At 58.5% G+C, this 45,205-nt stretch carries 38 protein-coding genes and 1 tRNA gene; 16 read left to right on the forward strand and 23 right to left on the reverse strand.

Annotated features, from left to right (window positions below; genetic code table 11):
* A partial coding sequence (locus tag ABYM29_RS04210) for a protein adenylyltransferase SelO family protein (RefSeq protein WP_372862512.1) occupies positions 1-690 on the forward strand: 690 nt, incomplete at its 5' end.
* A 74-nt stretch (positions 691-764) separates the two neighbouring features.
* On the opposite strand, the gene ABYM29_RS04215 is transcribed toward ABYM29_RS04210, so the two are convergent.
* Positions 765-1,928 (reverse strand): alkane 1-monooxygenase, encoded by a 1,164-nt coding sequence (locus ABYM29_RS04215; protein ID WP_372862515.1) that lies wholly within the window; start codon positions 1,926-1,928, stop codon positions 765-767.
* Positions 1,929-2,052: 124 nt separating this feature from the next.
* Between ABYM29_RS04215 and ABYM29_RS04220 the strand changes: the two genes are divergently transcribed.
* The 3 genes from ABYM29_RS04220 (at position 2,053) to ABYM29_RS04230 (ending at position 4,515) form a co-directional block, all read left to right on the forward strand.
* A complete protein-coding gene (locus tag ABYM29_RS04220) occupies positions 2,053-2,643 on the forward strand; it encodes a TetR/AcrR family transcriptional regulator (RefSeq protein ID WP_372862518.1) in 591 nt (196 codons plus the stop codon).
* Positions 2,644-2,705: 62 nt separating this feature from the next.
* Positions 2,706-4,112, forward strand: coding sequence for a PLP-dependent aminotransferase family protein (locus ABYM29_RS04225; protein WP_372862520.1), 1,407 nt, complete (start codon positions 2,706-2,708; stop codon positions 4,110-4,112).
* Positions 4,113-4,266: 154 nt separating this feature from the next.
* Positions 4,267-4,515 carry a hypothetical protein gene (locus tag ABYM29_RS04230; protein ID WP_372862522.1) on the forward strand — a complete coding sequence of 83 codons (249 nt, stop codon included), beginning with the start codon at positions 4,267-4,269 and terminating at the stop codon, positions 4,513-4,515.
* Positions 4,516-4,823: 308 nt separating this feature from the next.
* Here ABYM29_RS04230 and ABYM29_RS04235 read toward each other — a convergent pair.
* Together ABYM29_RS04235 and ABYM29_RS04240 are read right to left on the reverse strand one after the other, a co-directional pair.
* Positions 4,824-4,900 (reverse strand) — tRNA-Arg (locus ABYM29_RS04235).
* A gap of 105 nt (positions 4,901-5,005) precedes the next feature.
* On the reverse strand, positions 5,006-6,073 hold the full coding sequence (locus ABYM29_RS04240; RefSeq protein WP_372862526.1) for a hypothetical protein: 1,068 nt from the start codon (positions 6,071-6,073) through the stop codon (positions 5,006-5,008).
* A 190-nt stretch (positions 6,074-6,263) separates the two neighbouring features.
* Here ABYM29_RS04240 and ABYM29_RS04245 point away from each other — a divergent pair, with 190 nt between their 5' ends.
* The 5 genes from ABYM29_RS04245 (at position 6,264) to ABYM29_RS04265 (ending at position 11,157) form a co-directional block, all read left to right on the forward strand.
* Complete coding sequence (locus ABYM29_RS04245) at positions 6,264-6,647, forward strand: hypothetical protein (protein WP_372862529.1); 384 nt, start codon at positions 6,264-6,266, stop codon at positions 6,645-6,647.
* 73 nt (positions 6,648-6,720) lie between these two features.
* Entirely contained in the window at positions 6,721-7,197 is a 477-nt protein-coding gene (locus ABYM29_RS04250; protein WP_372862532.1) for a DUF411 domain-containing protein, read from the forward strand.
* A gap of 9 nt (positions 7,198-7,206) precedes the next feature.
* Positions 7,207-9,036 carry a copper resistance system multicopper oxidase gene (locus tag ABYM29_RS04255; protein WP_372862534.1) on the forward strand — a complete coding sequence of 610 codons (1,830 nt, stop codon included), beginning with the start codon at positions 7,207-7,209 and terminating at the stop codon, positions 9,034-9,036.
* Complete coding sequence (locus ABYM29_RS04260; RefSeq protein ID WP_372862537.1) at positions 9,033-9,725, forward strand: copper resistance protein B; 693 nt, start codon at positions 9,033-9,035, stop codon at positions 9,723-9,725. Before ABYM29_RS04255 ends, ABYM29_RS04260 begins: the two co-directional genes overlap by 4 nt.
* A gap of 412 nt (positions 9,726-10,137) precedes the next feature.
* Positions 10,138-11,157: an AraC family transcriptional regulator gene (locus ABYM29_RS04265; RefSeq protein ID WP_372862540.1), complete on the forward strand. Its 1,020-nt coding sequence runs from the start codon at positions 10,138-10,140 to the stop codon at positions 11,155-11,157.
* On the opposite strand, the gene ABYM29_RS04270 is transcribed toward ABYM29_RS04265, so the two are convergent.
* From ABYM29_RS04270 to ABYM29_RS04280, 3 genes are all read right to left on the reverse strand, one after another.
* Entirely contained in the window at positions 11,154-12,023 is an 870-nt protein-coding gene (locus ABYM29_RS04270; RefSeq protein WP_372862543.1) for an alpha/beta fold hydrolase, read from the reverse strand. The genes ABYM29_RS04265 and ABYM29_RS04270 overlap by 4 nt on opposite strands.
* Positions 12,013-13,584 (reverse strand): flavin-containing monooxygenase, encoded by a 1,572-nt coding sequence (locus tag ABYM29_RS04275; RefSeq protein WP_372862546.1) that lies wholly within the window; start codon positions 13,582-13,584, stop codon positions 12,013-12,015. The genes ABYM29_RS04270 and ABYM29_RS04275 overlap by 11 nt, the downstream gene beginning before the upstream one ends.
* A 106-nt stretch (positions 13,585-13,690) precedes the next feature.
* Positions 13,691-14,329, reverse strand: a complete 639-nt coding sequence (locus tag ABYM29_RS04280) for a DUF2959 domain-containing protein (protein ID WP_372862548.1) — start codon at positions 14,327-14,329, stop codon at positions 13,691-13,693.
* Between the two features lie 150 nt (positions 14,330-14,479).
* On the opposite strand from ABYM29_RS04280, the gene ABYM29_RS04285 reads away from it, so the two are divergent.
* Positions 14,480-14,956, forward strand: coding sequence for an Lrp/AsnC family transcriptional regulator (locus ABYM29_RS04285; protein WP_372862550.1), 477 nt, complete (start codon positions 14,480-14,482; stop codon positions 14,954-14,956).
* A gap of 14 nt (positions 14,957-14,970) precedes the next feature.
* Here ABYM29_RS04285 and maiA read toward each other — a convergent pair whose 3' ends face one another.
* From maiA to hppD, 4 genes are read right to left on the reverse strand one after another with little or no spacing between them, the layout of a single operon-like run.
* Positions 14,971-15,606 (reverse strand): maleylacetoacetate isomerase, encoded by a 636-nt coding sequence (gene maiA, locus ABYM29_RS04290; protein ID WP_372862552.1) that lies wholly within the window; start codon positions 15,604-15,606, stop codon positions 14,971-14,973.
* 4 nt (positions 15,607-15,610) lie between these two features.
* The gene (locus ABYM29_RS04295) at positions 15,611-16,621 is read right to left on the reverse strand and encodes a fumarylacetoacetate hydrolase family protein (protein ID WP_372862555.1); all 1,011 of its coding nucleotides are present in this window, start codon (positions 16,619-16,621) and stop codon (positions 15,611-15,613) included.
* A 29-nt stretch (positions 16,622-16,650) separates the two neighbouring features.
* Complete coding sequence (locus ABYM29_RS04300; protein WP_372862557.1) at positions 16,651-17,790, reverse strand: homogentisate 1,2-dioxygenase; 1,140 nt, start codon at positions 17,788-17,790, stop codon at positions 16,651-16,653.
* Between the two features lie 12 nt (positions 17,791-17,802).
* Positions 17,803-18,897 carry a 4-hydroxyphenylpyruvate dioxygenase gene (gene hppD / locus ABYM29_RS04305; RefSeq protein WP_372862559.1) on the reverse strand — a complete coding sequence of 365 codons (1,095 nt, stop codon included), beginning with the start codon at positions 18,895-18,897 and terminating at the stop codon, positions 17,803-17,805.
* Between the two features lie 139 nt (positions 18,898-19,036).
* Between hppD and ABYM29_RS04310 the strand changes: the two genes are divergently transcribed.
* Positions 19,037-19,498, forward strand: coding sequence for an Lrp/AsnC family transcriptional regulator (locus ABYM29_RS04310; RefSeq protein WP_372862561.1), 462 nt, complete (start codon positions 19,037-19,039; stop codon positions 19,496-19,498).
* Here ABYM29_RS04310 and ABYM29_RS04315 read toward each other — a convergent pair.
* From ABYM29_RS04315 to ABYM29_RS04335, 5 genes are all read right to left on the reverse strand, one after another.
* The gene (locus ABYM29_RS04315) at positions 19,495-20,856 is read right to left on the reverse strand and encodes a class II 3-deoxy-7-phosphoheptulonate synthase (RefSeq protein ID WP_372862563.1); all 1,362 of its coding nucleotides are present in this window, start codon (positions 20,854-20,856) and stop codon (positions 19,495-19,497) included. The two genes, ABYM29_RS04310 and ABYM29_RS04315, sit on opposite strands and share 4 nt — an antisense overlap.
* Positions 20,857-20,936: 80 nt before the next feature.
* A complete protein-coding gene (locus ABYM29_RS04320) occupies positions 20,937-22,688 on the reverse strand; it encodes an aromatic amino acid hydroxylase (protein ID WP_372862566.1) in 1,752 nt (583 codons plus the stop codon).
* A gap of 14 nt (positions 22,689-22,702) precedes the next feature.
* Entirely contained in the window at positions 22,703-23,782 is a 1,080-nt protein-coding gene (locus tag ABYM29_RS04325) for a Glu/Leu/Phe/Val dehydrogenase (protein WP_372862569.1), read from the reverse strand.
* 21 nt (positions 23,783-23,803) lie between these two features.
* Complete coding sequence (locus ABYM29_RS04330; RefSeq protein WP_372862572.1) at positions 23,804-27,289, reverse strand: indolepyruvate ferredoxin oxidoreductase family protein; 3,486 nt, start codon at positions 27,287-27,289, stop codon at positions 23,804-23,806.
* A gap of 387 nt (positions 27,290-27,676) precedes the next feature.
* Positions 27,677-29,389, reverse strand: coding sequence for an FAD-binding protein (locus ABYM29_RS04335; RefSeq protein ID WP_372862573.1), 1,713 nt, complete (start codon positions 29,387-29,389; stop codon positions 27,677-27,679).
* Positions 29,390-29,545: 156 nt separating this feature from the next.
* On the opposite strand from ABYM29_RS04335, the gene ABYM29_RS04340 reads away from it, so the two are divergent.
* Positions 29,546-30,226, forward strand: coding sequence for a DNA-3-methyladenine glycosylase I (locus ABYM29_RS04340; RefSeq protein WP_372862576.1), 681 nt, complete (start codon positions 29,546-29,548; stop codon positions 30,224-30,226).
* 53 nt (positions 30,227-30,279) lie between these two features.
* Here ABYM29_RS04340 and ABYM29_RS04345 read toward each other — a convergent pair whose 3' ends face one another.
* From ABYM29_RS04345 to ABYM29_RS04370, 6 genes are all read right to left on the reverse strand, one after another.
* The gene (locus tag ABYM29_RS04345; RefSeq protein WP_372862579.1) at positions 30,280-32,133 is read right to left on the reverse strand and encodes a DmsC/YnfH family molybdoenzyme membrane anchor subunit; all 1,854 of its coding nucleotides are present in this window, start codon (positions 32,131-32,133) and stop codon (positions 30,280-30,282) included.
* Between the two features lie 50 nt (positions 32,134-32,183).
* Positions 32,184-34,367: a molybdopterin oxidoreductase family protein gene (locus ABYM29_RS04350; RefSeq protein ID WP_372862582.1), complete on the reverse strand. Its 2,184-nt coding sequence runs from the start codon at positions 34,365-34,367 to the stop codon at positions 32,184-32,186.
* 258 nt (positions 34,368-34,625) lie between these two features.
* Positions 34,626-35,735 carry an OmpA family protein gene (locus tag ABYM29_RS04355; RefSeq protein ID WP_372862585.1) on the reverse strand — a complete coding sequence of 370 codons (1,110 nt, stop codon included), beginning with the start codon at positions 35,733-35,735 and terminating at the stop codon, positions 34,626-34,628.
* Positions 35,736-35,956: 221 nt separating this feature from the next.
* On the reverse strand, positions 35,957-36,652 hold the full coding sequence (hda, locus tag ABYM29_RS04360) for a DnaA regulatory inactivator Hda (protein ID WP_372862588.1): 696 nt from the start codon (positions 36,650-36,652) through the stop codon (positions 35,957-35,959).
* Complete coding sequence (locus tag ABYM29_RS04365) at positions 36,652-37,740, reverse strand: AI-2E family transporter (protein ID WP_372862589.1); 1,089 nt, start codon at positions 37,738-37,740, stop codon at positions 36,652-36,654. The genes hda and ABYM29_RS04365 overlap by 1 nt, the downstream gene beginning before the upstream one ends.
* Positions 37,737-38,813: a DUF2066 domain-containing protein gene (locus ABYM29_RS04370; RefSeq protein WP_372862607.1), complete on the reverse strand. Its 1,077-nt coding sequence runs from the start codon at positions 38,811-38,813 to the stop codon at positions 37,737-37,739. The genes ABYM29_RS04365 and ABYM29_RS04370 overlap by 4 nt, the downstream gene beginning before the upstream one ends.
* Before the next feature lie 151 nt (positions 38,814-38,964).
* On the opposite strand from ABYM29_RS04370, the gene purM reads away from it, so the two are divergent.
* From purM to ABYM29_RS04385, 3 genes are read left to right on the forward strand one after another with little or no spacing between them, the layout of a single operon-like run.
* Complete coding sequence (purM, locus tag ABYM29_RS04375; protein ID WP_372862592.1) at positions 38,965-40,014, forward strand: phosphoribosylformylglycinamidine cyclo-ligase; 1,050 nt, start codon at positions 38,965-38,967, stop codon at positions 40,012-40,014.
* Between the two features lie 3 nt (positions 40,015-40,017).
* Complete coding sequence (gene purN, locus ABYM29_RS04380; RefSeq protein WP_372862594.1) at positions 40,018-40,668, forward strand: phosphoribosylglycinamide formyltransferase; 651 nt, start codon at positions 40,018-40,020, stop codon at positions 40,666-40,668.
* Complete coding sequence (locus ABYM29_RS04385; protein WP_372862596.1) at positions 40,622-41,374, forward strand: DUF3108 domain-containing protein; 753 nt, start codon at positions 40,622-40,624, stop codon at positions 41,372-41,374. The genes purN and ABYM29_RS04385 overlap by 47 nt, the downstream gene beginning before the upstream one ends.
* 12 nt (positions 41,375-41,386) lie before the next feature.
* On the opposite strand, the gene dcd is transcribed toward ABYM29_RS04385, so the two are convergent.
* Together dcd and apbC are read right to left on the reverse strand one after the other, a co-directional pair.
* Positions 41,387-41,953, reverse strand: a complete 567-nt coding sequence (dcd, locus tag ABYM29_RS04390; RefSeq protein ID WP_372862599.1) for a dCTP deaminase — start codon at positions 41,951-41,953, stop codon at positions 41,387-41,389.
* Between the two features lie 39 nt (positions 41,954-41,992).
* On the reverse strand, positions 41,993-43,063 hold the full coding sequence (gene apbC / locus ABYM29_RS04395; protein WP_372862601.1) for an iron-sulfur cluster carrier protein ApbC: 1,071 nt from the start codon (positions 43,061-43,063) through the stop codon (positions 41,993-41,995).
* 207 nt (positions 43,064-43,270) lie between these two features.
* Between apbC and metG the strand changes: the two genes are divergently transcribed.
* A partial coding sequence (metG, locus tag ABYM29_RS04400) for a methionine--tRNA ligase (RefSeq protein WP_372862604.1) occupies positions 43,271-45,205 on the forward strand: 1,935 nt, incomplete at its 3' end.

The following is a 45,205-nucleotide window of genomic DNA, read 5'->3' on the forward strand; positions in this document are numbered from 1 at the left end:
CACCCCGGCACGGTGTTCAGCTCCATCGACCAACAGGGTCGCTATGCCTACGGCAACCAACCGCCTATAGCCCAGTGGAACCTGCTGCAACTGGCCCAGGCCATGCTGCCACTGCTGCAAGGCGACGGCGAAGCCGACCTCAAACCCGCTGTCGAACGCGTGCAAACCGTGCTCAATCAGTTCCCCGAGCACTATATCAGCGCCTATCGCCGGCGCATGGCCGACAAGCTAGGGCTGGACGACTGCAGCGACGCCGATGAACAGCTCTACCGCGACTTCCTCGATCTGCTGCAAGAGCAGCACTGCGATTTCACCCTGAGCTTTCGCAAGCTCTACGACCTCGCTAATCAAGCGCTGCCCATCAACCAGCGCGGCGAGGCCATAGACAGCCTGTTTGAATTCCCCGATGCCTTCGCTCCCTGGCTACAGCGCTGGCAACAGCGCCTCAGTGAAGATAATCAAAATGCCGAGCAGCGCGCCGCGCAAATGCGCCAGGCCAACCCGGTGTTCATGCCCCGCAACCACCTGGTTGAAGCCGCCATCAGCGCCGCCTACCAAGGTGACATGAGTGTGTTTACAGATTTGAACACGGTGCTGGAAACCCCTTTTGATTACCGCCAGCAACTGGCGCACTACGCCAGCCCCGCCAGTGAAGAAGAACAGGTGCGCGCCACCTTTTGCGGCACCTAGTCACCACGAAAAGTTCGCCGGGGCCCACGCCTCGGCGAACACTGCTGATCCAGACAAAGCACTACGAGCGGCGGCTACAGGCCGAGCTTCACGCGCAGCTTCGGCTCAACGTTGGCTTTGGATAAGTCGCCCTGATAGTGAGCCAGCACCCGGCGGTCCATCACCCAGCGCCACAGCGGTGGAATATAAGCCAGCGGCACCATGCCCGCGTAGCCACTGGGCAGTTGCGGCACGTCCTCGTAATGGCGCAGGGCCTGATAACTGCGCGTAGGATTGGCGTGGTGGTCAGAGTGGCGCTGCAATTGGTAGAGAAAGAGGTTGGTCACCAAGTGATTGCTGTTCCAGGAGTGCTCGGGCTGACAGCGCTCGTAGCGCCCCGACGGCAGCCGCTGGCGGCACAGGCCGTAGTGCTCCAGATAATTAATCACCTCAAACAAGCTTATCGAATACAGCGACTGCGCCAGCATAAAAGGTAATACCGCCCAACCGAATGCCGCCGCAAGCAGCAGATATAACACGGCGCTCATCGACCAGGCCTGCAGGTTGTGATTCTGCCAGTGCCAAACCGACCTGCCCTGCCGCGACAAACGCGCGGCCTCCAGCGCCCAGGCACTCCTTAAGCCACCGATGACGGTGCGGGGTAAAAAGCGCCAGAAACTTTCACCATAGCGGGCGCTCGCCGGGTCCTCTGGGGTGGCCACCCGCACGTGATGGCCGCGGTTGTGCTCGACACAGAAATGTCCGTAAAGGGTCGGCGCCAACGACAGCATACCGAGGTACTTTTCCAGCTTATCGTTTTGATGGCCCAGTTCGTGGGCCGTATTAAAGGCCACGCCGCTGACAATCCCCACCGACACCAGCAAGCCCAGGGTACCAACCCAGCCCAGCGAGCCACTGGCGAGCACCGACATCGCCCAGAACAGACCAATGAACTGCAACGGCAGATAGGCGTAGACACAGTAGCGGTAATAGCGATCTTTAGATAATTCAGCCACCGCCGACTCCGGCGGGTTGTGGGGGTCGTTGCCAATCAGCCAGTCCAGCGCGGGGATCAGGGTGTACAGGAAAACCGGTGCAAACCACCACCCCCACTCCGAACCCAGCAAATTAGCCATTCCGCCGCTCATAAAGGGAAACAGCGGCACCACCATTCCCAGCAACCACAGGTAACGCTTGCCATCTACCCACGCTTCAGCCGCCGGCTGCGGTGCCCTTCCCACTTCCAATTCACTAGCCATAGTCGCCTCATAATCTACACAATTTAATTATTTAACCTTCTTTTTGGTAGATTAATGAGCTGGCAGGGCAGTTGTCAACACTGGTAGAATAAATTCTACTTATTTGTATATTATCGGACAGACCATGGCCCGCCCCCGCACCCAACCCAACGCCCCCAGCACCCGCAGCAAAATTCTCAGTGCGGCGCGGCTGGAATTTTCCAGCCAGGGCATTGCCGCGCCGCTGGATGCCATCGCCAAGCGCTGCGGCATTCGCCGGCCCTCGCTGCTGCACCACTTCCCCTCAAAGGCCGAATTAATTGCCGCCGTCACCGACGACATTCTCGACAAAGCCCGCGAGCGCTTGATTCAAGCCGTCGGCGCCCAAGGCGGCGACTACCCCGCCACCATGCAGGCCATTATTCGCGTGCTGCGGGATTTAGAGGCAGAGGAACAGGGAGTCGCCGGCGTGCTGTTACACGCGATGATGAGTAGCGAAGCGAGCAATCCGGTAACCGGCAAAATGGCCGAGTTTATCGACATCATCTTTGCCACGGTGCTGATGGCGGGCAATCCCTCCAGCAAGCCCAAAACAGAGCTGCGCGCCGCCATCGCCCACCTGGTGATGGCCGAAGTCACCCGCGTCGCCCTCGGTGACAGCGCCGAGGCGATTTGGGGAGAGGGAGACGGCATCGATCAGTTATTTCGCGGCTATTTTTTAGCGCCGAACACCTAGCGGCCACATGTCCCTGCGCCATGACTATCTAAAGCACCAAGCCCGCGCACCCGGAAAACGATATGAAGCGTTACCAGCAACTCGCCCATGACATTGCCGCACTGATCGACAACGGCGTACTCACCCCGGGCGAGCGCGTGCCCTCGGTTCGCCAGGCGAGCAAAACCTACCGCGTCAGCCCCGCCACGGTTTACCAGGCGTATTTCCTGCTAGAAAACCGCGGTTTGATACACGCCAAACCGCGGTCCGGCTACTACGTATGCGAACACGCCAGCGCGCCGGTGCCCCCCTCCGCGCCCGTCGACAGCCCCGTCTCGACCGCTGTCGATGTCAACGATCTGGTGTTTGCCGTCATGCGCGCAATTGCCGACCCGGCCGTCATCCCGCTGGGCTCAGCCTTCCCCTGCGCCAGCCTGTTCCCGATGGAGCGACTCTGTCGCTCGCTGAGTAAAGCGACAAAACAGCTGGATGCACAATCGCTGGTCAGCCAACTGCCCCAGGGCCATCACGACCTGCGCCGGCAAATTATCCAGCGCTACACCCTCGCCAATGTCCCGGCCACCCTCGACGAACTGATCATCACTAACGGCGCATTAGAAGGCTTAAACCTGTGCCTACAGGCCGTGACCCAGGCCGGCGACTTTGTGGCCGTGCAGGCTCCGGCGTTTTACGCCCCCCTGCAAGCGCTTGAAAGGCTGCAACTTAACGCCATCGAAATTCCTGTCGACAGCCAGGGCAATCTCGACCTGCCGTTTCTACGGCGGGCGCTGGAAAAATATCCGATAAAGGCCTGCTGGTTTATGACCAGCTTTCAAAACCCCTTGGGCACCACCCTTGGCGAGGCCGACAAGCAAGCCCTCGTCGAGCTGCTGACACAGCACCGCGTGCCATTAATTGAAGATGACGTTTACAGCGAACTGTATTTCAGTCCGCGTCCGGTAAAACCGGCAAAAGCCTTCGATCGCCAGGGATGGGTAATGCACTGCGGATCGTTTTCAAAAAGTCTGGCACCCGGCTACCGAGTCGGCTGGACCTGCGCCGGGCGCTTTGCCCAGCAGGTCGAGCGCCTGAAACTGATGACCACGCTGTCGGCCTCGCTGCCGGCACAAGCCGCCATTGCCGACTACCTGCAGCACGGTGGCTACGACCGCCACCTGCGCAAATTGCGCCAAAGCCTAAAAGCCCAGCAGCAGCAAATGATTGCGGCGATCACCCGCTACTTCCCCGATGGTTGCCGCTGCACGACAGCCGATGGCGGCTATTTTTTGTGGTTAGAGCTGCCGCCAAACGTCGACTCACTAAAGCTCTTCCACGTCGCCCGAAGCCACAACATCAGCATTGCGCCGGGCCCAATCTTTTCCGCTAGGCGCGCCTTTAGGCACTGTATTCGCCTCAACTACGGCAAGCCCTGGAGTGCAGACATCGACCGCGCCATGCAGACTCTCGGGCGTTTAGTCGCCGAGTTTTAGGCCGGCCTGCTCCTCCCACGCCCGAGCAGGCCGCCATCTGATACGGTGTTTTTCACGCCATCTGCACCTGTTGATTTTATTGCAGAGACGCTAGCATGCTCGCTGTGCATAGTCGGTAGCCATCCACAGCAGCAAAAATAGTCAGGACGTTATTATGAGCAAAATCGACGACAACAAGACACCCGCCGCGGGCACAGAAAAACCGCTAAGTTTCTTTGAGGTTTTCAAGCAGGCGCTGTCACTGATGTTCGCCCTGCAAAATCGCTCCGGGCAAAAACGGCTGCTCGACCTGGCGGAAACCAACCCCATGCCGCTGATAATGGCCGGCGTTACCGCCATGGTGATCTTCTTCCTATTTTGCTTTATCAGCTCACAACTGATGATCGGCTTGCTCAGTAAGTAATAATTGCCCTGCCAGCACTGAGCCAAGCCTGAGTCAGTGCCTATACCCCTGCTTACATCGCCACCGCGTTCAATCGCCGCAGGTTCAGTACATTTGATCTACATCGACAAATTTCAGACATAAAAAAACCCGGCGCTACCAAAGTAGTGCCGGGTTTTTAAATAGTGGCGCGCTCGGGAGGATGAATCGTAACAACCTAAGGGTTGTTACGACCCTGCGGGCTTCGGCAAGGAAAGCGGGGATTCTATTGGACAATCCCCGCTTTATTGGACAGTGTTAGTAGTTACTTCTACCACAGCCCTTTGATATGGCGCGCTCGGGAGGATTCGAACCTCCGACCGCCTGGTTCGTAGCCAGGTACTCTATCCAGCTGAGCTACGAGCGCGTCGAGGTGGCGTACTATAGGCAAGGCGCATTTTTCTGTCAACGGGATTTTTTAAAAAAAGCTGAAAAATCCTTATATTGGTTGCACGCTAACCAATTCGTCTACTTATTGTACCGGGTATGGCAGCTGCAAAATGCGATCGCCGATGAAAGAGCCAATATACAGCTCATCGCCCACCCGCTGCGCCACGGTGCCCGCCCCCATCGGAGGCCCGGATAGCGCCACAACACTGCGTTGTTGCAGTGTTTGCGGATCGACTTCAATAATCTCGAAAGCGGCAGGGCAAGCGCCTTGTTCGATGTCCGGGCACACCAAAAAATCGCCCAGACTGAAGCTGTGGCTCGCCACCAGCAGCTTGCCATGGCCATCCCACTGGCTGTTATCGGGGTGTGGAATTGCCACCTCCGCCAGCAGTTTGCCGCTGCGACGGTCGAGCTTTTGCAAAACAGAACCCGCCCAAAGATTCACAAACAGCGTGTCTCCGTCAGCCGAAATCTGGATGCCATTGGGGTAGTCGCCACTGAAACCGGGCAATTTGCTAAAACGCTGGCCATTCCAATGCCAGATATGCCCCGGGTTAAAGCCGGCCAAGGCGAGGATTTCCTGCCAACCTAACGCCCCCACCGGGGCGTCGCCGCGAGTGTACATATGGGTGGCCATAAAACCGCCCTCGGGCAGTGCCACCACATCGTTTAAAAAACTCCCGGGCGGCGGCAACACGCAGCCTCGCCACAGCAAAGCGAGGCCATCTGGCCCCGGGCGCAACTCAAAGAATTCGACTGATTCGCGGCCACCGTGGTTAATCACCAACAGCTGTTGGCCGCCATCCGCGCGCTGAGAAAGGTGAATACCATGGGGAGCAAAGCTCTTGGCCTCGGGCGCCGGGCACTCGGCATCTCCCCAACCCGGCAGCTGCTCGACACTCGCCAAGGGCCACCGCTGTTGGCTGCCACTGGCGGTGTCCAGCAGCGCCAGCGAGCCCGCCACACGACCGTGCCCGGCCGCCATCTGGCTCACCACAATATGGCGACCATCGGCTAGCAATTCCATGTCTTCAGGCTTTTGCCAGCCACAAAGCACACGCCGCTCGCCAATGCTTTGACAGTCACTGATGACCTCCGGTCGCTCTACACAGCCCCCGAGCAACAGCAATACAAGCAGGTATCGCTTCATAATCACCTTCCATTAATCGTGAATAACCGTGCAAGCCTGCCGCAAGCCACAAGCGAATGCCAGGACAGCTGCAGCCACCGGGCGCTTTTCCCGCCACAGCTTGACCCCGTAGCCAACTTTAGGCTTTAGGATACACTCAATCCGTAAACAGGCTGCTGCCATCCACCGCCGAGATTGCTAAACTGCCTCCATGAAAACTCACCGCCACATCGCCGCGCTCATCTTGCTGTTGCTCACGCAGCTAGCAATACCGGTGATGAGTATTGCCGATACGCGTCCCGAAATTTCCCATCACACCGCTGAGCAGACAACGGCGGCGCAGCGCTGCAGTGACTGCAAGCAAGATGCGCATTGCCACACCGCAAACACACCGGCCTACGCGAACCCGCAGGCGGCGCCACACGACTGCCCAAACGACGACTGCAACTGCTCGGGCAGCTGCAGCAGCCCCAGCCTACCCAGCAACGTGCAAGGGCCGCTGGGCCACCGGCTGGCCACCGACATTAACAACACCTCAAGGCCGCATGAGCAGCTGCTGTCTCGACGTCTGCTGCGACCGCCGATTTCAACGTAAGGCGCAAATTAATCGTCCCAACCGGCACCGCATCCAGCCGGCCCATAATTTGATTTTACGTGAGACCCTAGCGATGAAACTCCCTAGCTTTTTCCTCAGCAGCCTGCTGGCCATTGGCCTTGCTCTTAGTCACCCGGCAAGCGTTGCCCAACCCGGCGGCGCGGCGATGCAGATATTCAAATCCCCCCAATGCGGCTGTTGCGGCAAATGGGCGGATCACTTGGACCAACACGGCTTCGACAGCCAGCGCATCGATACCGGCGACATGGCGGCCATTAAACACCAGCTGGCGATACCTGCAGAACTGCAGTCTTGCCACACCGGCCGCATCGGCGACTACGTATTTGAGGGCCATGTGCCCGCCGATGTCATTCAGCGCTTTTTAGCCAATCCTCCCGCCAACGCCTACGGTCTGGCGGTACCCGGCATGCCCGTTGGCAGCCCAGGCATGGAAATGGGCGAACGCCACCAGGACTACGACGTCATGCTACTCAGTCGCGACGGCAAGCACCGTGTCTACACGCGCGTCAGCCGCGCCAGCGCGCACTAGGGGGCAGCCATGAAATCCATCAACGAGCCGACGCGCATCCCGCGGCGGCGCTTTGTCACGTCTGCCGTAAGCGGCGCGGCGCTGCTTGGACTCGGCGACACCGCGACCGCTCAGCAGCGCCCGGCGAATACCAGCTGGCAACAAGCCCGTGAACTGCGCGGCAATCGCTTCGATCTGCATATCGACTACCTGCCAGTAAACATTAGCGGCCAGCCTGCCATCGCAACTGCCGTTAACGGGTCTCTGCCGGCGCCAACGCTGCGCTGGAAAGAGGGCGAAGAAGTACATATTCGCGTGCATAATCACCTGGCCCACGACAGCTCCATCCACTGGCACGGTTTGATCCTGCCCAGCAATATGGACGGCGTCCCCGGTTTGAGTTTCGCCGGCATCAAACCCGGCAGCCATTACGACTACCGCTTCACAGTGCAACAAAGTGGCAGCTACTGGTACCACAGCCATTCCGGCTTTCAGGAACAAACCGGCCTCTATGGCGCGATTATTATCGACCCCGCCGACGCCGACCCTGTGGCCTATGACCGCGAGCATGTCGTGTTGCTATCGGACTGGAGCGACGAGGCGCCAGAGCAACTGTATGCGCGACTCAAAAAACAGAGCCACTACTACAATAACCGCCAGCGCACAGTCGCGGATTTATGGCGCGATTTGCGCAGCAAAGGCCTGGCCGAAACCTGGCAAGACCGCGCCATGTGGAATCGCATGCGGATGAGCGACAGCGACATTGCTGATATCAACGGCATTGCCTACCGCTTTCTGATCAACGGCCACAGCCCAACTGCCAATTGGCGCGGCGAGTTTCGCGGCGGAGAACGCCTGCGGCTGCGCATTATCAACGCTGCCGCGATGACCATTTTCGATTTTCGTATTCCCGGCTTAAGCATGACGGTAGTGGCCGCCGACGGCCAAAACATCGAACCGGTCAGCATCGACGAGTTCCGCATTGCCCCAGCCGAAACCTACGATGTGATTGTCGAGCCCAAGGCCGACTGCGCCTATACGCTGTTCGCACAGAGCATCGACCGCAGTGGCTACGCGCGGGGCACACTCAGCCCCAATCAACACTGGCAAGCGGAAATTCCCGCCATGGACCACCCGCCACGACTCGGCCATCGCGATATGGGTATGGGCCAGCACCACGGCCAGCACACCGGCATGCAGACCGCGATGGGCGCGCACGGCGGCGACAACCTGCAACACAAGCATCATCACGGCATGCACAGCCAGCTACTCGACAGCGACGGGCAGCCAATTGCCCCTGCCGGCGCCGGCAGCCAGCGCAGCATTAGTCACCCTCGCAGCGAATTCAGCTACGCCGTCGACATGCGCGCCACCATGCCAGGCGATGGGCTAAACGACCCCGGCATCGGCCTGCGCGAACACCAGCAGCGCTATGGTCGCCGGGTATTGCGCTACAGCGATTTATTCAGCCTTCATCCCACCCGAGACCGCCGTGACCCCCAGCGCGAGTTGGCCATTCACCTCACCGGCAATATGTCGCGCTATATGTGGTCCATGGACGGCGTAATGTTCGATGATGCGCAGCCGATTATTCTGCACCACGGCGAGCGACTGCGCCTGGTTTTGGTGAACGACACCATGATGACTCATCCGATTCATCTGCACGGTCTGTGGAGTGAACTGGAGACCGGCGACCGCGACCGCCTGCCTCGCAAGCACACCGTGATCGTGCAACCCGGCTCGCGCATCAGCTACTTGGTTAGTGCCGACGCCATTGGCCGCTGGGCCTACCACTGCCATCTCATGTATCACATGCCGGGCATGTTTCGGGAAGTCCGCGTAGTGGGGGCCACATCATGAACAAGCCTCTACTCACAAGCCTGCTGTTGATCGCCGCCACCCTGCCGGCGGCACAGGCCGGCGGCGCGGCAGACCCATTGCTAGGCAAATTGATGGTCGATGAATTCGAGCGGCGCAGCGACCAACAACACAGCGCCATTGCCGTGCAGGGCTGGCTGGGTTACGACCGGCATAAAGTCTGGATAAAGGCCGAGCGCGAGGCCAGCGGCGCCAGCACGCAACAGGCCGAGCTGCAGCTGCTCTACAGCCGCGCTGTGGCGCCTTTTTGGGACCTGCAAAGCGGCCTGCGCCGCGAATGGCACGACGCCGACCACAGCGACAGTTGGGTCCTCGGCCTGCAGGGCCTCGCGCCCTTCCAACTGGAAATCGAGGCATCGCTCTATATTGATTCGCACGCGCAGCTCAGCGCGGAAGTCGACATCAATTACGAACTGCAGCTGAGTCAACAGTGGCTGTTAGAACCCAACATTACGCTGCAACTCGCCGCGCAGCACGATGCCGGCTACGGCGGCGGCCTGCGTGATTGGCAGAGCGGCTTGCGCCTGTATTACTACCCGCGCCGCGAGTGGGCTCCCTATATAGGCTTGCTCTGGCAGCAGTATTTCGGCCGCACCGCAGACTATGTTCAGCAGCGCCGCGGCAGTCGCCAAAGCGAACAGCTGGTGTTGGGGCTGCGCGCCTGGTTTTAGCCAACGGCGCGCATGGCCCAGCCAGCAGCCTGCCATCGCTCTGGCTAAGTACAAGTCGAGCCCGGCCGACAAACCCGGGCGCTGTGAAGCGGCGCCCTAAAAGCGCAATACCACCAGCAGAGCCGCGAGCCGGTCTCGACATTTCCAACTCGGTCGCATGCACTGCTCACCGTGGCAACTGGCATTCGCTGTCCAGCAAATTCAGCTCACAGCAGGGAGCAATACGGCCATTGCGCTTGAACACAGAGCTCCGCTCACTACTCGCTCGGCGACGCTTTATTCTCGCCAACGATCATCCAGGTCGCCAACCAAGCCGGTGTGGCCCTCGCCCGCAAGCACGACTGACTTCCACGAACCCGCAAGTCACTTTATAATTTCGGACAAAACAATAATTGGCAAAGCAGACAACAACATGCAGAACTGGGATTTTTGTCGCAGCGTAATGAGCACACAGCTGCTGGTGACCTTGGGCACCGAATACGGCGCGACGCCCAGCGCCATGCTGCGCAACAGCGGCCTTAGCGAGGCCAGTCTCTCCAACCCCGAAACCCTGGTTGAAGCGCAAAGCGAACTCAGTGTGATACGCAACCTGCTAAGGGAACTGCCGCCAATTGACGGCCTCGGCCTGATCGCCGGCAAGCGCTACCAGCTGTCGGCCTACGGTATCTGGGGGTTTGCCATCGCCAGCAGCCCCACGGCCAGAAAAGCCATTGAACTGGCACAAACTTATCAGCAACTCACCTTCGCCTTCGCCAGTTTTAACATCGACATCAGTGGCGATCGCACCCGCATTCTCTTCGATGATCGCGACGTCCCCGAGGATGTCCGCCTGTTCTGCCTGGAACGCGAAATGGCCGCTGCGGCCGTCATTATCGGCGAGCTACTGGGCAGCCACTGCAGTGCCCCGCGTGTCTACTTCCGCCACCCCGCACCGCATTATGCTAAATGCTACCAGCAACATTTTGGCCACGCGGTGGCGTTTAATGCCGACTGCAATGCCCTGGAATTTTCCAGCGCCCTGTTAGACCTGCCGCGTTCTGTTGGCAATGAGAGCACCGCCAACCTACTGGCAAAACAGTGCGGTGAGTTGTTAGCCAGTCGCAGTGCGCGGCGCGGCTTATCCGGCAAGGTGCGCGACCTGCTGCTGCGCCAGCGCCCGATGCAGATGGATATGGAAGCGGTAGCCGCCAGCCTGCATATGACCTCGCGCACACTGCGGCGCAAATTGGAGGCAGAGGGCAGCTCCTTTCGCCAACTCAGCGATGAAATTCGGGTGACACTGGCAGAGGAGTTGCTGCGCGGCACACCACTGAGTATTGAGCAGATTGCCGAACGCCTGTCTTACGCCGACGCGTCGAGTTTTTCCCAGGCCTTTAAGCGGATGACCAAGCAAACCCCCGGCGCCTTCCGCCGAGCCGAGCAGCGCCGCTAAACCCGCTCGGCGAGAAATCGCCGATAGCGCCGCGCCGTTGCGGCCGGGCGCTCCAACATCGGCAGGTGCCCGGTATCCGCCATAATTTCAAACTCAGCGGCGCCCAGCAGTGGTCTCATCACCTCACAGCTACTGACATCCAGCACCCTATCCTGCTGCCCCCAGATCACCAGCACCGGCAATTGCAGATCGGCCAGCAAGCCCTCCAGGCCGCCGTAAATTTCCTGCTGGTATTGGCGGAAAATGCCCGCAATACACTCGCGCCGCGCCACCGCTGCGCGGGCCATATAAGCCCGCACCCACTTAGGCAAAAAGGGCCTTTTCTCCGTTACCAACGCCAACAGCCGGTCAAAATCCGCCTCCGAAGACACCAGCAAGGGGTTCACACCGCGCTGCAGTGCCCGCTCCATATCGCACAGCTGGGGCGCCTTAATCCCGCCATTGCTAAGCAGGCAGAGACTGAGTACCTGGTTGGGAAAGCGGTGGGCGTATAACGCAGCCAAGTGCCCCCCCATCGAACTGCCTAACACGTGACAGCGGGCAATCGACAGCTGTTCAAGCAGGGCGCACAAACGCTCAGCCTGGGCCGCCATACTGTAATCCAAGCCCGGCCTACAGGGGTTGTCGCCAAAGCCGGGCAGGTCGACAATTACAATGTGGTAGTCCCGGGACAGCTGCCCGGCAAAGCGCGTCCAGTTGTCCTTATCTGCACCGAAGCCATGCAACATCAGTAAGGTATCCGCGCCCCGCCGACCGCCCTGTAAAAAATGCCAGGGCTGACCATCGACCTCACAGTAATGCGCCTTCATGCCACAGCGCAGACGGTCGGCGGACAGTGCCAGTCGAGCCAGGCGATCACTCAGCATCGGCGGACACCCTCGCGGCAGCCGCTGCCGCGTCGACACTGCGGGCCAGGTGTTCGCGACTGGCTGGCAAGAAATGGTAGTCGTCAGCATTAAAACGCCGGTGCATGGCGCGAAAGCGAAAGGTGAAATCAGGCCATAACTGGGTAATTTTGCCGCTGCGATGTTTGTACCAGCTGTCGCAGCCCGTCGCCCAGATCGAGCCGCTCAAGCGCTGCTGAAGCCGGCGATTAAACGCCACTTGCACGGACTCGCGAACCTCCAATTCCGCACTCTGACGCTGCTCACACTCATCCAACAGTCGGCTGATCGCCTGAATTTGTGTTTCGATCATATAGACCATCGAGCTGTGGCCGAGGGTGACATTGGGACCGACGATCAGCATCAAATTGGGGAAACCGCTTACCGTGGTACCCAGATAGGCCTGCTCGCCATCGCGCCAAGCCTCAGCCAGCGAGCGACCACCACGGCCGCGAATAATGCCGGCGATGGGGTTTTCTGTGGCATAAAAGCCGGTGCCAAAAATAATGCAGTCAACCTCGCGCTCGACACCGTTGACGTCAACAATGCTGTGCTCGCGAATTTCAGCAATACCATCACTAAGCAAATGCACATTGGCCTTGTTCAACGCCGGATACCAGTCATTGGAGATCAGTATTCGCTTGCAACCCACCGGGTAGCGGGGTGTTACACGCTGACGCAGCGCCGGGTTTTTTATCTGCCGGCGGAGATGTCGCAGGGCAAGGCGTTGATATAACTTCATCAGCGAGGGGTGCAAGACCATGCCCAATACACGCAGTTCATTCTGGCAGTAGATCTTGCCGCGCAACGCTAAGCGCAGCCCCGGCAGCAGGTGAAAAGCCGCCTTTTCCAACGCGCTATAAGACCGGTCGTGACGGGGTATAATCCAGTTTGGGGTGCGCTGATAGACATCCAGCTTGGCCACCAAGCCGGCAATTTCCGGCACAAATTGAATCGCCGACGCGCCGCTGCCAATCACCGCCACACGCTTACCGCGCAGCTCGTAATTGTGATCCCAGCGCGCGGAGTGAAAGCATTTACCGGCAAATTTATCCACCCCGGCAATATCCGGCAGGCGCGGTTCGGCAAGGCCGCCACTACCGCTGATCAGTATGCCAACATTGAAATCGCCGGCACTGCTGCGCAGCTGCCAGCGCTGGCTACTCTCACAGTAGTCGGCCGACTGCAGTGTATGAGCGAAGCGAATATGCGGCAGCAAATCCCATTTTTCAGCCACCTCGCGCAAATAGCGCTGAAGCTCAGGCTGAGTGGGGTACACCCGCGACCAATCGCAGTTGGGGGCAAAAGAAAAGGAGTACAAATGCGAGGCCACATCACAGGCCGCACCGGGATAGCTGTTGTCTCGCCAGGTACCACCAAGGTCATCGGCGCGTTCGAGAATCACAAAATTGTCACGGCCCTTTCTCTTTAACTCAATGGCCATTCCCAAACCGGCAAAACCCGTACCGATAATCGCATAGTCAAAATGCTGTTCGTTACCGGCGCAATCGCCGGGGGTCTCAGCCGCTGCAGACGCTGACATACGCTCGCCCTGTTGTCATAGTAGTAATACCCAGTCTAGGCAGAGCCAAGCTGTGGGCAATGTCCAGGGCGGACAGTCAACATAGATATCCGGACAGCGCCGCGCCTTAACGCAAGCCGGCAATAAAGCCCTCTGACTCCTGGATTGCGGCCTCCATCGTCGCAATCAGCGCGGTGACGTCGCGGTCGATGGTTGCCAGTTCGCCTTTAATTGCGGAAATCGCCGAGGCATTGAGGTTGTGCTTGAGGTAGAGCACATTGTCTTGCAGGTTTTCCAGCACCGGTGCCAAACTCTTTTCCGAGCGCCGCAGGCTATCGCGCAGGCCGCGATAACGGCGTTGCGTGTCGCGCAATTTTGCCGCACTGTCAGCGCGCAAACGCGAGTTGCTGTACAGCTCCAGCTCCTCCTGCCATTCGTCAAACAGCGCCTCGGCGACACTCTCCACGGCCTCAATACGTTCGCTGATTTCCCGAGCTGCCGCACGGCTGTCCTCATAACTACTGTTAAGGCGGTTGTAGAGCTTTTCCAAATCGCCACCGTCAAAACTGACCACCGAGCGAAACTGGCTCAGGGCGTCGCGAAATTGCTCCTGGGCTTCACGCTGGGAGTCGCTGGCTTCTTCCACGCGATCGACCAGGATGTCGCGCTTGTGAATACCCACTTTTTCCATGGCGTTGTAATACGTGGATTCACAGGCCAGTAACACAAGGCCGGCCAGCAGGATAACAAGGCGTTTGGCAATCATCGGTTTATTCCACAGCAGAGACAGATGTGCAAAATCATAGCGCCCTGCTCGGCGCCACACAAACACCGTGTTCGCCAGCATTGGTGATGGCAACTATAGTTAGACTCATAAATGATATTTTCCGTCTGTTTTATTCTCGCAGGAACCGCTATGGCCAACGAGCTGAGCAAACAGGACATCACCATCTTGCGCATACTGCAACGCGACGCCAGCAAGACCTCCACACAAATTGCCGAAGCCGTGAACATGTCTCAATCGCCCTGCTGGCGCCGTATCAACCGCATTGAGCAGGCCGGCATTATTCGCAAAAAAGTCGCCATCCTCGACCGCGAAAAGCTGGGCATGGAGCTGGTGGTGTTCACCACGGTCAACCTCAGTGTGACCGGCCGCCAGCAACTCGAGGAGTTCGAACTTTCGGTCAGCGATTTTCCCGAGGTGGTGGAATGCTACACCATGACAGGGGTGTGGGATTACATGCTAAAAATCGTTACCCGCGATATTCGCCACTATGAAAGCTTTGTCCGCGAACGCCTGCTGAGCCTGCCGATGATCGGTGAAACCCACTCCCATATCGCCGTCACCGAGATCAAAAACACCACCGAGCTGCCGCTAGACACCCAGCTGTAGCGCCGGCGCCGAGTTTATTGGGGCTGATTGTCCGGCGCCGCATCGGCAAACGCCGGCAGCGCGCAGCAGTGCTGGTCTATATGCTGCAGGCGCGGATAGTCGTCCAGCGGCAGCGCATAGCGGCGGGCATTGTATAGCTGGGGAATCAGGCATACATCGGCCATTGTCGGCCAGTCGCCGACACAGAAATCGATATGCTCGCTATCCCAACGCGCCAGCAGGGTTTCGATACTGCCCAGCCCCAGGGCCAGCCAATGCCGATACCACGTTTCCCGCTCCGCCTCCTCTATCGCCAGCTGGTCATCTAAATAGTTGAGCACCCGCAAATTGCATAGCGGATGAATATCGCAGCAAATAATGTTGGCGATCTGCCGAACCCGACTGCGGCGCAGCATATCTTCAGGCAGCAGTGGCGGCTGCGGGTAGGCCTCTTCAAGGTACTCCAATATCGCCAGGGACTGCCCCATTGGCTGTCCCAGATCGATCAGCGTGGGCACCAGCCCCTGGGGGTTAACCGCCAGATAATCCTCATGCTGTTGCTCGCCGTCGCGCAGTGACACACTGTGCAGGCGATAATTGAGTTGTTTAAGCTTTAGTGCAATGCGCAAGCGATAGGCCGCCGACGAGCGCCAGTAGCTATACAGTTCCATAGAACTATACCTCCGGCGCCACTACCTGTTGGTCGATGGCGCCAAACAATGATTGACCATCCGCAGCGCGCATTTCGATACGCAGCCGATCTCCCCGTTGCAAGAACGGCGTGCGCATTTCTCCGTGAAGAATTTTCTCCACCATGCGCTGTTCGGCAATACAAGAATAGCCCAAACCACCCTCGCTTACCGGCTTTCCCGGACCACCTTCCAACTTATTAGACACCGTACCGGAGCCGACAATAGAGCCGGCGCTCAAGCGCCGGGTTTTGGCCGCGTGGGCAATCAGCTCGGCAAAATTAAAATGCATTCCGCAGCCGGCATTGGGACAACCGAACAATTCACCATTTAGATAGCTTAGCAGCGGCAGTGCCAAGCGGCCGCCCTGCCAACACTCACCCAGCTCATCGGGGGTGATCGCCAACGGTGAAAAGCTGCTGGACGGCTTCGACTGAAAAAAACCAAAGCCCTTGGCCAACTCACCGGGAATCAGATTGCGCAGCGAGATGTCGTTAACCAGCATCAGCAGGCGAATATGCGTCGCCGCCTGTTCACTGCTCACGGCCATCGGCACATCGTCGCAAACCACCGCCACCTCGGCTTCAAAATCCAGCCCCCAATCCGCATCGGCCAGCACAATATTGGCCTGCGGTGGCAGAAAACTGTCTGAGCCCCCTTGATACAGCAAGGGTTCCCGCCAAAAAGCCTCGGGCATTTCCGCGCCGCGGGCGCGGCGTACCAGCTCGACGTGATTTAAGTAAGCCGAGCCGTCAATCCACTGGTAGGCCCGCGGCAACGGCGAGGCACAATCGGCTTCCGCAAAGGGCTGTCCCGGCAAGTCGCCGTCGTTAAGCTGCTGATAACGCAGCTCAAGCCGCGGCGACACCCGCGCCCAGTTATCCAGGCAGTCTTGCAGGCTGGGCGCAATATCGGCCGCCGAGGTCATGCGCTTGAGGTCCCGTGAGACGACCAATAACTCGCCGTCACGGCCGCGATTTAGCGATGCCAGTTTCATAAGCTTTCCTCAATCGGGCTCTCCCCTGCTCAGCGCCGCTGCGCCGCGCCCCAGGAGTCGACATAGCCGCTCCATTCCACCGCCTCGGCGGCCTCGCTGACCTGCAGCGCATCACGGCAGTCAATCATAACGGCCATCTCCTCCAGGATTCGCGACTGACCGCGACACTCTGCGGCGGCTTTCATCGCCCCGGGATGAGGGCCGTGTGTAAAACCATAGGGGTGGTAGCTGAGCATGCCGGGGTGGATATTGTCGCGACTTAGAAAGTCGCCCTGATGATAGAAAATGACTTCTTCGTAATCGTCATTACTGTGATAAAACGGCAGGTTCAAGGCGTCTTCAGCCGACTCACTGGGCCGCGGGCAAAAACTGCAGACCACAAAACGCTCGGCGATAAAACTGCTGTGCGCCGACGGCGGCAGATGGTAGCGCGGGCTGACAATCGGCCGTATATCCCGCCAATTAATCCGCAGCGCCGACAGTTCCCCCTTCCAACCCATTGCATCGAGGGGGTTGTAGGCAAAGCGAATCCGCGACAGTTGATCTGCGCGCTTTACGATCACCGACCAGGCTTGTTCACCCTGCTGTTCAACAAATTGGGCATCGATCTCGGGGCTATCTAACATCGCCGGGTCAAACTGCGCATGACCACCCAACAAACCGCGTTCGGGCAGCTGATATTGACCGCCGCTTGCCTCTATCATTAACAGTTCACAGTGGCCGTCGGGCTCCAGCCGCCACATCGTGCCGCGGGGCAACAACAGGTAGTCCCCCTGGCTGTAGTGCAGGTGGCCGTAGTCGCAGAACAGCTCGCCGCTACCCACGTGGACAAACAGCAACTCGTCGCCATCGGCATTGCGCGCCAGCTCGCTCATTGCTTGATCCACCGCCCACAGCCGAATCTGGCAGTGGGCGTTGGCCAACAGCTGCGCCGCCTGCCAAGGGCAAGCCTGAGGCGCGGCCAATTTTCCCGCATCGAAGGCCCGGGGCCGCAGCTCACCCTCAAAGCTCAGCCAATCTGTCGGTGGGTGGCGGTGATAGAAGTGCGTGGCCGGGCCGTAAAAGCCATCGCGGCCAACCTCGCGCTCATAGCTGCCCTTGGGCAGATCGCAGTGTGCCTGACGGGAAAATGTCCCCTGGGAGCGGGGAAATGCTATCCACGATTTCATCACATACGTCTCTCAGCCCTTACCCTGAGGCGGAACCTTAATCGCACCGCGGCGAATCTGATCCAACTCAATAGACTCGAACAGGGCCTGAAAATTGCCTTCCCCAAAGCCCTGATTGCCCTTGCGCTGAATCAATTCAAAAAAAATCGGGCCAATCACATTGTCAGTAAAAATCTGTAGCAAGTAGCCCCCACCCTGTGCCTCGCCGCCATCGATCAGCAATTTTCGGCGCTGCAGTTCCGCCTCATCTTCGGGGTGCCCCGGCAAACGCGCCGACAGTTGCTCGTAATAGCTGTCCGGCGTGTCGCGAAACTGAATACCGCGCGCCCTCAACACATCGACGCTGCGGTAGATATCGTCGGTATCCAATGCAATGTGCTGAATACCTTCGCCGTGGTACTCGCGCAGATATTCTTCAATCTGTGACTGGTCGTCGGCAGATTCATTGATAGGGATGCGAATCTTGCCGCAGGGACTGGTCATGGCGCGACTGACCAGGCCGCTGACCTTGCCTTCGATATCGAAGTAGCGAATCTCGCGAAAATTAAAAATACGCTCGTAAAACTGTGACCACTTGTCCATATTGCCGCGGCGCACATTGTGAGTGAGATGATCGATGCGCAGCAGCCCCGCCACCGGCTCAGCAACAGGCTGATCGAGAGGCAGAAAATCGACATCGTAAATACTGTGGTCGCCATAGCGATCAACCAAGTACAGGCGGCTGCCGCCAATGCCTTCTATGGCGGGAATATTCAGCTCCATTGGCCCCACTTTTTGCTCCACCAGCGTCGCACCCGCGGCCACCGCCTTGGCGATGGCGTCGGCGGCATTCTTCACGCGAAAAGCCATGGCGCAGGCACAGGGGCCGTGGCGGGCGGCAAATTCCTGGGCAAAGGAGTCCGGTTCAGCATTGATGATGAAATTAATATCGCCCTGGCAGTGGCGGGTAATATTCTTGGCGCGGTGGCGATGGGTAGCGGGAAAGCCCATCTGCTCGAATAGGGTTCGCAGCAACTCTGGGTCTGGCGCTGCGTACTCGACAAATTCAAAGCCGTCTGTTGCCAGGGGGTTATCAACGGTCTGGGGGGTCTCGAAGGGCTCGGCCATAACGCGCTCCCGAAGTCGGCGTTGCACACCGTTTGAGTATAAAAGCCTCAAGGCGGTGTAATTTGCCGACCTGCACCCGATTAGCGGCTAAACTGACAAGAAAGCACCTAAATAAACGACTCTACAGAAGGCTTCTTGCATGAAACTGAGCCGCAGTGAGCGCGACATTCTGACCCAGTTACAGGCCAACGGCCGCATATCCAACGTCGAGCTGGCCGAACGCGTCGGCCTGTCCGAATCTCCCTGCTTTCGCCGGGTCAAACAATTGGAAGAATCCGGACTGATCCGCGGCTACGCCGCTGTCGTCGACCAGCGCAAATTGGGCATGGAAGTCACCGCCTTTGTGCAGGTCACCATGGCCCAGCAAAGCGACACCGACACACAAAAATTCATCGCCTGCGTCCAGGCCGAGGAACACATCATGGAGTGTTATGCGATGAGCGGCTCCCACGATTATTTAATGAAAGTGGTGGCGCGCAATATCGATCACTTCTCGGAGTTGGCCATGCGCCGAATCTTAAAATTTCCCGGCGTAAAAAACGTCGAATCCAGCTTCAATTTACAGGAGGTCAAACACAGCCGGGTACTGCCGATCAATTAGGGGGCCGCAGGGCCTTCCTCACGCAGAAAGTCGGCCACGCAAAACGCCAGTTCCAGCACTTGGTCGGCATTGAGCCGCGGATCGCACTGTGTCTGATAGCACTTAGCCAGATCCGACTCCGACAGCCGGTAGGCGCCGCCAGTGCACTCGGTGACATGCTGACCGGTCATTTCCAAATGCATACCGCCGGGGTGAGCCCCCTCAGCGCGCAGGGCGGAGAAAAACTGGCGGATTTCTGCCAATATGCGGTCAAACGAGCGCGTCTTATAGCCATTGCCGGCCTTTACCGTATTGCCGTGCATCGGGTCACAAGACCACACCACGCTGCGCCCCTCACTCTGCACCCGCCGCGCCAAAGCTGGCAGATGCTCCCCCAAGGTATCGGCCCCCATACGGGTAATCAGGGTCAGCCGGCCGGGAATATTGTGCGGATTGAGTGCGTCGATCAAGGCCAACAACTCGTCGCCCTGCATACTCGGCCCCACCTTTACCCCAATGGGGTTGTTCAGCCCGCGGAAGAATTCAACATGGGCGCCGTCCAAGTGCCGGGTGCGCTCACCAATCCACAGCATATGCGCTGAACAATCGTAGAAATCGCCGGTAAGGTGGTCCTGGCGGGTCAGCGCCTCCTCATAATTGAGTAGCAGGGCCTCGTGAGAGGTATATAAATACGTCTCGCGCAGGGTTGGGGTATTGGCACTGTTGATCCCGCAGACCTCCATAAAAGCCAGGGCGTCGTGAATACTGTGGGCCAGAGCTTGATAGCGCTCGCGCAGCGGATTGCCGTCCAAAAAACTCAAATTCCACTGGTTCACTTGGTGGAGGTCAGCCAAGCCACCACTGGCAAAGGCACGCACCAAGTTCAGGGTCGACGTCGACTGATGGTAGGCCTGCAACATCCGCTGGGGGTCGGGTTCGCGGGCGGCGGCGCTGAACTCGGCGCCGTTAATAATATCGCCGCGATAGCTGGGCAACTCGCGCCCATCCCGCACCTCGGTATCTGCCGAACGCGGCTTGGCAAATTGCCCCGCCATGCGCGCCACTTTCACCACTGGCATGCGCCCGGCGTAAGTCAGCACAATCGCCATTTGCATTAACACCTTGAAGGTGTCGCGAATACTATTGGCCGAAAAGTCGGCAAAGCTCTCGGCGCAGTCGCCGCCCTGTAATAAAAATGCGCGGCCCTCGGCAACCTCAGCCAGCTGGGCATGCAGCGCCCTCGCCTCCGCGGCAAATACCAGCGGCGGCTTAGCCGCCAAATCCCCCTCAACTGCAGCCACCGCTGCAGCATCGCCGTACTGCGGTTGCTGCAACGCCGTCTTGCTACGCCAACTCTCCCGACTCCATACCGTCACCACAACTTCTCCCCGTTTTCTGTCCAGCGCGACGCCACGCGGCCTAATAACAATGACTATAACAAGCCGGTGCAAGCAAAGCCTCAGTGCTGCGACATTTCCAGCGATTGCACGGCCATATCGACAAGCCGGCGGCGCTCGGCTGAGCTTTTCCCCAGGGCTTTCAGCTCGGCAAGCAAAGGCGCATAGGCCCCATCAGAGCAGGGTAGCAATTCCAGCAATTCAAAGCGGATCAGCCACTCGTCGGGGTGTTCGGCCAGCGCCTCGCGCAGCTCCAACAACTGACTCAGCTTCGCGCCACCCGACTCTCGCAGCTCGCGCAGCCTGCCGTAAAGCGCCATCAAGCGCTGCTGCGCCGCACTGCCTTCGCGCTCGGGCAAACTGTCGTCGGGCAAGTGATGGCGATAGATAGGGAAGCGATCCAAGTCGGCGCTGCCGCCATACACCGACACTACCGATTCGCCGATCGCCATGTCGTAGTCTCCCCACTCGGGCGCAAACAGGCACTCGCCATCAGCGCCGCTGACCCGGCACGCGCTAAAGCGGAATATCAGATTGCGCCGATCGCGGCGCACAATTTCCCGCAGCTCGCCCCGCAGCTTCACCCCGGAAACAAAGTCCAGCGCGACCGCTTTGCCAACGGCAATGCCAAGTCCCTTCAACTCATCCACCGTGTAGTCCGACAAACAGCGCGGCATATCCTGCACTTGCCCAAGCGGAGCGCCAAAGCCCTCCGGGTGCTGAGCAATGCCCTGGCCGGGCAGTTCGCGGCCGCGATAGGCCAACTGAGTGGGGCCGCGGCAACGCAGATAACTTTCATTGCCGGCAGCATCGACAATAAGCGAATCCACCACGCCACTGATTTGCAGTCCCGAGCTGAGCTCGGCGGTAGCCACCGAGGCACAGTCAATCGCTTTGCGCAGCGACGACGCCCCCCCAACAGCAAACGCCATACGCCGCGCATAAGCCTCCAGCACCTGGCAGAGGTGCTGACAACTGCGGGTGACAAACAACTGCGGCTGCTCCCGGGTAATATCGTAGGCGGTGTTAATGGCCTCGAGAGAAAGCATGCGTTTGGGCACCCGCACGTCGTCCAGGCAATTGATGCTTTCACCCAATGACGATAACAGCCCCGCGCCAAACAAGCGGTAGTTATCCACCTCGCCAACCAGGCCGTATTCCACCGTCCACCAATGCAGGCGCGCCAATAGCGCCGCTTCAGAATTAAAGGGATTATTCGCGTGACAATCGCGTAACCGCGCCTCGGCCTCGGCAATTTGCGCCGCGCTGCTATCGCGCGACTCCTTGAGAATCGACAACTGTCGGACTGCATGAAAAACGTCGATATCCGCCTGCGTAGACAGCGCCTTCATGCCCACCTCGCCAAAGCGCTGCAGAAACTCGGTGTAATCGGTATCGACGATAAACGGCGCATGACCGGCCGCCTCGTGAACGATATCGGGCGCCGGCGTATAAAGCATATGACTGATATCTCGCATATCGCGGGCAATAGGCAAAATACGGCGCGCCTGAAATTCCATGAAAATAGCCGAGGGAATCACACCGTCAACGACCACCGCGCGCCAGCCAATCGCTGCCAGCTTGTCGTTCATTTCCTCCATAGACGGAATATGTTCCAGGCTGATACCGGTGCGCAGCAGTCCCTCGCGATAAACAGGGTGGGCAGTGTCGCGCAGCCGCGCAGCCAATTGGTGCATTAAAAAACGCCAAACCGCGTGGTCCTGCGGGCTGTAGTGCTGATAGTGCTGAGTGGCAACAAACTGGCGCAAGTGCGCGGGAATGCTGTCTAGCAATGCTTGCCGAGAGCGGCTCACTGTCACCTCCCCGGCTACGACGCCCTGCGCGACGGCGCTGCCGATGTTGGCCGAAACTTCTCCTCGGCCATGGCCTCGGCAATGCTGTGGGTATCGCACTGCTGGGCCTGCGCACGCGCAAAAATATCACTGAGCACCCCGGCAATGCGCTCGATATGTTCAAGGCTGCGCTGTTCCACACAACCGTCCTGCTGGCCCTGCGCAGCACTGCGCTGATAGTGAACAGCGATAATCCCGCCGGCATTCAGTACAAAATCGGGCACATACAAAATGCCGCGTTCAAACAATCGCCGCGCCTGCGCCGGTGTCGCCAGCTGATTATTTGCCGAACCGGCCACAATGCCGGCGCGCACCACTTCCACCGTTTGCTCATCCAACACCGCGCCCATCGCACAGGGCGCCAAGACATCGACCTCAAGGCTCAAAATCGACGCCGGCGACACCGCCTCGGCACCCAGTGCCACGGCTCTGTCGAGATTCTCGCGATTCACATCGGCAACAAATACCTTGGCCCCGGCATCGAGCAGGCGCTTGGCCAAGTGCCGCCCGACAGCCCCCGCGCCCTGCAAGGCAACACTGACGCCATCGAGCCGATCACTGCCGCGACACTGGCGCAGCGCTGCCAGGATGCCGCAGTACACGCCGTGAGCGGTGTAGGGCGAGGGGTCGCCGCCACCCTGCTCATCGGTGCCCGACACATAGGCGGTGCGCCGGGCGATTTCACGCATATCCGCCACCGTGGTACCCGAATCCTCGGCGGTGATAAAGCGGCCACCAAAAGTGTCGATAAACGCCCCCATCGCCCGCATCAAGGCCGGTGTTTTATCGCGCCGTGGATCGCCGATAATCACCGCCTTGCCGCCGCCCATCGGCAGGCCGGCCAGTGCCGACTTGTAGGTCATGCCCCGCGACAGCCGCAGCACATCGTCCAGCGCCGCGGAATCGTCGGTGTAGGGATACATGCGCAGCCCACCCACTGCCGGGCCAAGCTGGCAGTTATGCAGGGCAATAATCGCCCGCAAGCCGCTTTGCCGGTCCTCGTGAAAGGCCACCATCTCGTGCTGATCGTAGGACGCCGCATCAAACACTGCCATATTGCACCTCGCTAGCAGCCGCTAGGCCGCACCTTTCACATCACCGCCACCCACGTCGACAAAGGGCAGCGCCTCGCCGCGCAGCTTGGCGATCAAATGGCTGCGCCGCAGCCGGTATTGCTCGAGACTGTGAGCCTTGATGTGGCCGAAGCCGCGCACCTTGTCGACAAGCTGTATCAATTGCAGGGCAAGCGCGACATTATCCGCATTCAGACAGCCGCACAGCTCCTGCAGATCGGCGATCACATCGTCGCGAAACTGTCGTTCCAAGCGCCGCTCGGCGCTGTAGCCAAACACATCCCAGCGACTACCACGCAAAACTTTGCCGCGCGCGACTAGCCGAAATACCGGCAGTAGCCAGGCCGAAAAACTGCGTTTTCTCGGCTCACCGCTATACGCATCTTTTTTACTCAGCAGCGGCGGTGCCAGATGAAACTGGAGTTTAAAATCGCCCTCAAATTGTTCACGCAGCTGCGCCATAAAGCGGCCGTCGCTGTACAGTCTCGCCACTTCATACTCGTCTTTGTAGGCCATGGCTTTATACAGCGACTTCGCCGCCGCCACGGTCAGCGGCAGATCAGTATCGCCATTGAGCGCGCGCTCGGCGTCGCTAAGCTGCCCTATCAGCTGACGGTAGCCGTCGGCGTAATCGCGATCCTGATAATCGCAGAGCAATTGATAGCGATGATCGACAATGTCGCTCAGTTTATTTAGCGGCTGCCAATGCTGAGCGTCCAAGCCACCGGCACGGCGCACAGCCGGCTCATCGACGGCCGCGCGGCGACCCCAACGAAAAGCGCGTTGATTAAACGCGACGGCGACACCGTTTAGCTCGATACCGGCGTCAATCGCCTCGGCGCTGATCGGAATAAGCCCTTTTTGAAAGGCGTAGCCCAACATAAAGAAATTGGTGCCGACCGCGTCGCCCAGCAAGTGACTGGCTATCGCTGACGCCTCGACAAAATGTACCTTGCCCTCCCCGACCTCTTCTTCGATCAACCGCTTCATGCTGGCGCCCGGAAATTGCGCATCGGGGTCGTAAACAAAGGCCGACGTCGGCGATTCGCTGTCGTTGACCACCGCAAAAGAACGCTCGACATTCACCTTGGCAATAGCCTCGTCGCTGGTGCTGACTACCAAATCACAGCCGAGCAACAGGTCGGCGTCACCGGCGGGAATGCGCACCGCATTGATATCCTCTTGCTTGGCAGCGACGCGCAAGTGACTGACCACCGGCCCGAACTTTTGTGCCAGGCCGGTCTGGTTCATGGTGGCGCAACCCTTGCCTTCAATATGCGCGGCCATCGCCAACACCGCCGTCACCGTCAGCACCCCGGTGCCACCGATCCCGGTCACCACAATATTCCACGGCCGCGCCAGTGACGGCAGCAGCGGATCCGGCAACGCCACAGTATCGCCCTCACTGGCCGCCTGGCGTTTTTTCAATTGGCCGCCAATTACCGAGACAAAACTCGGGCAGAAACCGTTTACGCAGGAGTAATCTTTGTTGCAGGCGCTCTGGTCAATCTGGCGTTTGCGACCGAGCTCGGTTTCCAGCGGCAGTACTGACAGACAATTGGATTTTTTGCCACAGTCACCACAGCCTTCGCACACCGCTTGGTTAATAAAAATGCGGCGATCAGGGTCATCCATCAGCCCGCGCTTACGGCGTCGGCGTTTCTCGGCGGCGCAGGTCTGCTCGTAAATCAACAGTGTGCAACCCTCGGTATGACGCAGCTCATCCTGCACCGCCATCAGCGCATCGCGGTGGTGAACGCTGAGACCATCGCCCTGATGCAGATGAAATTTTTCCGGTTGATCGGAGACCACCGCAATGCGTTTAATGCCTTCGCCGCGCAACTGCTGGACAATCTGTTCCACGCTTAACTGGCCGTCCACCGGCTGACCACCCGTCATCGCCACCGCATCGTTGTAGAGCAATTTGTAGGTGATGTTCACTTCAGCCGCTATAGCCTGACGTATCGCCAACAAGCCGGAGTGAAAGTAGGTGCCATCGCCGAGATTTTGGAAGACATGGGGCGTATCGGTAAACGGCGCCTGGCCGACCCAAGTCACCCCCTCTCCCCCCATCTGGGTAAAAGTTTGCGCCGGGCGGCTTTCCATAAAGGTACTCATGTAATGGCAGCCGATCCCCCCCATGGCAATACTGCCATCGGGCACTTGCGTGGAAGTATTGTGGGGGCAGCCCGAACAATAGTGCGGCTTGCGTTCAATCTTATTGCGCTTGCTGGCAATCGACTGTTCTTTCTGCTCGTAAAAGCTCAGCCGCTTTTCAATTTCCTCACTCTGATAAAAGCGGCGGATGCGCGCAGCAATGGCCCGCGCCACCATCGCCGGCGTCAATTCAGACAAATTGGGCAACAGGTCGTGGCCGTACTCATCGAACTCGCCAATAACCCTGGGCCGCTTATCGACCGCCCAGTTATACAACTGCCCGGTGAGCTGGTCTTCGATAATCGAGCGCTTTTCCTCGACCACTAAAATTTCGTCCAGGCCGCTGGCAAACTCATGGGTCAATACTGGCTCCAGTGGCCAGGGCATGCCCACTTTATATACCCGCAGGCCGATCTCTGCGGCCTTGTTGCGGTCGATCCCCAGGTCCTCCAGCGCCTGCATCACATCGAGATAGGCCTTGCCGCTGGTGATAATCCCCAGCCGTGGCCGCGGGCTGTCGATAACAATGCGGTTGATATGGTTGACCAGGGCAAAGGCCCGCGCGGCATAAATTTTAAACTTATTGAGGCGCAGCTCCTGATTGAGCGGCGTATCCGGCCAACGTAAGTGCACGCCGTCCTCGGGCAGCACAAAATCTTCGGGCAGGGCGATATGAATGCGATGCGGGTCGATCTCGGCGGAAATCGCCGAGTCCATGTTTTCGGTAATCGCCTTCAGCGCCACCCAGCTGCCGCAGTAACGCGACAGCTCCCAACCGAAAACGCCGAGGTCCAAGACCTCCTGCACATTGGCCGGCGCCAGCACCGGTATCGAGGCACCGATAAACATATGCTCAGACTGATGCGGCAGCGTCGACGACTTGGCCGCATGGTCATCGCCGGCCACCGCCAACACACCGCCGTACTTGCTGGTTCCCGCGGCATTGGCGTGTTTGATCACATCCATGCTGCGATCCACCCCCGGCCCCTTGCCATACCACATGCCAAACACACCGTCGTATTTTGCATGGCCGTTGAGGCCGACTTGCTGACTGCCCCAAACGGCGGTAGCCGCCAGGTCTTCATTGATGCCGGGGACAAACTTGATATGGTGTTTGTCTAGATAATCCTGTGCCTGCCACAGGGTTTGATCGAGCGTGCCCAAGGGCGAGCCGCGATAACCGGAAATAAAGCCCGCGGTGTTAAGCCCTCGCTCTTGGTCTCGCTGGTGCTGCAAGATCGGCAAGCGCACCAGCGCTTCGATACCAGTGAGATAGGCTCTGGTGGTATCCAAGGCGTATTTGTCGTCCAGCGAAACCTTGCGCAGTACCATGGCGTCACCCGCTATCTATGACTATGCGTTTGCTTACATAATAGACAGTGACAAGGGAAATTTTTATTTTATACAGACCGGTATAGCCAAAATTTGCGTCTTATGAAGACCCAAATAAGATTTATTGAGCATAAAAAAACCCGCCTAGGCGGGTTTTATCAGACCGGCGATGGGGCGTTTATCCCCTATCTCAGCACTGCCGTGGCGGCATGCCCCTGTTATTGTCGCTGAGCACCTTAGCGTTATTGTCGTCAGCCTTATCGCACTGCCACCGGAGCCGCAGTCCGCGACCCCGCCCTGCTCTGTCTCAGCAGGCCAATAGAGAATATCGAACAATTGCTAAGGATTTATGACCGCCATCCTGAGCAGGAGCTCGCCGCGGCCAATTCAGTCCCGAAAGCCGCTGATGTGCTTGGCGGCCTGATAGGCAAACGTCATCGCTGGCCCCAGCGTCGATCCCGGCCCGGGATAAGTGGGCAGCACGGCAGCGCTGCAGTTACCCACGGCATAGAGCCCCTCAATCGCCTCGCCATTCTCCTTAAGCACTTGCGCATTGGGGTTAGTTGCCAAACCGCCCTGGGTGCCAAAATCACCGGCATCCACGCGAATCGCGTAAAACGGCGCCTCGTCAATCGCCCCCAAACAGGGGTTCGGCTCAAAGCGCTGGTCGCCGTAGTAGCGGTCGTAAGCCGAATCACCGCGCTGGAACTCGGGGTCTTTACCGGTTTTGGCATAACCGTTCATATTTTCTACGGTCTTTTCCAGATTGTCGGCGTTAATGCCCAGCTGCTCGGCCAGCTCGCGCACACTGTTTGCCTTGCCCACCAACTTGCTGTCAAACCACTCTTTCGGAATAGTCCAATCCGGCTTGAGCTGGGCAGTCATCAGCGGCCCGACAATGTAATCGCGACGGAAGCGCGCGTCGAAAATCTGGTACATCGGCGAACAGGGGTTTTCTTCGGTATGCACCTTGTAGAGCTCTTTCTGGAAAGCCATATAATTCTGCGACTCATTGGCAAAGCGCTCGCCCTTCATATTCACCATGCAGGAACCGGGAAACGACTTTTCCATAATGCTGAGTCGCGGCGCCGGCTCGCCGGGCACCGATATCGTGGTACACCACCAGGCACCATCCATTAGGCGGGTCGCCGCCCCCAGACGCATGCCTTCCTGAATCGCATCACCGGTGTTGCCGTCTACACCGCCACTCCAAGCGGTACTGGTCGGCGCCGGCAGATACTGCTCACGCATCGCCTGATTTTTTTCAAAACCACCGGCCGCCAATACCACGCCTTTGCGCGCTTGGATACGCATGCGCTGGCCATTTTTACTGACTTCGGCCCCCACCACGCGGCCATCTTCTTCAATCAGCGACAGCATTGGCGTTTCGGTCCACAGCGGAATATCGCGCTTTTTCAGCGAGTACCACAGCCGCGCCACACCCGCGGCGCCAGTGCAGACCTTGCGACCGGTTTTGCGGCCGCGCAGCAACCAGGCGAAGTCCAGAAAGTAACTGGCCATCAGCTTCATCGTTAACTTGACCCAACCCGGCCCCTGCACAGTCAACAGCGCCGCCTCAACCTGAGTGAAGTAGATGCGGTCGAACAGGCGCATCATGTGATGGGAAGGACGCAGGCGCTTAACGTCATCGCCGAGCAGCGAGGAGTCAAAACGCTCGGGCTCCATCGAGCGGTGACCGGTGCGCGAGCCCTCTACATTGGTGTAGTAATCCGGGTAGTGCTCCAGAGTTTCGTAGCGAACATCGCTGCGCTGGTGAAGGAAGTCGACCATTTTAGGGCCGTTCTCCAGATAGGCATCGACCATCTCTTCCGGCACCGCACCTGCGGGCGTGGTGTTGAGCAAATATTGTTTGGCATCGGCAACACTGTCTTGAGCCCCGGCCGCCTTGGCATAGCGGTTGTTGGGAATCCACACGCCGCCACCGGAGGTGGCACTGGTGCCACCCACCAGCTCGGATTTTTCCACCAACAGTACATCTTTGAGGCCCATTTCATAGCAACTCAGGGCGGCCGTCATCGCACCATTGCCACTGCCGACAACCAGTACGTCGACGCTGTGATCCCAATTTTGTTCTGTCATAGTTTTATTTCCGGCATGCGGGGCCGTTTATCGCAGACTCGCTGCGTCGCCCAGGCGTTTTAAGTATGATAATCGACCATCATGTTAGCCCCGCACCCGGCAGCGCCCAATCATCCGTCTGCATGAGGTGGCGACCCTATTGCGGAGATCGATGCAATGCCCAGCCTGTATCAGCGCTATTTACAGCGCGCCCTCGACCAGCACGGTGGTTTGGAGGCCCTAGAACAGCGCCTGCCACAGCCCCGCAGCGCCGAGCAGTTGCGCGCGCTCAGCGACGACCGCTATCTAGCGGAAATGGCCGCGTGTATATTTCGCGCCGGCTTTGTATGGCGTGTTGTCACGCACAAATGGCCCGGCTTTGAGGAGGTCTTTAACGGTTTTCTGCCGATCTGGCTGGCTTCGCGTTCACCTGAGCAGATCGAGGCAATGGCCAGTGACAGCCGAATTATCCGCAACCTCAGCAAGGTGAGAGCGGTGCAGGACAATGCCCACTTTGTCTTGGAACTACAGCGATCTCACGGCGGCGTCGGTGCCTTTCTTGCCGACTGGCCGGGCGAGGATATCACCGGCCTGTGGGAGTACTTAAAGAAACACGGCAGCCGCCTGGGCGGCAACAGCGGTCAATATTTTCTGCGTTTTGTCGGCAAGGACAGCTTTATCCTCAGCCGCGACGTCTGCACCGCACTGCGCGCCGAGGGTATCGTCGACCGCACACAGATCACCGCTAAGCGAGATCTGCGCAAGGTGCAAGAGGCCTTCAATGACATGCAGGCCGACAGCGGTCGGCCACTGTGCGAATTGAGTATGATCCTGGCGCTGTCACTGGGACCGCGCTAAGACCTCACTACAACAGGGCGAAATAGCGCTGCCTGGGCAGCGCTGGCAGGGCATCAGTGCAGGTCGGCAACCACGCCCACTTGCGGCATATTTGCCAAACCGATATCGCGGGCGTGTTCTTCAAAGTCCTTGTTCTTCCAGAAAAAGGCACCCGGCATGGTGGTCGGCACCACCAGCACATAAAACAGCGCGCGTCCGACAAGCGCGGTCATCAGCAGCGACAGGCTAAGAACAGCAAGCAGCAGTAGTGACAGCAGCGCACTGCCAGACAGAGCGATACACAGGGCCAGCAGCGCACTCAAGGCCAGCAAGCCGTTGCGCAGCAAATAGCTTTTGCCAAACACCGTGCTCTGAATATAGTGCGAAACACTGCCCTCGTTATTGCCGTGGTTCATCGCCACCGCGTGGCGCCACAGGCCGAAACCTTCCAGTACGACCGCTGCGGCAATCACCAGGCCACCGAGGCCCAGCAGGCTGGCGACGGCAGCATCGGCACCGCTGTAGCTCAGCGTCGGTACAGCAAACCACAGGGTCAACAGCGCGCCCAGCGCCAGTGCCGTGCCGGCAAAGCTGCTACCGGTCTGCCAGTGGTTCCAGAACGGTCGCGCAGGAATACGGTAGCAGCGGTACATATAGTACAGCCCCACCGCACCGGCGATCAGCGCCAGCACACTAAAGCTGGATGCTGCCACCGGATAACTGCCCCAGTCGCCCAGCAGCGACTGGAACACGGCGTTGTCCGGCAGCACCGCCAGAGTGTGCAAGCCGGCGAACACCATATACAGCAGCATACCCAGGCCCTCGCGGCAGACCGGCGAGTGACGCAGGTTATTGAAACCGCGATAAAAGCGCATCGGCTTACCCAGGTGAGTGGCCGACATCAACATGCCCAAACCGGCAAGGCCGACCACCACCGCCATAAACGGCACATACATCACCGACTCGCGAAAGGCCACTGCGGCATCAATACCCAGGGCACTGCCCAGGGCACTGAGAAAAAAGGCGCCCAGGGAGGTTTGGCTGACCAGGGTAAAAATCACCAGCGGGTTTTCCCGCGAGCTGAGCTTGCCAATGCTCCACTTTTTCTCGACGCCTTTTTTCTGGTCGACCACAGGGCGGTACTGACCGTCCTCGTCTTTGTGGTACTTCACCGGCATACCATCGGTACGGGTCACCTCATCCGGCATCCCCTTGGTTTGCTGAAAACGAATATTCGGATGGGTGATCTCCGGATCGGGGAAACCGGGGATGCTCAACTTGGCCTGTTCGCGGTTTTCCGGCAGGTCTTCAACCACACCAAAGTTCAAGGCGTTACCCAGACAGGCGGATACACAGGCAGGCTTGAGATTCACCTCCAGGCGGTCAACACACATATTACATTTGCTGACCTGACCCTTAATCGGGTCGAGCTGGGGCGCATTGTAGGGACACACCCAGGTGCAATAACCACAGCCAAAGCAGGTTTCAGGGTCCTGCAGTACCGCGCCATACTCAACGTGTTTGGTATAAGCGCGGGTCGGACAGCCCTTCAAACACACCGGGTCGTCGCAGTGGTTACAGGCCATGGAGATATTCATGCGCTTAAAGTCGGGGTAGCTGCCGCCTTCGACATAGCCCACTGAGCGAAAGCTGATATGCGCCGGGTTGTCGTTCTTCTCACTACAGGCCGCTTCACAGGCGTGACAGCCAATGCAGTTGTCTGCAGTAAAGTGAAAAGCGTGCTGTTTATTGCGGTTGGGGTTGTTGCCCACCCCCGGCTCTTCATTGATAAACATCTCACGCCCCGCCGGCACGGCCCCGCCGCTGCGGGCAATCAGGTCGATGGGCGCTTCGTAATAATTGACCTCGGGAACCGAGGGCTCCTTCAGAAAGGCGTATTGGGGTTCGTCGTCTCTAACTTTCCACATGGCTAAAACCTTTTGTTCGCAATGCGGGCGCCCAGCGCCCGCGGGTCGCGTTAAAACGCCCGGCGTTCAACATTCAAGCGCGCCGCTTCATTCTGATCGATCTGCTCAATGCGCACCGCGCACTGTTTAAACGCAGGCTGTCGTGAATAGGGGTCCAGCAGGCCCAGCGACAGACGGTTTACACAATCGTGATAATGCATGGGAATGAACAGCATATTGCGCGGCACCCGTTGGGTGAGCTGCACCATAACCACCGCATCGCCGCGTCGCGACACCAGCCGCACATAGCTCTGATGACGCACACCAAAGGCCTTGGCCGAGTCCGGGTTCATTTCCATATAGGGCGTGGGGCTAAACTTGTTAAGGTTGCCGATTTTGCCGGTCTTGGTACGAGTGTGGAAATGCTCCACCACGCGACCGCTGTTCATCCAGAATGGATACTGTTCATCGGGAACCTCGTTGTCCTCGATATAGTCCATCGCCAACAGGTTGGCGCGACCATTGGGCGTGGGGTACACACCATCGCTGTACAGCCGCGGGCTGCCGCTGTCGTCACCCTCGCGCATTGGCCACTGGATGCCGCGTTGTTCTTCAATCAGGTCGTGACTCATACCGGAAATATCGAGGTTGCGGCCACGCCCTTTCGACAACTGCTTCATCTCGTCGAAAATTTCCGATGTCGTCTCCGGAAAATTCACTTGCCGACCGCGCTCAAAACGCTTGGCCAACTGAGTAAAGATCCAGTGGTCCGCCTTGGCATCGCCTGGCGGTGCGGTGAATTTGCGCACCAGGTTGACGCGCCGTTCAGTATTGGTCTGCACGCCCTCCTTTTCGCCCCACACGGCGGCGGGCAGATACACATGGGCAAAATCGACGGTCTCGCAATCCTGGTAGCCATCTTGCACCACCATAAACTCGAGTTTTTCCAGCGCCTTCTTAATACGCGGCTGATTGGGCATTGAGGTCAAGGGGTTAGTGGCAACAATCCACAGCGCCTTGATTTCGCCGGACTCGATCGCCGGAAAAATGTCGGTTTGCTGCAGGCCGCGTTTAGCCGGAAAAAACGCCTCATCGACGCCCCAGAAATCCGCGACTTCCTTGCGGTGTTCGGGCTTTTCCAGCATGCGGTAGCCGGGCAGCCCCGAACAGGAAGACCACTCCCGGGTGCCCATGGCGTTGCACTGGCCGGTAATCGACATACTGGTGCCACCGGGCACGCCGATATTGCCGGTAATCAGGTTGAGATTATTGATGCCGCAAACGCCGTCGGTGCCGTGGGTGCTCTGGTTGATCCCCATGGTCCAGATGCTCATCGCCGACGGCGCCTTGGCGTAGATGCGCGCCACGTGCTTAATGGTGTCGGGATCGATGCCGCAGATACGCGATGCCGTCACCGGATCGTATTTCTCCACGGTTTCGCTAAGCTCGGCAAAGCCGTTGCAGTGGGCGTCGATATAGTCCTGATCCTGCAGACCCTCTTTAAGAATCACATGAGCCAGGGCATTGAGCAGCACCAGGTCAGTGCCGGGGGTAATCGGCAGGTGGATATCGGCAAACTGCGCGAACATGGTGACCCGCGGGTCGACCACTATCAGCGGGAACTTGCGCTTTTCCAGCGCCTCTTTCAGGCGCCAGTAAATAATCGGGTGCTGCTCGGGCAGGTTGGAGCCAAAGGCCATCAGGCAGTGGGTGTTCTCAAAATCGTCATAGCAACCCGGCGGGCCATCGGCGCCAAACGAGCGCTTGTAGCCCGACACCGCCGACGCCATGCACAGCGTGGTATTGCCATCGTAGTTGTTGCTGCCAATCACGCCGCGTACCAACTTGCCCAGGGTATAAAATTCTTCGGTAAGCAGCTGGCCGGTAGAGACAATGGCGACGCTATCGCGACCGTATTTTTCTTGAATGCGCTGAATTTCAGCGGCCGTCTTATCCAGCGCCTGATCCCAAGTCGCCGGTGCAAAATCTTCGTAGATGCGCTCGCGCATCAAGGGCTGAGTGCCGCGCCCGGAGGTTGCACTCAGCTCGTGTTCAAAAATACCCTTAATACACAACTTGCCCTGATTGACCGGAGCATTGCCCTTGCCGCGACTCGCCACCGGCTTGCCCTCGGCATTGAGCCCGACCTCAATTGAACAGCCTGTTGAGCAGTAACCGCAGACCGCGTACTTCCAATCGACCACCTTTTTATCAGTGATGGTGATAGGTTTGCGTTTCTTCCTGCCAAATATCATTGTTCTCTCCCACTGCGGCGCACTGTTTAGGTGCCAGCCAACCCATGCTCGGCCCATAATCGCGCACCAAATTAGTGAATATGCTGCAATTCACTCTGTCTCCGAGAGATAACCAACAAAAACTGTGCCAACTTCACGTAAACCACGTAACACCACGGCTGGCGGGGCCCATCCCCACAGGCAACATCACTGAGGCACAAAAATAAGGCACAAAAAAAGGGGCTCCGAAGAGCCCCTTTAGCGGTCAGAACGTGTTGATTACTTCGCGACTTCAGCTTCCATCACGGCAACCACACGGCGGTTAGCCTGGCGGCCAGCGGTAGTGCTGTTGTCGGCGATCGGGCGCTCTTCACCGTAGCCAATAGCGCTCAGACGGCTGGCGTCGATACCGAACTCTTTAATGAGCGCGTTACGCACGGCGTCGGCACGACGCTGAGACAGCTGCTTATTGTAGCTGGCAGCACCTGTGCTGTCGGAGTGACCTTCAACAACGGCTTTAACACCAGAGAATTTCTTCATGAAGTCAGCCACTTTCTTCAGCTCACTGATCTGAGATGCGGGAATCGCATCGGAGTTCAGCGGGAACTTCACATCCATCTTAATGGACTCGGTGTGCGTGAGAACAAACTTACAGCCAAACTTGTCGACTTGACGGCCGGCAGGCGTGTTCGGGCACTTATCGCGATAGTTAGGTACACCGTCGCCATCTTTATCCAGCGCACAACCCTTCGCGTCTACCGCGACACCTGCTGGAGTGCCAGGGCACTGATCCATGGCATCGGCAACACCGTCGGCATCACTGTCAGCCGCCTTGGCCGGCATCGGCGCAGGCGCAGGCTTGGAGTCGCCGCCCAGCGCGTAGCTCAGGCCGAGAGAAACGATACCGTCGTCAGTTTCATGATCGAAACCGTAGTAGTAACGAGCATCGGCACGCAGAGACAGCGGACCAGACAGCGCGTAGCGGAAACCGCCACCGAGGTTTGCCTGAGTAATTTCTTCTTCACGAATCGTGTGGAAGTTAATGAAACCCATGCCCAGGCCCAAAGCGGCATAGGGCTCGAGTTTTTCACCCGCGTTGTAGTAGCGAATCGCGCTGGCAGAGAGGAAGGTCACCTCGGCATCAGCAGCGCCCACGCCGTACGAGTTATCGGTATCAGAGTAGCTGGCACCGAATTCAACACCCCAGTCCTTGGTGAGTTTTTTCTCAACACCAAGCACCACAGCAGCAGCTTCGTCCAGGTCCCAAGCACTATCAAAAATCTGATAGCCAAGGCCCGCATTCAAATACCACTTATTGCTGTGGTCGTCGGCCATTGCCGGCGCAGCGATCACTGCAGCAACAGCGGCACCCATTAAAATTTTACGCATCGTGTAACTCCCCCTGATTAATTCTTAAGTCTTCCATCGCCCAGCCTTATTGGCAGGTCTTGCATCAAGAATAACATGCAATGTTACGCTTGCACGCTCGCTTTTGTGTAATTTTACCGCGGCTCAGCAACATCCCTGTTATAGAGCGTCAACGCCATATAAGCAACTCCCTAGCACCGCTCACCGCCTAACCAAGAACCCAAAACAAGATAATGGTTCAACTACCAGCCCATAATTTCTTTTACAAACGGCGTGGTCAGGCGCCGCTGCCTCGCCAAACTGTGGCGGTCCAACTCAGTTAATACGGCGAACAAACTTTTTAGATCTCGCTGGCAGCGGCGATAAATATATTCGGCCAAAGACTCACCCAGCTCCAAACCGAGCACCGCCGCCCTATGCTGCAAGGCCGCAATACGCTCCGCCTCACTGAGCTCACTGAGCCGATAAATACTAAAACTCTGCAAGCGTGACATCAGATCAGGCAACGCCACCGGCAGTGCTGCCGGCACCTCGGCAGCGGCAAACAACAAGGTGCTGCCGCAGGCAAGACTGCGGTTATAAAGATTGAACAGCGCCAATTCCCAATCGCGACTACCGGCCGCCGCATCGAGGTCATCCAGGCACAGCAGCTCACACTGATCGGCACCGTCGAGCACCACATCGGCGGGATAATCCAACAAATCCGCAACAGGGATATAACGCACATAACGACCGTGTCGTTCGGCAAGATGACAACAGGCCTGCAAAAGATGCCGCCGCCCAGTGCGGCCAGCAACGTAGATCAGCCGCTCGCCAGTTCCAGCCGCGGCGTCTTTTAGGGCAGCAACCAGCAATCGCTGAGCATCCGCCACATAATAATTGTCAAAGGTTGCCTGGGTATCGAGACTCAGCGCCAGAGGCAGTTGGCCGCGGTCCATCAGTCGTCATCCTCCAGCAGCGGCAACTCCCCACCTTCGCGATACCAGTCACTCTCCACGTACACGGCGTGTAAATAGCTCGCCATCACTTTAATCACCGACGCCAGCGGCAGCGCCAGCAAAATACCGAGAAAACCGAAGAGCTGACCACCTGCGAGAATGGCGAAGATCACCATGACCGGATGCAGGCCAATCTTGTCGCCCACCAACGTCGGCGTCAGATAAAGACTTTCCAGCAGCTGGCCCGCGCCAAATACCACGGCCACCGCGAGCAACTGCCAGGACAGATCAAACTGAAAATAGGCCGCCAAGCCCGAAGCGGCAATACCGACAATAAAGCCCAAATAGGGAACGATACTGGCCAAGCCCGCCGCCAAGCCCAGCACCAGCGCCAAGTCCAAACCGACAATAAACAAACCTACTGTATAAATCGCCCCCAGCGACAACATCACCAGAAATTGACCACGCGCGAACGCACCGAGGATTTCGTCGCACTGACGGGCAATATCCACATATAGAGCCTCGTGGGAACGCGGCAACAACTGGCGAATCTTCGCCATCATCACATCCCAGTCGCGCAGCAGATAAAATGTCACCACCGGAATCAGCGTCACATTGGCCACCCAGGTCATCAGCGCAACGCTGGAACCACTGACCTTTTGCCACAGATACACAAACAGATCGCCCGCCGCCCCCCAGTGTCGACTAAAGGCCTCTTTCGCCGTATCCATAGACGCGCCCTGCTCAGGCAGGTCCATATAGCCACGCAGGGTGGGCAGAGCAACCTCCTGAAACCAATCCAGCAAGGCAAACAGACGCTGCCCCAGGAGCTGCAACTGCTCCAGCAACAGCGGCAAGGTAATCAACAACATTAACAAGGAAAACAAGGTCAGCCCGCTGAACACCAACACCACCGACACGGTACGCCCCAGCCCTCTCGCCTCTAAGCGATCAGCCAGCGGGTCGCCCATATACGCCAGCACCGACGCAATGGCAAAGGGCATCAAGATTGGGCTCAAGGCGTTGAGCAACCAGGCCACCAGCACAACGCCGGCCAGCCACCACAGCAGGCGACCATTGACGGTCATCGCGAGCCCTGCCAGAGATAATAAGCGGTCACCGCCAACGGCCCCCGCGCACTTAATTCCGCCGTATCCCGTGCAACCAGCCGGCCGTCAAGCTGTATATAACGCTGCACTTTTTCCATATCGTCTTTGAGCACCAATTCCAACACCAAGGTCTCGCCCGACATCCAGGCGGCATTCGCATGCTCAACTACGGCCAGCGACTCCAGATAGCTAACCAACTGCGCATAATCGTTAAAGCCTTGCATGCCGCTAACATGTATCAGCGTTCGACCACCTGCCTCTGCGACACTGCTCACCGCGTAACGGCGGGCCTGTGTGTCGGCAACGCGATCGACGGCCGCCGCAACAAATGCTGGACTGTCTTGGCTTTCCGTATCAAAGCGCAAGCTGTTGTGCTCATCGAGTAGCGCCCAGCTAGCCAACCACTGTCCCGTCGAGAATTGCGAGGCGCGCCCCATCAAAATAAACGGTGGCGAATAACGCAGAGAGGCCTCGCGCACTTTCTGCTCAGGCATTTGCCACAGCGTTTGCGGACTGAGGTTGCCAGCATCAACCAGGTCAAACAGCGGAAATTGCAGGGCGAGCCCCCGGCGGCGTGCCTCATCGCGCAGCACCTGCTCTAGCCGAGGATAGGCGCCATTACCCAACAGCTGGCGCCCGCGTTCGGTGTCCACCACCACCCACATCAGCACCGACGGGCGATTTGCCGACCACACCGGCAAACCCGCCGTTTGCAGTACGGCATTAACCTGACGCGGAGAAAAGCGCATATCCAGCCACAATTCGCTACCGGACGGCAGCTCTTGGCGCTGGTAGCGATAGCGAGTGAGAAAGGCTTCCGGTGCCGCCAAGGCAGCGGTAATCGCCGCTGACTCCGCCAATTGCGCTCGCCCCGAGACGCGCACAAAGACCTTCTGCAAACCCTCTGCAGCGGCCGCTTTTAGCACCGCAGGCGACTGGCCGGCAACGGGCAAACGCTCCTCATAGAGGCCGTCAACCATATCGGCGGCCGATAGCGAGCACACAAGCGCAGCAATTATCAACAGCAATGGCCGCCTAAGCGCAATAATCACGGTATTCAAATCCCTCTCCCTGAATATGGCGCAACAGTTTAGCAAGGCGCACCAGCCAAGTCCCAACGCTCCGCAAAATTCCCGATTTAGCTGCTGAATTGCGCGACCAACCAAGCTAGAATAGCGCCCTCAAAGAGGACAGCCAAGCACTATGACCGATACCAACAAGCCCAGCCTGAGTTACAAAGACGCCGGCGTAGACATCGACGCCGGTGACGCCCTAGTCGAGCGCATCAAAGATGTTGCCAAACGCACCCGCCGCCCGGAAGTCATGAGCGGCCTCGGTGGCTTTGGCGCACTGTGTCAGCTTCCCACAGGTTATAAAGAACCCGTACTGGTATCGGGCACCGACGGCGTCGGCACCAAGCTGAAGCTGGCCATGGATGTCGGCATTCACGACAGCATTGGCATCGACCTGGTGGCGATGTGTGTCAACGACCTGCTAGTCACTGGCGCCGAGCCGCTGTTTTTCCTCGATTACTACGCCACCGGCAAGCTTAACGTCGACATCGCCAGCAGTGTCGTCAGCGGCATTGGCACCGGCTGCGAACAATCCGGCTGCGCCCTGGTGGGCGGCGAAACCGCTGAAATGCCCGGCATGTACGAAGGCGAAGACTACGACCTGGCCGGCTTCTGCGTCGGCGTGGTGGAAAAATCAGCCATCATCGACGGCAGCTCGGTTCGCATTGGCGACGCACTGATCGGCATCGGCTCCTCCGGCCCGCACTCCAACGGCTACTCGCTGATCCGCAAAATCATTGAACGCAGTGGCGAACCACTAGACAGTGCATTTGGCGACAGCACACTGGGCGAGACACTACTGGCGCCCACGCGCATTTACGTGAAACCCGTGCTCAACATTATCAAGCAGTTCCAAGTCAATGCCCTCGCCCACATCACCGGCGGCGGCCTGCTGGAAAACATTCCCCGCGTGCTGCCGCGCAACACCCGCGCGGTTATCAATACCGCCAGCTGGCAGCAACCGGCTATCTTTAGCTGGCTGCAAGAACAGGGTAACGTTGAACGCCGCGAGATGTACCGCACCTTTAACTGCGGCATTGGCATGGTGATGGCCGTCTCGGCCGACCAAGCCGGCAACATTGTCGACATGCTTCATCAACACGGCGAAACCGCGATGGTTATCGGCCACATTGAAGCCGCTGACGACGACGGGGAACGCGTCGCACTTAACGACCTATAAATCATGAGCTGTCGCATTGTTGTACTGATTTCCGGCAGTGGCTCCAACCTGCAATCGCTGATTGACGCCAGCCAACAGCAGCAGCTCGGCGGCGGCAGCATTGTCGCCGTCATCAGCAACAAGGCAGAAGCCGGCGGCCTGCAGCGCGCCCAGCGCGCCGGCATTGCCACCGCTTGCATCAAACACCAGGATTTCGATGACCGCGACAGTTTCGATGCAGCGCTGCGCGAGGAAATCGACCGCCACCAGCCAGACCTGGTGATCCTCGCCGGTTTTATGCGCATCCTCACCAGCGGTTTTGTCCGCCACTACCTCGGCCGACTCCTCAACATCCACCCCTCGCTGCTACCCAAGTACCCCGGCCTGCACACTCACCAACGCGCACTGGATGCCGGCGACAGCGAAGCAGGCGCCACGGTGCACTTCGTCACCGAGGAGCTAGACGGCGGCCCGGCAATCATTCAGGCAAAAATACCGATAATTGCCGGCGATGACGCTGCAACCCTTGCAACGAAAGTCTTGTCCAAAGAGCATCAAATCTACCCCCTGGCAGCCCGCTGGTTTGCCGAGGGCCGTTTGTCTCTAACAGCTTCTAAGGCGACTCTTGATGGTCAAGTACTTCCACAGCACGGTGTACCCTTCGACGGCAACTAAGGTCTTCGTCCTCTTAACGGCACTGCTGTGCAGCGCCGCCCGGGCCACGCCAACAACGCCCACCGAGTCATTACTGCTGCCCTATAAGGCCCAATACCGCATCAGTCACGACGGCCTAAACACCACCGCAGAGCGCCAACTACAGCGCGACGGCGATCACTGGAAGCTCAGTCAAACAGCCAAATTATTTTTTCTTCGCGTAGAAGAAGAAACCGTGGTGGAAAGACACAACGGCCAGCTGCGCCCACTGCGCTACCGCTACGAAAACAATCTCAGCAGCAAGCAAAACCAGCAGGTGCTATTCGACTGGCAGCGCGGCCTGGTCTCCGACACAAAGGCCAGCCGCCCGTGGCAACAAGTACTGAAAAGTGATTACAGCGACCAACTCAGCTCCCAATTACAACTCAGGGAGATGCTGATGAACAATCAGCTGCAAGGCGATATCAGCCAGACCATCGTCAAAAAGAAGGGAAAGTTAAAAACCTACCAAATCCAGCGACTCGGCAACGAGCACCTGGATACGGCCATCGGCCCACTGGACACCGTCAAGCTGCGCCGCCACCGGCAAGGCAGCAGCAGCGAATCCTTTATCTGGGTGGCGCCACAACTCAACTACCTGATCGTCAAACTCGAACAACACGAAGACGATGAGCTTTACACCCTGGACATCCTCAGCGCCAACATCACAACTCCCGGCGCCGAGTAAGCCCAACCGCCCTCAGGTTTTCGGCAGTGTGACCCCACGCTGCCCCTGGTATTTGCCGCCGCGGTCGCGGTAGCTCACCTCGCACACCTCATCGGACTCAAAGAACAGCATCTGCGCCACGCCCTCGTTGGCGTATATTTTCGCCGGCAGCGTCGTGGTATTGGAAAATTCCAGAGTGACATGCCCCTCCCACTCCGGCTCCAGCGGGGTCACATTGACAATAATGCCGCAGCGGGCGTAGGTCGACTTACCCAAACACACCGTCAGCACACTGCGCGGAATACGGAAGTACTCCACCGTGCGCGCCAGCGCGAAAGAGTTCGGCGGAATAATGCAGGAATCGCCGGTGATATTGACGAAACTGCGATCATCAAAGGCCTTGGGGTCCACTGTCGCCGAATAGGTATTGGTAAACACCTTGAACTCATTGGCGCAGCGCACATCGTAGCCATAGCTGGACGTACCGTAGGAAATAATCTTGTTGCCATCCTGCTCGCGTACCTGACCCGGCTCGAAGGGCTCAATCATCCCCTCGGACTCCGCCATGCGGCGAATCCACTTATCTGACTTAATCGCCATTACACTCCCCTGCACCACCTTATGCGGCGGCGAAAATAATTAATCGTCGCTAATTGAAATCGTCGGCGCAGCCGCCGCACCGCGATTGCGCCGTGCCAACTCAGCCGCCATGCTCAGCGCCACCTGACGGTACATCTGCGCCGCGTCACTGTCCGGCGCCGAAGCCACCACTGGCTGACCACAGTCGGCCTGCTCGCGAATCTGCAATGACAGCGGCAGCGAACCCAACATCGGCACCCCGTAGTCGCTGGCAATGCGATCGCCGCCACCCTTGCCAAATACATGCTCGGCGTGACCGCACTCGCTGCAGACATGCACCGCCATATTCTCAACAATGCCCAATACCGGCACCGACACCTTGGCAAACATCTCTATGCCCTTCTTGGCATCCAGCAGTGCAATATCCTGCGGCGTCGTCACCACCACCGCGCCCGCCACCGGCACTTTCTGCGACAGTGTCAGCTGAATATCACCAGTGCCCGGCGGCATATCAATGATCAAATAATCCAGATCCTGCCAGTAGGTCTGATACAGAAGCTGCTGCAAGGCGCCGGTCGCCATCGGCCCACGCCACACCATCGGTGTTTTCTCGGTCACCAAGTACGCCATCGACATCGTCTGCAGGCCATAGGCCTCAACCGGTAACAAATAGTGCGTACCGTACTGCTTGGGCCGCAGATCCGCCGCCACCCCCAGCATCATCTGCAGGCTCGGCCCGTAGATATCCGCGTCCAGCACGCCGACACGGGCGCCCTCTGCCGCCAGCGCCAAGGCCAGGTTCACCGAGGTCGTGGACTTGCCCACCCCGCCCTTGCCCGAGGCTACCGCAATAATATTGCGGACGTTTTCCATATTCTTAATCGCTTGCGAACCAGCATGAGGATCAATGCGCCAGCTAACGTTTACCGCGCAGTCCACACCGCGCTCGGCCAGCAGGCCCTGTAAAAACTGCTGGTACTGCTGCTGATGACTGCGCGCAGCAAAGCCCAATACCACGTTACAGCTACCGCCAACGGGCGGCTCAATCGTTGCCAGCGCCGCCAGCGGTTGGCTCAGCCCCGGCAACACCGCCGCCGACAAGCACTCAATAATGGCCTGATCAGATTGCAAAATACGCTCCTGTGTCGCGACCCTAAGCCGGGCCGCTGTACTGCAATTAAGCCGGCGAGTATACGCCGCAGCAGGCGGCCTCACAACGTCCGAACAGATGCGCCACTGGCATAAAAACGCTATAGTAACGCGCCCCAGCGCTGCCGCTAACGGACGCTTAAACCGCCGCCGCAGCTCTACCGACAACCCGATTTAGAAAGGATTAGCATGTCTCGCAAGATTCTGGTCACCAGTGCCCTGCCCTACGCCAATGGCCCCCTCCATCTGGGACATCTGCTCGAATCGATACAAACCGATATCTGGGTGCGCTTTCAGAAACTGCGGGGCAATGACTGCGCCTACCTCTGCGCCGACGACGCCCACGGCACCGCCATCATGCTCACCGCCGAAAAACTCGGCATCACCCCCGAGGAGCAAATCGCCCGCGTCAAGGCCGAGCACGAGCGCGATCTCGACGGCTTTCTGGTGAAGTTCGACAACTACTACAGCACCCATTCACCCGAGTGCCAGCACTACTCCGAGGAGATCTACCGCCGCCTGGAGGCCAATGGCCATATCGAAAAACGCGAGATCACCCAGCTGTTCGACCCAGAAAAACAACTGTTTCTGGCCGACCGCTACATCAAGGGCAGCTGCCCCAAATGTAAAACCGAAGACCAGTACGGCGACAACTGCGAAGCCTGCGGCGCCACCTACACCCCCGCCGAGCTGATCAACCCGCGCTCGGCAATTTCCGGCGCCACGCCGATCGAAAAGGCCTCGACACACTACTTCTTTAAACTCGGCGACTTTGAAAACCTGCTGCGCGACTGGACCGCCAGCGACAGCCTGCAACCACAAATTGCCAACAAACTGCGCGAGTGGCTCGACGCCGGCCTGCAAAGCTGGGACATCTCCCGCGACGCCCCCTACTTTGGCTTTGAAATCCCCGGCGCGCCCGGCAAATACTTTTACGTCTGGCTGGACGCCCCCATCGGCTATATGGCCAGCTGCGCCAACTGGTGCGAGCGCGAGGGCCGCAACTTCGACGACTACTGGGCAGTGGGCTCAGAGGCCGAGCTCTACCACTTTATCGGCAAGGACATCATCAACTTCCACGGCCTGTTCTGGCCCGCCATGCTCGACTCCGCCGGCTTCCGCCAGCCCACCGCCATCTACGCCCACGGCTTTTTGACCGTCAATGGCAAAAAGATGTCGAAGAGTCGCGGCACCTTTATCAAGGCAGAGACCTATCTCAAACACCTGCCGGCGGAATACCTGCGTTACTACTTCGCCGCCAAGCTGTCCGGCGCCGTCGACGACATCGACCTCAATCTGGAAGACTTTACCAAGCGGGTAAACTCCGACCTGATCGGCAAACTGGTGAATATCGCCAGCCGCAGCGCCAAATTTGTTCACAAGGGCAACAACGGCCGCCTCAGCGCCAGCCTGCACAAGCCCGAACTGTGGCAGCAGGTCACCGCCGCCTCCGGCGATATTGCCCGCCACATCGAACACCGCGACTACGGCAAAGCCGTGCGCGAAATCATGGCACTGGCCGACGCTACCAATGAGTACTTCGATGCCTGCGAACCCTGGAAACTGGCCAAAACAGACGATGGCAAAACCGAAGCCGCTGCCGTAGCCTCCCAGTGCATCAATATTTTCAAGGTACTGGCGACCTACCTCGCCCCGGTTCTGCCCAAGCTGGCAGAGCAAGTCGAGGCCTTTTTGAATGTTGAGCTGCACTGGGGCGACGAGTTTACGCCGCTGCTCGACCACAACATCGAAACCTTCAAGGCGATGATGTCCCGGGTCGACAGCGACAAGGTACAAGCCATGGTCGACGACAGCCAACAGGCCGTCGAGGCGCCGCAGAACAACAACAAGGCGGCCAAGAAAACCCAGAAAACGGCGCCGCAAACCAACAGCGACGCCATCGCGGACACGATTGAGTTTCCGGACTTTGCCAAAATCGATCTGCGGGTGGCCGAAATCGTCGACGCCAAAGCCGTTGAAGGGGCAGACAAACTGCTGCAGCTCACGCTGAACCTTGGCGAACACGGACAAAAACAGGTGTTTTCGGGCATTAAATCCGCCTATTCACCGGAACAACTGATCGGCAAGTTGACGGTCATGGTGGCCAATTTGGCGCCCCGCAAA

Origin of the sequence: Spongiibacter sp., from assembly GCF_041602295.1 — a bacterium.
In the GTDB taxonomy this organism is placed as follows: Bacteria; Pseudomonadota; Gammaproteobacteria; order Pseudomonadales; family Spongiibacteraceae; genus Spongiibacter.

Coding starts and splice junctions, on each gene's coding strand:
- ABYM29_RS04215 (WP_372862515.1), bottom strand. CDS start 1,928: ATGGCTAGTGAATTGGAAGTGGGAAGGGCACCGCAGCCGGCGGCTGAA.
- ABYM29_RS04220 (WP_372862518.1), top strand. CDS start 2,053: ATGGCCCGCCCCCGCACCCAACCCAACGCCCCCAGCACCCGCAGCAAA.
- ABYM29_RS04225 (WP_372862520.1), top strand. CDS start 2,706: ATGAAGCGTTACCAGCAACTCGCCCATGACATTGCCGCACTGATCGAC.
- ABYM29_RS04230 (WP_372862522.1), top strand. CDS start 4,267: ATGAGCAAAATCGACGACAACAAGACACCCGCCGCGGGCACAGAAAAA.
- ABYM29_RS04240 (WP_372862526.1), bottom strand. CDS start 6,073: ATGAAGCGATACCTGCTTGTATTGCTGTTGCTCGGGGGCTGTGTAGAG.
- ABYM29_RS04245 (WP_372862529.1), top strand. CDS start 6,264: ATGAAAACTCACCGCCACATCGCCGCGCTCATCTTGCTGTTGCTCACG.
- ABYM29_RS04250 (WP_372862532.1), top strand. CDS start 6,721: ATGAAACTCCCTAGCTTTTTCCTCAGCAGCCTGCTGGCCATTGGCCTT.
- ABYM29_RS04255 (WP_372862534.1), top strand. CDS start 7,207: ATGAAATCCATCAACGAGCCGACGCGCATCCCGCGGCGGCGCTTTGTC.
- ABYM29_RS04260 (WP_372862537.1), top strand. CDS start 9,033: ATGAACAAGCCTCTACTCACAAGCCTGCTGTTGATCGCCGCCACCCTG.
- ABYM29_RS04265 (WP_372862540.1), top strand. CDS start 10,138: ATGCAGAACTGGGATTTTTGTCGCAGCGTAATGAGCACACAGCTGCTG.
- ABYM29_RS04270 (WP_372862543.1), bottom strand. CDS start 12,023: ATGCTGAGTGATCGCCTGGCTCGACTGGCACTGTCCGCCGACCGTCTG.
- ABYM29_RS04275 (WP_372862546.1), bottom strand. CDS start 13,584: ATGTCAGCGTCTGCAGCGGCTGAGACCCCCGGCGATTGCGCCGGTAAC.
- ABYM29_RS04280 (WP_372862548.1), bottom strand. CDS start 14,329: ATGATTGCCAAACGCCTTGTTATCCTGCTGGCCGGCCTTGTGTTACTG.
- ABYM29_RS04285 (WP_372862550.1), top strand. CDS start 14,480: ATGGCCAACGAGCTGAGCAAACAGGACATCACCATCTTGCGCATACTG.
- maiA (WP_372862552.1), bottom strand. CDS start 15,606: ATGGAACTGTATAGCTACTGGCGCTCGTCGGCGGCCTATCGCTTGCGC.
- ABYM29_RS04295 (WP_372862555.1), bottom strand. CDS start 16,621: ATGAAACTGGCATCGCTAAATCGCGGCCGTGACGGCGAGTTATTGGTC.
- ABYM29_RS04300 (WP_372862557.1), bottom strand. CDS start 17,790: ATGAAATCGTGGATAGCATTTCCCCGCTCCCAGGGGACATTTTCCCGT.
- hppD (WP_372862559.1), bottom strand. CDS start 18,897: ATGGCCGAGCCCTTCGAGACCCCCCAGACCGTTGATAACCCCCTGGCA.
- ABYM29_RS04310 (WP_372862561.1), top strand. CDS start 19,037: ATGAAACTGAGCCGCAGTGAGCGCGACATTCTGACCCAGTTACAGGCC.
- ABYM29_RS04325 (WP_372862569.1), bottom strand. CDS start 23,782: ATGGCAGTGTTTGATGCGGCGTCCTACGATCAGCACGAGATGGTGGCC.
- ABYM29_RS04330 (WP_372862572.1), bottom strand. CDS start 27,289: ATGGTACTGCGCAAGGTTTCGCTGGACGACAAATACGCCTTGGATACC.
- ABYM29_RS04335 (WP_372862573.1), bottom strand. CDS start 29,389: ATGACAGAACAAAATTGGGATCACAGCGTCGACGTACTGGTTGTCGGC.
- ABYM29_RS04340 (WP_372862576.1), top strand. CDS start 29,546: ATGCCCAGCCTGTATCAGCGCTATTTACAGCGCGCCCTCGACCAGCAC.
- ABYM29_RS04345 (WP_372862579.1), bottom strand. CDS start 32,133: ATGTGGAAAGTTAGAGACGACGAACCCCAATACGCCTTTCTGAAGGAG.
- ABYM29_RS04350 (WP_372862582.1), bottom strand. CDS start 34,367: ATGATATTTGGCAGGAAGAAACGCAAACCTATCACCATCACTGATAAA.
- ABYM29_RS04355 (WP_372862585.1), bottom strand. CDS start 35,735: ATGCGTAAAATTTTAATGGGTGCCGCTGTTGCTGCAGTGATCGCTGCG.
- hda (WP_372862588.1), bottom strand. CDS start 36,652: ATGGACCGCGGCCAACTGCCTCTGGCGCTGAGTCTCGATACCCAGGCA.
- ABYM29_RS04365 (WP_372862589.1), bottom strand. CDS start 37,740: ATGACCGTCAATGGTCGCCTGCTGTGGTGGCTGGCCGGCGTTGTGCTG.
- purM (WP_372862592.1), top strand. CDS start 38,965: ATGACCGATACCAACAAGCCCAGCCTGAGTTACAAAGACGCCGGCGTA.
- purN (WP_372862594.1), top strand. CDS start 40,018: ATGAGCTGTCGCATTGTTGTACTGATTTCCGGCAGTGGCTCCAACCTG.
- ABYM29_RS04385 (WP_372862596.1), top strand. CDS start 40,622: ATGGTCAAGTACTTCCACAGCACGGTGTACCCTTCGACGGCAACTAAG.
- dcd (WP_372862599.1), bottom strand. CDS start 41,953: ATGGCGATTAAGTCAGATAAGTGGATTCGCCGCATGGCGGAGTCCGAG.